The organism is Actinomycetota bacterium, from assembly GCA_012837825.1.
Classification (GTDB): Bacteria; Actinomycetota; Humimicrobiia; order Humimicrobiales; family Humimicrobiaceae; genus Humimicrobium.
Window position 1 is genome coordinate 1 of record DUQM01000082.1, and the last position, 40762, is coordinate 40762.

Consider the following 40762-nt stretch of genomic DNA (forward strand, 5'->3'; position numbering starts at 1 on the left):
CTGCACTTGCGTTTCCGACCATTTCCGGCCATGAAGGAATGGTTGTTATATCGATTTTTGAATAATTTATTTTTCCGAATACAAGAAGATATCTTACGATATCTTTAAACTCAATATCTGTCCATACATACCTGGTCAGATAATTAATAAAGAAAGGCATTTTAATAAATTTCTCCAGATCAGACTGCTGCCTCATTAATGCGATTATTATTTTGGCTGCTTCCCTTTCTCTTGCAAAGGCTCCTCCCTGATGCCCCGGTTCCCCGCTTCTGTGTCTGTTTCTTGCAAGAGCAAGAGCCTGTTCCCCGTTTAAGTGGTGTATCCCTTTTGAAAGATAGCAGCCCGAAAATCCGTCAGCAAGATCTTCCTTTACCTCAACTGTGACTCCGCCAAAGAAATCAATAAGAGGCTTGAATCCGTCAAAATCAGTTATTATGTAATTATCTATCTCAAGACCCGAAAACTTTTCAATAGTCTCAACGGCAAGCTCATTTCCGCCTACGGCATGTGCTCCATTTATTTTACCTTCTCCGTGGCCGGGAATATCCACCCAGGTATCTCTTGGAATTGTCACTATGGTTCCTTCCCCGCTTTCAGGATTAATATGTAAAATCATTATGATATCCGTTCTGCCGTTTACCCTGCCTCCGGGTCTGTCAAATGCACTGTCATCCCCCAGAATCAATATGTTTATCGAATCAGGCTTTTTCGTTTCACTGCCTTTAAGATTATTTTCATTGCACAGGTGGAAATCAGCAAGAAACTGATTAAAAAATAAAGAAGCCTTATCAGCCTCAATGTTTTCGCCCATATATTTAATTATAAAAAAAGCATCATCATAAACAAAACCGGTTATCATATCTGTCATATTTTTATTATCAGCCAGTTCAGCTACATATCTGTAACCCAGTATTTCAGCGTTTATGCCGCTTATTTCAACATCCTGCTTATCCAGTTTGGAAGAATTATCAAAATCATTTAACCCGTCAAGATATTTCTGGGCAAATATCTCAGAATTATACAGATCATCTGCTTCTTCACTGCCTGATATATTAATAATTATACTTTCACTATTATCACTATTATGCAGTACCAGTCTTTCACCTTTATCTTTTTCATATACAGACCAGCCTTCGGGAATTTTAAAGAAATAATCTGCAAAGTTTTCCGAACTGCTGAAATACAGGTTTTTATCAGTAGTCGTGGTAGTCACACTTATCGAAGTTTCGGTAGTTTTTTCTTCAGATAAAGAAGTAGTTGTTTCCGCGACCTCTTTGTTATCGTTTCTGTATTTATTTATCAGGAAGAATGACAGGATTGAAAGAGCTGCAACAATACATGCAATAATAATTATCATAAATATCTTTTTCATAATTAAGTATTACTCCGGAACTTGGTTTTTATAACAGAAAAATATCAGGAAAGTATATAATATATTAAAATATGATTCAATAAATTACTGAAAGTGATTTTTCATCAGTAACACTTATTGTTCCGTCCGCTTTTTCAACAATCCTAAGCCATATTCCTTTTTTACCGAAATCTTTGGCTTCTTTCTTGGTGCTGAAGTATATATCTATTCTGTTGCCCTTGATCTTTCCTCCTGTATCCTCCGCAATGAAAGTACCTATATCTTTTATCTGGACTTCTGTGCCCAGGGGAATTACATAAGGATCGACAGCTATAACTCCTTCATGGATTTTTTTACCGGTAGCAGTAATATTGTCCGTCCCCTGAGATGGATCGTCTGCACTGTAGCCTGTGGCAACAAAATAAAACCATTCAACAAGCTCGGTTTCTTTTTTATTTATGATGACCGGCTCTTTTTTAATGATTATTTTCTCATTTTCGTATTCTGCTCTTGTGAAAAACTTTAAAACATCTCCTTTATATCCCAAGTGCAGCCATAACGCTCCAAAAATAATCATGGCAATAAGAACCCAGAATAAAAGGTTTATTATAATATTATATTTCTTCAATTTTACCCCTCTGTTTACTATAAAAAAACAGTAAAAACGATATGCACGCCTTATATATGCATGACTTTTATAACAAAATAAGCTATAAAACAGCTTTAAAATAAAAACCCCGATAGATTATACGAATAAAAACTTAAAAATCAACCCTGGAAAAATCTCCGAATAAATTACTATACATATGTATAGTAATTATTGTATAATCTGTCATGGAGCACATAAAAATCAAACTTGTCAGGGAGAAGATGTAAAATGGCTAAAAAAGAAGGACTTACAGAAAAACAAAGTGCCTTTCTTAAAGAAATATACAGATTTATATCAGAAAAAAAATATCCCCCTTCGATCAGGGAGCTTGCTTCCATATCAGGGTTTTCCTCTCCCAGGGGAGCATCAGATCATTTGAACATGCTGGCCAGAAAAGGCTATGTTCAAAGGAATCCTTCACCAAGGTCTTTGAGGCTGACAGAAAAAGCTTTCTGGTATTTAAAAGTCCCTAATCCTTTCAGCGATGATAATGTAATGTATCTTCCTCTTCTCGGCAGAATAGCAGCAGGAAAACCTGTTTTTGCAGAAGAAAACATAAGCGAGTATGTGCCGGTATCAAAACATATAATGGGCAGAGCTGAAGGACAATTCATTTTAAAAGTAAGAGGAGACAGCATGTCCGGAGACCATATAGTCGACGGGGATATGCTTATCGTAAAAATACAAGACACTGCAGAAAACGGAGATATCATAGCTGCACTTTTAAACGATGAAGCTGTAGTTAAAAGATTTTACAGACGTTCAGATGGAACGGTTGAGCTGATATCGTCAAATCCCTTATATGAGCCAATAGTTGTAAAGGATGCTATAAAAATACAGGGCAAAGTTATCGCCATTTACAGAAGTATTTATTAGTCCGTGTAATCGGATCTTTTATCAAGCTGGAAAGTTTTTATAAAAAGACCGTTCCTTTTTTTATAAAAAACAACTTGGGAGAAACATTAAGGCTTGGAATTTATAAAGATAGCAAATAATCTTATAGACGCAGAGGCTTTTGACTTTACAGGATTTAAAAGAAAAAGCTATTTCAGACAGGCATTAAGAAGGAAATATACAGTAACCGGATCATGTGCAGATAAAACATAAATAATAAATACGGGATATGGAAAACAAAAGACAGATAATACATGTGGACATGGATGCTTTCTTTGCACAAATAGAGCAAAGAGATAATCCTGAATATAAGGGCAAACCTCTTATCGTTGGGGGACCGGTAAACAGAGGTGTAATTTCTTCTGCTTCCTATGAAGCAAGAGCTTATGGTCTTTACTCAGGCATGCCTCTTTATAAGGCCAGGAAATTATGTCCGAAGGGCATATATGTTCCTGTAAATATGGAAAAATATCTTTTTGAATCCGGAATAATAAGAAATATTTTTTATCAGTTCACTCCCCTTGTCGAACCGGTAGGATGCGATGAAGCCTTTCTTGATGTAACCGGATGTGAAAAACTTTTCGGCAGAGCTTTTGATATCGCAAAAAAGATAAAAGGTGCTATTTATGAAAAAACCAATCTTGTATCCTCCGCCGGAGTAGGATCAAATAAATTTTTCGCGAAACTTGCATCAAATCTTGGCAAGCCAAACGGCCTCATCGTGCTTGAAAAAACACCTGAGACTATGAGCAAAATAAAAATGCTGCCTGTTTCAAGCATCTGGGGAATTGGAAGATCCACTGAAAAAAGCCTTAATAAAATGGGTATCAAAAGCATTGGTGATCTTGCTGGCATGCCTCTTGAAATACTTAAAATGAAATTTAAGAAAACCGGGGAATTTATCTATAAAATGGCAAACGGAATTGACAACCGGCCTGTGCTGCCCCCTTCAGATCCAAAATCCATAGGAAGAGAAATGACTTTGCCCGGAGATACATCGGATATAGCTGTATTAAAAACAGTAGTACTAAGGCTTATTCAGAAAATAGTTATCAGTCTTTGCCGCGAAAAATGTAAAGGGAGAACAATAACATTAAAAATAAGATTTTCAGATTTTACAGGAATATCATCCAGAATAACAATCGACAGGTATACCGACAATATATTTGAAATCTATAAAACAGCCCTTTCCCTGATCCGAAAAACAGATCTTGTCAGAAAAAAGGTAAGGATGATAGGAATTTCGGTGTCAGGACTTAAAAAACACAGTCTTGCTGAATACGGTCTTTTTGAAAATAATGATAAAAAAGACAGTATTGCAAAAACAATATATGAAATAAATTCCCGATATGGAAATAACAAGATATTTGTCGCAGAATCAATAAATGAAATTAATGAATGAATATGATTAATTAATATATTAGTGTAATTATGTTTATGGCAAAAACTTCTTCTCTTATTCTGTTAAAAAAAGATGGTATTTCCGGAACCTTTTTTATAAGTATTTCTTTTCAGGCATTCAAGTTGTTCTCCGGAATTGCTTCATAAAAAAATTAGCTTTCATCATAAATAATTTCTATAATGAATTAAATTATTTGTTTTTACAATAAGTCAGTTATTAAAATTAAAAATATAAAAATTTTTATATTTTTAAATCAACAATAATTAGGTCTTGGAAAGGAGTTTGAATGGAATTAAAAATAGATGCTCACCTCTGGTGTTTGGGCGGATATTCTGAAAGATACGTTCCCGGAGGTTATTATGACGATATGAGACTTGAAGAAAAACTTGAGATTTTTCAAAACACAAAAGGAATAACGGGAATTGTTGTATTTCTGCCGACCGATCCTCTGCCTTCTGAGCCTGAAAAACTTGTAAAGCTGCTTAATAATTATGACCTAAAGGTTTCAAGCATAGAGCCGGAAATCTGGAGTGATCGAAAATGGAAAAACGGAGCATTCTCTACAAATGAAAAAAAAATAAGAAAAGAAGCCATTAGAATAATGAAGGAAGGCATCGATCTCTGTAAGGAATTAAAAGCAGACAGCGTCCTTTTATGGCCGGCGCATGATGGTTTTGATTATGTTTTTCAGTCAAACTATAAAGACGGCTGGAAATATCTTGTTGAAACGACAAGAGAAATAGCATCATATAATCCTGATGTAAAAATAGCCATAGAGGCAAAATCAAAGGATCCAAGGCAGAAACAGTATATCAGCGATACGGGAAAAGCACTTGCTTTTATAAGTGAAGTCGGTATGGATAATGTTGGATGCGCTCTTGATGTAGGCCATGCTCTTATGGCTAATGAAAATATTGCTGAGTCATGTATGCTGATTGACAGGTGGAACAAGCTTTTTCAGATACATATAAATGAAAACTATAAAGATTCCGACCCTGATATGATTTTCGGTACAATAAATTTTTGGGAAATGCTTGAATTCTTTTATTATCTGAATCAGACAAATTATAACTCATGGTGCACAATAGACATTATTTCATCACGGGATGACAGAAAAAAAGCTTTCCAGCTTGCTGTTAGCAATACCTGGTGGTTTAAGGAAATGGCCGACAAGCTGCTGACCCATAAAGAAAAAATAGAGGATAATATGAAAAGCTACAGATTTGCCGACAATATGGACATCCTTAAAGAAATTATTTTTGAAAAATAAAAATATCAAAAGGGACTATAACTAAAGCAAAATCAGTATTTCCAAATGACAGCTCCCTTATGAAAATCCTCTATCTTGCCACAATGGAGGTCGCTAAGAAATGGACGGAGGATGAAAGACAGGTCAATAATGCTTTCCCAGCTAAATATTTATTTTAAGGAAAGGATAGAATCTTATGTGGTATAATTTAAGTCCGGAAAAGATTTTATCCAATCCAGGCTTAAATATTTGCAGCTTTATAGAAAATAATCTAATTTCTCTGACTGCTTAATATATTATTTCCTTGTCCCGTATAAAGGCTTTTGCAATTTTTGCCGTGATAACGGCATCAATGCCCTTTTCATTTGTTTCGACAGAGCCTCTTGCAGCAGCACCATTTACCAACATCACCACTTCATCTATTCCTGCACCTATTAAATCTGCAGCAATATGAAAATTTTTTTCATATTCACCATAAACATTCATTTCCTTTACTACCAGCAATTTGTAACCCTCATACTTGGGTTCTTTTGCATTGCTTACAACTGTTCCTATGACTCTGCCGATAATCATTTTTTATAATCCTTGTCAACATTAACTGAATCAATTATCGCCGTAATTGTGGTATCTGAAAGAACTGTTGCATGTTCAAAAGCCTGACCGGCCTGAAAGCTTATCTCATAGGCAACAGTTTCACCGACCGCTGAACCAACGGCATCCATCGCAAAAAAAGGCTTACCGGTTAATTCTCCGGTTTCAGGATTTAAATCCTGTATTATTTTTATTTCTATACCTTCATATGAATAATGCTTGTGATCCGACCACGTAACTCCGATGACTTTTGCAAGAAACATATCTTTGTTCAGCTCCAATCCGGCTGCGCTATTTTATTAAATGCCTGTATCTTTCTTCGATATTTACAGAATCTACTTTTGCAGAAATAGCCTGGTCAACCGGCATGTCCGTATTGCCTCTGAGCATCCTGCTCGGACTGCCTTTTATTACAAGAACTATTTCCCCTATGCCCAGTCCCAATGTATTTTCCGCACAAACTGCATACTCATCTCTCTCGCTTAAATCAAGATTAAGCATCTGCACCATATAGAATTTTACAGACTCTACTTTTTCGTCCTTTACCGTACATACGATTTCTTTTTTTATTATTCCCAGATCCAATCCATATCCCTTATAAAAAAACAGTAAGCAACATTTTTGTTTTACTTGTCTTCAAAATATTCTTTTCTAAATTTTTTAAAATCATCAATTCTTGCCATTATAGTTGAGTCTGCGGGCATTTTACTTGTAAGAGCCGGCATCCTTCCTGCGCTGCCTCCGCATACAAGAACATAATCTCCTATACCTATGCCTATGGCGTCAAAAGATATTTCATATTTGCCGGCCGGTTCAAGCCTTGAGTTAAAATATTCTACAATAAACAACTTTGCCGAGCTGAGCTGTTCAATTTTAGCTACAGAAACTACATTACCGATTACTCTGCCTATATACATTCTGTTTAATCTTTCAAATCATATATGTTTATTTTATCTACTTTCGCCACTACGGCTGATTTTATGGGTGTTTTATCGATACCTACAATTCTGCTTATCGCAATATCATCATCAGAAAGCAGAACTATTTCGCCACTGCCAACGCCTACCCCGTCTTCAACTATAAAATACCTGCCTGTCGGTTTTCCGTCAGGGTCAATGGTTCTGGCTATTTTCAGCTTTGTGCCTTCAATTTTTTTTACTTTTACAGTACTTGTAACAGTACCAATTATTTCAGCTATCAGCATAATTAAAAAAATCAGTTCTCGTTCTGTAGATATTATCAGTTTTCAAATATTATAAAAAGACCGCAAATCAGTTAAACGGGTTCGTCATATAAATCTTTCAAACCTGTCCTTTTTTGCCTTGCAAACCGGACATATCCCGGGCGGATTATTTCTGGCGCAGAGATAACCGCATACTTTGCACCTGTATATCGGATATTTTAAATTCAGATCATTTCCCTGAACCTTCACTTTTGGTTCGCTTATCTTTTTTTCCTTTCCCTGATCTGCTTTTTTTCTTCTCTCAGGAATCGATGAAAGCTTTTTACTGCCTTTGATTACCTCTTCCGAAACATAAAGAGCACAATAGCAGGCATCGTAATCATTAAGATCATCGTCTCTGTAATCGCAGGGACAGATTATATCTATGTCCTCTTTCTTTTTTCCGCTGGCAAGACGGCACGGACAGGATTGATAGCCATATCTGCTTTCATTGATTAAAAGACTTCTTACCAGTTCTTTTGAAAAAGATTCCTCTGAATTAAGAAAATAACCATTTTCAAGTGCATCTTTTTTTATTTTTTCAAAAGCTTTTTCCAGCTCTTTTTCTTCAATATCTTTGTTTTGTTTCACTTTTCCAGCACTTCCCTTATTTTAATTTCATCAAATCCTCTTATCGCTTCCTTATCATCAATAACAAGAGTTGGAAATCCTCCGGATGGATTAAACTTTTTGACCTGCTCAACAGCAAAATCCTGTTCATTGCTATCAAGAAAATCAACATCTATATAATCGTATGACACACCCAGTTCGTTTAAAAGCATCTTGGTCTTTCTGCACCATATGCAGGTACTTAATGCATATAAAACAAGCTTGTTCTTTTTAATCCCGTCCACATGTTTTGTGTTTAAATTCATCAGTTCCCCCTCTTTCCTTAAAAATTATTCTATTTTTGGAAATAAAATAATTTTTAAAACTATTTGTTTATCGTTTATATTTATTTTTAATGATTATATATTATTTATTTTTAAATAAGAATTAAGATTTTTTAGTTTTTATAACTTTAACCTGCAAGTATAGGTTTCAGATGATATTTTATGTATGAAAAACCACAATCTGCATTTTCCTCTCTGCAAATCGGAATCTATTAAACCAAAGACAGGTCTTCCAAATAATCAATCCACCCGGAAAGTGTCTCCTGTGTAAATTCCTTAAGTGCAAGCAGGTAGATGCTATAAGCTTCCGGGTCTATTTTATGGAGGGTACGGAGTGCTTTATTAGGTCCACAGTAACGCAGGCGTTTAATATTAAAATAGATCTCCAGACTGTCATATAGAAGCCAGTGCCATCTGTAGTAGCCTTCAGTATCCCCACGGGATGTGCGCATTAACATTTTTTTCAGCCAGTAAACTTCATTTTGGATTTCTTCATTTGTTTTAAGGGTTCTTCCCTTAGTGAATTCAAGAACACGCTCTTTTAATGATTTTGCAATTCCTTTTTTATCCAATACAATTTCCCCATCAAATACCTGGATAAAATCTTCCGGATTGTATTCATCTTGAAACACCTCAGGCGGATAGATGAACACATCAAGAGGAATATCCTCAATCACTGAAGAATCATGCTTCTTCGAACTATTTGCGATGACTAATGCGTCAAAATCGCTATGCTCATTTGCACTTCCGTCTACGAATGAGCCATACACAATAATCGCATCCGGACTATATGTTTCAATAAGATATTTAATGATTGTGTCTCTTTTAATCACTTAATTGATACGCCTCCATAAATTCTACTTCTCCATCGACAATTATTCTGACGGAAAACATAAATAAAATCCACTTCCGGAAAATGCTGGGGTCTTTATTGGAAAAAGAAAAACCGTCCAATTTACAGGCCAGGCGGTTCTGATCCTGGAGGCGACATCCGGATTCGAACCGGAGATAAAGGTTTTGCAGACCTCTGCCTTACCACTTGGCTATGTCGCCTTTGAGATATGTAATTATAAAATAAAATCACATAAAAGTTAATAGCGGTATAAAGGTTTTTAGAAAAACCCGTTTATTCTGCCTTTGCAGAACCTGCACCTGCCGTCTTCAATATTATTTTCCATTATATTATATCCATGGCGACTGATTAAAAGCTTCCCGCATGCGGGACAAAAGCTGTTTTCCAGATTATTTGCAGGAATATTGCCGGCATAAACATATTTTAGCCCTGCCGATTTTCCTATTGCTACAGCCTCCGTTATTTTATCTGTTTCAGTTGCCTTTATGGATGATTTATACTGTGGGTAATAAGCGCTTAAATGCCATGGAAGTTCGGCCGATATATTTTTTAAAAACTCGGCCATTGCCCTTATTTCTTCCTTGGAATCATTCAGTCCGGGGATCAGCAGAGTTGTGACTTCCACCCATATTTCTCTGCTTTTAAGATACTCGATATTTTCAAGAACAGGTTTTAGTCTTGCTCCTGCATATTTTCTGTAAAAATCATCTGTAAAACTTTTAAGATCAATATTTGCCGCGTCCAGATAAGGAGCAATTTTATCAATAGCTTCTTTTGTCATGTAGCCATTCGTCACAAAGACATTTTTAATTTTGTTTTCTTTTGCAATTACTGCTGTATCAAATGCAAATTCAAAAAAAACCGTCGGTTCCGTATATGTATAGGAAATACTTTTACAATCGTATCTTAAAGCCTTTTTTACGATGTCATCAGGATTATAGTAAACGCCCCGGTTCTCCGCTTCTCCCTCTGCTATCTGGGAAATCTGGTAATTCTGACAGAAAAAGCATTTAAAATTACATCCGGCACATGCTATTGAATAAGACATGCTGCCGGGCAGGAAGTGAAATAAAGGTTTTTTTTCAATTGGATCAATGTTCTCTGTAATCAGCTGTCCGTAATTCAGGCTGAAAAGCTTTCCTCCGATATTTTTCCTTACATTGCATTTCCCGAAGGCATTATGGGCAATCGTACACATATGGCTACATAAATAGCATGATGTTTTTGACTGGCTGATTTTTTTATATAAATAGCTTTCTTTCATTTTTAATGGTGTCGGAAGGGGGACTTGAACCCCCACGAACTATACCGTTCACAAGGCCCTCAACCTTGCGCGTCTACCAATTCCGCCACTCCGACATATTGTCAAAATATTTTAAATTCTTTTTTGTATTGTTTCAACTCAAATCATTTCATATCCTTAATTTATTATATTGCGAACACCTTGTTTTTCAAAATAAAAGAATTACCAACTCAAGAAGTCTGCCTGCAAAAAAAAGAAATACGGGAAGAATTACTGCTTTTTAGCTTATTCTACCGGCTTGAGACAGATAGCAAGATGCTCCCAGAGATTACCTTTTTCGATCAGCACATCTATATTTTTATTTTCATCAAGCTGTGTTATTAGTTCCATGTCTACGGGAATACTTGTCAGACCTATTTCGCCATTTTTTAAAGAAGCTATCAGCAGATTTTTATCTGCTTCAAGCACTATTTTTATTTTATCCACTTCAGAAAAATTATCCTTGTAATAAATATTTTTTTCCAGCAGCATATACTGGTCTTTTACCCATTCCGTAATCTTATAAGGCCCGCAGCCGAATGAGCCATCTATAAGCAAATTCCCGATGGCATCTTTTTCAAGCATTTTTTTATTCAGAATAAATGTAAATAATTTTTCATAATTCTGAATAGGATCAGTAAAATATATATAAAATTCCGTTTCGCTCACTATTTTTATTTCTTTTATATTTTTATATCCAGCTTCTTTAAGGTTAAGGTTTTTATCAGCAATAATTGCTTCTATCGTGGCTTTGACATCCCCGGAATTCACCCGCATTCCATCCTGCCAGAAAATATTTTCTTTCAAAGTTATAAATATGCTGTTGTCGGATCTGCTTATGGCCGTTTGTGATTTTGCATCATCTATAAGATCAGGGATGTAGCTCCCATCTTTGTCCGGTTTCCACAAACCTCTTGAAACTATGCTATTTATATAATTCATAAATATATTTTCTTCCAGAAAAGGATTCATTGTGGAAGGCATATTATCGGTCCCGATTACCAACTCCCCTTCTTCACCTTCTTCCAAATTTAGTTTGATATTCTGTATATTCGATAAATAATTGCCGTCGGAAGAACTTATTTCAAGATTACTTATTTCTGTATTAAAAGCTACTGCATACAGTCTTGAAAAAAGCGGTAGTATGAAAGAATCTTCAAAAATTTTATTTTGTATTTCCTCTGCAATATCTTTCTTCTCTTCAATATCTTTGGTCAGAATAAGTTTCTGCAGATTTTCGTCAATGGCAGCATTTGAATACCAGTAAAAATTATTGCAATTCTGGTTTTCAGCTGTTTCATTTACCGGTATTTTTGTAGAATTAAAATAATTCAGAAGCTCATTTGGATTTGAGGTATATAAAGACCATAAGGCAAGCTCATAATTGCCAAGCCTAATATGTTCATTATACCATTCGTTTGGGGGATAATTGCTTATCCATATTTTTATTCCAATTTCTTCAAGGTTTTCTTTTATTATTTCTTCTATTTCCTGTCTTGAGGAAGAGTTGTCGTTTGAGCCTATTGTAAGATACAAAGGATTTTCCGGTCCGTATCCTGCTGCTTTCAGGCATTCCAGCGCTTTTCCTTTATTGTATTCAAGTTTGTTCCATACCGGAATACTAAAAGAAGAATTTTCACTGAACAGACTATTCAGCACATTATTTCTATCCCCAAACAGCTCGTTTACTATTCTTTCCCTGTCTATTGCATGAAATATAGCCTGCCTCACATTTATATTGTTTAAAACATTTTTGTCTTTTTGTTTGTTCTTTATATTAAAGAACAGCTCCATGCTATCTTCATATAAGTCAACAGTGGACTCTTTTGTGTTTTCCTCGATTTCCATGCTGTCGATATCCATATTAAATCCAGCAGGCAAATCCATGCCGCTGCATCCTGCTGCAAACACAGTAAATATAGCTACACAAAGAGTCAATATTATTATAGATCTGAATTTTATTTTATTTTTCAAAATATGATCAAAAAGGGAAAATTATAAGATTTTAATTTATTAAGTTTCTGCCTTTGGCATTATTGCTAAATAGATTTTCCGGCAAAGAAACATGCAGCCAGATGTTCTTTTCCGTCCTTGCTATAATTTTTGAGAACCGGTTCTTCTTTTGAACAAATCTCCTGGGCATTAGGACATCTTGGATGAAATCTGCAACCCGAAGGCGGATTAATAGGGCTTGGAACATCACCCGGCAGAATAATCCTCTGCCTCTTTCTCTCAATTTCCGGATCAGGAATGGGTATTGCCGAAAGAAGCCCCATTGTATAAGGATGCAGCGGATTTATATATAATTTTTCTGAAGGTGCAACTTCAACTATTTTACCGAGATACATTACTCCGATTCTGTTGCTGACATATTTCACTACTGAAAGATCATGAGCTATAAAAAGATATGTAAGATTAAATTCGCTCTGTAAATCAAGCATTAAATTCAGAATCTGGGCCTGTACCGATACATCAAGAGCAGATACAGGTTCATCACAGATTACCAATTCAGGCTGGAGAACAAGTGCTCTTGCAATCCCCACTCTCTGTCTCTGTCCTCCGCTAAACTCATGCGGGTATCTGTTTATATGCTCCGGATTAAGACCAACTGTTCCCAGGTACTCTTTGATCCTTTTAAGTCTTGAAATTTTACTGCCTATCCTGTGTATCTCCAGCGGTTCATTAACTATGTCACCTATCGTCATTCTGGGAGATAATGAAGCGTAAGGATCCTGAAAAATTATCTGTATTTCTTTTCTGTATTTAAGCATCTGTGAATTTTTCATCCTTACAAGATCATTTCCTTTGTAATTGATTATTCCGCTTGTGGGTTTTATCAATCTTAGTATCAATCTTGCTGTAGTGGATTTACCGCATCCGCTTTCACCAACAAGTCCGAAAGTCTCGCCTTTTTTTATAAAAAAACTTATATCATCGACTGCTTTGACTGAATTGGAAGATTTGGAATGAAAAAATCCTGATCTTAAATTAAAATGCTTTTTCAGATTCTTTACTTCCAGTAATAATGTATCTTTTTCTGGCATTATTTCTAAATCCTACAAACAAAAATTTATATTATAAACTAAATCCATATGTATTCTCTAATCCCTTGACAAAGATCCTGAATAAAATTCTTCTGACCTGAAACATGAGACAAAATGACCCTTCTCTATTTCAATGCTTAGAGGATAGGACAGCCTGCATGAACTCAGCTTAAACCTGCATCTCGGTGCAAAAGTACATCCTTCAGGAAGATCTATAAGGCTTGGCGGTGTTCCTTTTATGGGTTTCAGCCTTTCCTTTTGCTCTTCATTAAGTTTCGAGACTGATCCTATCAGGCCCATTGTGTAGGGATGATATGGTTTGTAAAAAATATCATTCACGCTGGCAAACTCTACCGGCTTGCCCGCATACATGACAAGAACTCTTTCTGCATATTTTGCAATTACTCCAAGATCATGAGTGATCAGCATAACTGAAGAATCGGTTTTACTTTTTAATTCCTCAACAAGTTCAAGAATCTGAGCCTGTATGGTAACATCAAGAGCAGTAGTAGGCTCATCAGCTATAAGTATGCTTGGGGAATTGGCTATTGCCATTGCTATCATTGCCCTCTGCCTCATTCCACCGCTAAACTCATGAGGATAACTTTTCATTCTTTTATGTATGTCAGGCATTCCTACCATATCAAGCAGTTCAAGCGCTCTTTCATAAGCTTGTTTTTTACTGATTTTCTGATGTGCAAGAATTGCTTCCATTAACTGATTGCCTATTGTAAAAACAGGATTAAGCGATGTCATGGGATCCTGAAATATCATTGATATCCTGTTGCCCCTGTATTTCTGTAGATGCTTCTGTTTGAGCTTCAGAAGATCCTGTCCGTCAAAATTAATATTTCCGCTGACAATTTTTCCCGGCGGAATAGCAATAAGTCCGAGAATTGTAAGAGCCGTAATGCTTTTGCCTGAACCTGTTTCGCCAACTATTCCAAGAGTTTCACCTTTTTTTAAGTCAAAGCTTACACCATCAACAGCTTTCACAACACCGGCATCCGTGTAGAAATAAGTTCTCAGGTCTTTTACCTCAAGCAATATGTTATTATTGTTTGTCATTGATTACCTCTTTAATTTCGGATCAAGAGCATCTCTTAAACCATCTCCAAGAAGAACAAATCCGAGTACCGTTATCAGTATCGCAAGGCCGGGAAAAAACATAAGCCATGGGGCAGTGTTTATATAAGTCAGAGATTCTGAAAGCATCTTCCCCCAGGAAGGAGTCGGCGGCTGCACTCCCAATCCTAAAAAACTTAAAGCAGCCTCAACAATAATAGCAGTTCCGACATTCATAGTGGAATATACAATAAGGGGCGCAAAAGAATTCGGAAGAATATGCTTGATAATAATCCTTGCATTGCTTGCTCCAAGGGCGCGAGCCGCTTCAATATATTCTTTTTCCTTAATTGACAATATGGAACTCCTGAACAGTCTTGCAACTGAAGCCCAGCCAAGTATTCCTATTGCGATAAATATATTCAGAACACCGGGTCCAAGAATGGTCATTATTGCTATTGCTCCGAGAATATAAGGGAAAGCAAAAAATATATCAGCGATCCTCATAATTATAGCATCAGGTATGCCGCTGAAAAAACCTGAAATAGCTCCCAGAAACAATCCTATTGCAAGAGAAATGGCAACCGCTATTACCCCGACAAGCATTGAAATCTGGGTACCGTAAAGCACTCTGCTGAAAATATCTCTTCCCAGGATATCAGTACCAAACCAGTGCGCAGCACTCGGACTTTCCTGCGATGCAGTTTTCTCTCTATAGGTAGGATCATAAGGGGCAATAAGCGGAGCAAATATTGCTATCAGGGCCATCATAATAACAATTGCAAGCCCTATCATGGCAAGCTTGTTTCTTATAAGTCTTCTCCATGCATCTTTATATAAAGAAGACTTGCTGTATTTTTTGTCTAATCGGTTTTCTTCAATTATTGATTTCTCAACGATATTATCAGGATCTGAATTATCTGCAGGCAGTTCGTTTTTTTCTTCTTTTATCAAAAACATATTTATTACAAATTTATATTATTTTTTCAGTATTTATTTAATAATTGGCTTCTCCCCCGCTGAATCTTATTCTCGGGTCAAGGATTGCATAAAAAATATCAACAATCAGATTAATGATAACAAAAATAAGTACAAGAATTATGGTTCCGCCTATTACAACAGGAGCATCTCTCTGAAGTATTGCAAGATAAATTATTCTGCCAACTCCCGGCCATGCAAAAATCGTTTCCGTTAAAATAGCGCCACCCACTAAAGTACCCAATCTATTCCGATATAGGTTATTACAGGAATAAGCGCATTTTTCAAAGAATGTTTGAAAATAACCCTGTTATTTGAAAGACCTTTTGCATAAGCAGTCCTTATATAATCATTTGACAAGACATCAAGCATGCTTGAGCGTGTCATTCTGGCAACAAAAGCCGTTGAGACAGAAGCAAGGGTTAGCGCCGGAAGTATATAATATTTTAAGCTGCCATCCCCCATTCCTGACATTGGAAGCCACCCGAGCTTTAAGCCAAAGCCTATCTGTAAAAGCATTCCAAGCCAGTATACAGGAATACAGACAAGTATGGTTGTGGAGATTGTGACCAGTACATCAAGAAAAGAATATTTCTTGACAGCCGATATGATTCCGGCAATTATTCCTATTATCGTTTCAATAATTATTGCCGCGAAAGCCAGTTTTATGGAATTTGGATAATGCTCGGCAAGTATTTCATTCACTGATCGCCGGTATCTATAAGAAGTTCCAAGATCTCCTTTTGCAAGAGAGGAGACATATCTCCAGTACTGTACATAGATTGGTTTGTCTATTCCCATTTTTGCCCTGAGGTTGGCAAGGGCCTGAGGCGTTGCACCTTTCTGGAGAATGAGTTTGGCAGGATCTTCAGGTATCACATACATTAAAATAAAAAGTATGAGGGTGATTCCGATTATTACAGGAATTATCTGGAGTATCCTCTTTATAATATAATATAACATCTCTATTTTTCTATTTAATAATTATTCAGTTTATTCAGCTTTTAAAAAATACATCATATTAAAACTATTTTAGCAATTTTACAACCATTAATACAAAAATACCAAACTTTTTGCAAATAATAATAGCCTGCACATTTGCAGGCTATTATTATTATAATATTAATTCATTATTTTAAACAGTATTATTGTTCCAGCCAAACAGTGGCAAGATCATAATTTTCCATGTTGTCAAATACGAATCCTTTTACATAAGTCTTTACTACTCTGCTTGTGCCATAGAAGTAAATAGGTGCAAAAGCCGCTTCCTTAAGAATAGTCTTTTCAACCTCACGGTATTTGGCTATTCTTTCATCCTCATCAACAGTACTTCTTGCCGCAACAAGCAATTCGTCTACAATAGGATTACTATACTCTGAATAGTTATCAGATGATTTTGAGTAGAATAATGAATAAAGGAAATTATCCATTGTAGGATAGTCGGCAAGCCAACCCAGTCTGAAGAATATTATTTCACCGCTGGCTGCTTTTTCAAGCATTGTCCCCCACTCAAATCCTTCAATTTCCATTGTAATGCCTATTTCAGCAAGATCTGCCTGAATAGCTTCTGCTAATTTTTCATGGCCTGAACCTGTATTAAAACCAAGATTTAAAGTTTCAAGACCTTCACCATTGGGATATCCTGCCTCTTCGAGCTTCTGTTTTGCCATTTCAGGATCATATGTGAAATCCATGGCATTTTCCTGGAATCCGGGGATTCCCGGAGGAACAAATCCTGTTGCAGGGCTTGATATTCCTTCATTGATAATGTCGCAGATATTTTGCCTGTCAATTGCATATATTATAGCTTCTCTTAATGCAAGATTATCTTTAAATGGCTCTGCCTGAAGATTCATGCCATAATAATAAAGTCCGAGTATCGGATGAATTATTGTGCCATCTTTTAAAGCCGGATCAGCTTCCGTAGCAGCTCTCTGCCCTACAGGTATTTCAGTGAATTCAAGATTTCCGGCCTGAAACTCCAGAAATGCAGTTTCCTGTTCAGGAATTATTACATATAATACGCCATCAAGATAAGCTTTCTGACCGTAATAATCGTCATTTCTTACAAGTTCTATTGACTGGTCGTGTGTCCAGGAAACGAATTTAAACGGACCTGTACCATCCGGTATTTCGCCAGCTTTGTCGCCGGCCGCTTCTATACTTTCCTGATTAACAGGATAAAATACAACGTGTCCCAATGTATTTACAAAGTCAGCATAAGGATACTGAAGAGTAACCTGAAGAGTGTAATCGTCAAGCGCCTTTACTCCGGTCAGTTCCGTTGAGCTGCCGTCCTGAGCTGCATCATAACCTTCAATTGCAGACAAATGATAAGCCAGGTATGAAGCAGTGTCTTTAAGAACAACTCTTGTCCAGGAATAAACGAAATCTTGCGCAGTCAGTTCTTTGCCGCTATGGAACTTGACACCTTTCTTTATATAGAATGTATAAGTCAGCAGATCATCGCTAATCTCATATTTCTCACAAAGTTCAGGTACTACTTCAAGTGTTTCAGGATCGTAGGTAAACAATCCGTCCCATATCTGTCGGACTACCTGGATTCCTTCGCTTTCATATGCATTAGGCGGATCAAGAGAAACCGGTTCATTAAGGTGCATTCTCATTATTCCGCCAGCTACCGGTTCTCCGGATACTGTTTCTGCTGTTTTTTCTTCAGCAGCTTCCGCTGTTGTAGTTTCCGCCGCTGCAGCTTCCGCTGTTGTAGTTTCTGTCTGGGTTGCAGCCTTGCAACCGGCAAACAAAGAAGCTGCCAAAGCAGCTACAACTACAATAGTAAGCAATGCAAATAGTTTTTTATTTTTTTGCATTTAATCTCCTCCTTTTTATTTAAACATTACCGGAAAATAAACTGTCATTAATATTATCAATAAATCCGGTAAAATTTATTGTCAATCAAAAAAATTATCAAAACATGATATAAACATCAATTCAGTTAAGGCTGTTGAGAAATAAAATGAAAGAAAATAATTATTGAAAAATAAATAGCAATATAGATGTTATACCAAAAATTACACAACTTATAATCGTTACTCTGTCAAGATTTTTTTCGACTATTCCCGAACCGTCAAAAGTTTCCATCATTCCGGAAAAAAGCCCCGATATTCCTCCGCCTTTTCCGGAATGCAGCAATATCAATAAAATAACCGACAAACATGCAATTATATGAATTATAAATACTACATTCAACCAAATAGAACCCATAAATACCTTCTTCTTTCTTTCTAATACTATAAATGCTGTAATTTTTGAGCTTAAAACAGATATTATATCAAAAAAAAATCAAATTCAAATATTTATTATTTTTTTATCAGGGAATCGCCTGTCATTTCCGGAGGTTTTTCTATTCCGGCAAGCTCCAGAATGGTTGGAGCTATGTCTCCAAGCTTAAGGTTTTCATAATCCTGCCTCAATCCTTTTACGCTATCATCACATAAAATAAAAGGAACATAAGAGGAAGTATGTGCCGTAATCACGTTCTTTGTGATAGAACATACCATTTCTTCTGCATTTCCATGATCAGCGGTAATCAGCGCTATGCCTCCGGTATTGACAAGGGCATTTACTACAAGTCCTACACAGGTATCAACTGTTTCTACCGCAGTAATTGCAGAATCCATATAGCCTGAGTGTCCAACCATGTCTGCATTTGCGTAATTAAGGATAATCAGGTCGTATATGTTTTCATATATCTTTTCAATAACTTTTTCCGTCACCTCATACGCACTCATCTGAGGCTTCAGATCATATGTCTTAACCGGTACAGTCGGTATCATAATCCTGTCCTCGTTTTTAAAAGGAGTTTCAACTCCACCGCTAAAAAAGAATGAGACATGCGGATATTTATCTGTTTCAGCAATTCTTAGCTGTTTTAAATTGTTGAGAGCTATTATCTCACCAAGAGTATTTTTTAATCTTTCCTGGGGAAATGCAGCCGGACACGCAAAACTATCATCATAAATAGTCATTCCGGCAAAGTATATACTGTCAGGATTTATTTTTCCCCTGTCAAAAATATTAAAATCCCGGATTACAAAAGGGCTTGACAGTTGTCTTGTTCTGTCAGGCCTGAAATTGAAAAATATTACTGAATCCTTGTTTTTTATCTTTGAAGCTTCATTGTCTGAAGTTTCTATGCAGCAGGGCTTGATAAATTCATCCGTCAGACCCTTTTTATAGTATTCTTCAACTGCTGCAAGAGGGTCTTTAAAGAATTCTCCTTCCCTGCTGACCAGGAGATCAAAAGCTTTTTTTGTCCTGTCCCACTTATTATCTCTGTCAAGTGAATAATATCTGCCGCTTAATGATGCTATTTCACCTGCTTTAAGCCTGTTTGCAAGATTTTGTATCTCTGCTATATATTTTTTAGCACTCTTGGGAAAAACATCCCTTCCATCGAGAAAAGCATGTATATAAAAATTTTTTATTCCATATTTTGCTGCCATTTTCATCAGAGCTTTCAGATGATCTGTATGGCTGTGCACTCCTCCGTCTGACAGACATCCCATAAAATGCAGGTCAGAATTATTATTTATTGTATTTTGAAATGCGTCCTTAAAAACCTTATTTTCATAAAAACTTCCGTCTTTTATGGCATTAGTGATTTTTGTATAATCCTGAACAACTATCCTGCCTGCTCCGATATTTAAATGCCCTACTTCGGAATTTCCCATCTGTCCTTCAGGCAAGCCTACTTTTTCACCTGCGGCATTCAGTTTCGTATTAGGATAATATCTTGTATAATAATCTATATTAGCTGTCAGGGCATGATATATCGCATTGCCCTTTTGCTTTTCTGAGATACCCCACCCGTCCATTATGATAAGACAGATGGGTCTCTTTATCTTATTCTTTATCATTCTTCCATTCTTTTATTAAGGTTTTACCTGTCATCTCTTCCGGTTTCTCAATATTAAGCATTTCCAGAATCGTCGGTGAAATATCACAAAGAGCCGGGGCATCACCGCATGATACCAAAGATAGGATTCTGTCATCACATAAAATAAAGGGAACCATTGAATTGGAATGAGCGGTCATGGCGCATTGCTTTTCAGTATTGAACATTTCCTCTGCATTACCGTGGTCAGCAGTTATTATACATGTTCCTTTTACTTCTTTTAATTTATCCGTTATCATGCCAAGACATTCATCAACAACCTCAACTGCCTTTACTGCCTGTTCAAAAAATCCCGTATGGCCAACCATGTCAGGATTAGCAAAATTTACAATAATTACATGATAGGATTTTTCATCTATTTTCTTTACCACTGTCTTGGCAATCTCATAAGCGCTCATCTCGGGCTTGAGATTATATGTGGCAACTTTCGGGGAAGGAATAAGAATTCTGTCCTCATTGGGATTGGGTTTTTCAACTCCGCCGTTTAAAAAGAATGTCACATGTGCATATTTCTCTGTCTCGGCAATCCTTAACTGCTTGAGACCGTTTCTTGAAATCACCTCTCCCACTGTATTAGCCAGATTTCTTTGAGGATAGGCAATAAAAACATTCTTTACAGAACTGAACAAAGCATCATATTCTGTCATACATACAAAAATGATATCTCCTGGGGCAGCAGGACCTCTGTCAAATTCATTGAAATCTTCATATATGAAAGCTCTGGTCATTTCTCTTGCCCTGTCAGGCCTGAAATTAAAGAATATAATGGAATCTTGTGATTTTACTTTTGCGCTTTCAGCATCGCTTACCATAATGCTTGCAGGAACAACAAATTCGTCATCTATATTATTCTTATAAGATGCATCAAGAAGCTCTTTAGCATTTTTAAATAATTGTCCGTTTCTGTAAACCAGGTTGTCATAAGCCTTTTTTACCCTGTCCCATCTGTTGTCTCTATCCATTGCATAATATCTTCCCGAAATGGTTGCAATTTCTCCAAGACCCTTATCTTTCATGTATGCAGTAATTTCTTCAATATAGTTTAGTGCACATCTTGGCGGTACATCTCTTCCGTCCAGAAATGCATGCAGATATAATTTTTTTACCTTGTGCATGGCAGCAAGATCTATTAAAGCTTTGAGATGGGAAATATGGCTGTGCACTCCTCCGTCAGAGAGCAACCCAAACAAATGCAGACTGGAATCATTCCTGTCTGTATTTTTTACTGCTTCAAGAAAAGCTTCCTTTTCAAAAAATTTGCCAAGCTCGATAGATCTGGTTATTTTCGTCAGTTCCTGATATACGATTCTGCCTGCTCCGATATTTAAATGCCCTACTTCGGAATTTCCCATCTGTCCTTCAGGCAAGCCCACTGACAATCCCGAAGCATGTAATAGCGTATAAGGATTATTTTTTATCAGTCTGTCATAATTAGGTGTATCTGCAGCAAGTATTGCATTTCCTTCTTTTTTATCTGAACATCCCCACCCATCCATAATTATCAGACATAAAGGGTACCTTGCATCATGATTATTTTTTTCCATTTCAGTCCTGACTAGTAGTTAATTAATGCTAAAAAATCATCTGTTTTTATACTTGCTCCTCCGACAAGAGCACCGTCAATATCAGGCATTGCCATTATTTCGCTTATATTGGATGGCTTAACACTTCCCCCATACTGAATTACCGTATTTTCAGCTATATCTTTTTTATACAGGGCTTCTACTTTCATCCTTATAGAGCTGCACATATGCTGTGCGTCTTCGGGAGTTGCTGTTTTCCCGGTGCCTATTGCCCATATTGGTTCGTAAGCTATGGTGATGTTTGTCATCTCATCTGCGCTTACTGAATTAAGGCCTGACTGAACCTGGTTAAGGGTAAAGTCGACAGCTTTGCCCTTTTCTCTTGTCTCAAGGGATTCTCCCACGCAAAGTATGGGCTTTAACCCGTTTGAAAGAGCCGCTTTTATTTTTCTGTTTACAAGTTCGTCATCTTCTTTAAATATTACCCTTCTTTCACTGTGGCCGATTATTACATATTCGGTCCCCAGAGCTTTCAGCATATCTGCCGATATTTCACCTGTAAATGCCCCGTTTTTTTCATAATACATATTCTGGGCACCTATTTTAATGTCAAAAGCTTTATCTTCAACCCTGCAGGCTTCAATTGCTGCGGCGGTACTGCTTATAGATGTGAAAGGCGGGCATACTGCAATGGTAATATCATTCTTATTACCAAATTTCAGGCTTAACTCATTAATAAAACCGGAGGCTTCATTATGATTTAAGTTCATCTTCCAGTTCCCTGCAATAAATGGTTTTCTCATTTTTTTCCTTTTTTTATAGTGAAATAATTATTAAAATGTAAAAACCTGGCCAGAATAACTTCTTTAAAGATACTCGGTATTCCAGCCAGGTATATAAAGTCAGTTATTTATCCAAAAGCGCTGCAACTCCCGGCAGCAACTTACCTTCCAAAAGCTCCATTGAAGCTCCACCGCCGCTTGACACATGTGAAATCCTGTCAGTCAGCCCAAACTTCTTTAAAGCAGAAAGGGTATCTCCTCCACCGACAATAGTTTTTGCATTGCTGTTTGTAATAGCATTTGCCACTCTCTTGGTGCCGTTTTCAAATTCAGCATTCTCAAAGAAGCCTACCGGACCATTCCAGAAAATAGTTTTGGCAGAAGCAATTTCCTTTTCATAAAGTTTAAGTGTTTCTTCGCCCATGTCAAAACCTTCATAATCACAAGGAATGGAATCTGCCTTTACAGTTTTTTTGCCAGAAAAACTGCCTTCTGAATCCATTTTTGCAACAACTATGTCTACAGGAGTAATGAAGCTGACATTATTTTTCTGAGCTTCCTGAATCGCTTCTCCCGCAAATTTTATCTGCTCTTCATACTCGGCAGGGTCCTCGGCATGAATTGATTTTCCTATCTCATAACCTTTTGATTTCAGGAATGTATAGCTCATACCTCCCCCTACAATAATGCTGTCAACGATATTAAGGAAGTTTTTAATTACCATGATTTTATCTGCAACTTTTGCGCCGCCGAGAACAGCAAGAAAAGGTTTCCGGGGATTTTCAATAATAGATGTAAGTTCCTCAACCTCAGTTTTCAGCAGATATCCTGCAACAGCAGGCAGGTACTGGGCTATTCCTGCAGTTGAAGAATGAGCTCTGTGCGCAGCGCCGAAAGCATCATTGACATAAACATCTGCAAGTCCGGAAAGCTCTTTTGCAAAATCAAGATTGTTCTTTGTCTCGCCGGCATTAAACCTTACATTTTCAAGCATAATGATTTCGCCGTTCTTCATTGTTTTGTCTATATAATCCTTGATTGCATTGCTGGCTATCTCATCAAATTTCTTTACAGGCTTTCCTATTAATTTTTCCAGCTCCTTTGCAGCAGGTGTAAGTCTGTATTTGCCAACCACTTCTCCTTTTGGCCTTCCGAGATGTGCCATTAAAATGATCTTGCAGTTCTGTGCAATAAGATAATTCAGGGTAGGAAGTGAAAGTTTTATTCTGGTATTGTCCTTTACATTCAGATCCGCATCAAGAGGCACATTGTAATCGACTCTTACTATTACTTTTTTATCTTTTAAATCAATATCTTCTATTGTTTTTTTATTAAACATTTTCCGCCTCATTTTCTGAATAACCGAGGATATTCTCCTCGGTTATTCTTCTAAATATTTTAATAAGATATTTCCGTTAATTATTTAACTATATACTTTACAAGTTCTACTACTCTTACTGAATATCCCCACTCATTGTCGTACCAGGAAAGAACTTTATAAAGATTGCCTATTTTCATTGTGCTTAATGAATCAAATATTGAAGAATAAGGACTTCCGACTATATCAGAAGACACAATAGGATCTTCACAGTACTGAAGAATACCTTTCATCTTGGGAGTCTGGGATGCAGCTTTGACCGCAGCATTTATTTCCTCAACAGTTGTTTCTTTTTCAAATTCACATACAAGATCCACAATAGAGCCCACCGGTGTCGGTACTCTTAAAGCCATGCCATCAAGTTTACCTGCAAGTTCAGGAACTACAAGACCCATAGCCTTTGCTGCTCCGGTAGATGTAGGTATGATATTTAGTGCAGCAGCTCTTGCTCTTCTGAGATCCTTGTGAGGAAAGTCTATTATTTTCTGATCATTTGTATATGCATGAACTGTTGTCATGAAACCGTTTTTGATCCCGAAACTGTCCTGAAGAACTTTTGCAACAGGAGCCAGGCAGTTTGTTGTACAGGAAGCATTGGATATGATATTGTGTTTTGACTTATCGTATATTTCCTCATTTACGCCAAGAACGATTGTAGCATCAGCCCCATTACCTTTCATTGGAACAGTAACTACAACTTTTTTTGCGCCGGCGTCTATATGTTTCTGAACTTTTTCTTTATCCCTGAAAATACCTGTTGCCTCCACACATACTTCCACTCCCATGCTTTTCCACGGAAGCTCGGCAGGGTCTTTTATCATTGTCACAGGTATTTTTTTGCCGTCTATGGAAATAAAATCGTCTTCTGCTGTTATTTCATTTTCAAGAGAACCATAAACTGAGTCATACTTTAAAAGAAAAGCAAGTGTTTTTGCATCTGCAAGATCGTTTATGGCAACCACATCGATTGCTTTGTCTTTATCGTATTTCATGATTGCTCTTAATGTCATTCGGCCAATTCTGCCAAAACCATTGATTCCTACTTTTATTGCCATTTTTCCTCCTCTTATTTAAATGGTTTTTATTTATATTTGAATCGGTTTAACTGGAACATTGTAACAGATTAATAACAATTATAAAATAAAAAAATATTTTTTTTTATTTTATATAAAAGATTAAAGGATAATGAATTTTTCAAAAAAACAGGTAACTTTAAAAAAAGGTATTTTAATAAAGATTCCTGCAAATAAAAACATATTTTTTATTATATTTTAACATACAGTATAAATCTTATTTCAATATATCCCTGTGCTGCAATTTTACCGAATATCTTCGTACTTTCAGATACTCGTAAATTCTTTCGGCAATTACAACAGACCTGTGTCTGCCACCCGTGCACCCTATACCTATTCCCAGATAACTCTTTCCTTCTTCAATATAATTAGGGATAAGAAAATCCATCATCTTCTCAAATATCATAAGGAATTCTTTTGTTTCTTCCCTGTTAAGCACATAATGGACTACTTCTTTGTCTTCTCCTGTAAGATATTTTAAATTTTCATCATAAAATGGATTGGGAAGAAATCTTACATCCATTATTATGTCTACATTCTGCGGTATGCCGAATTTATACCCGAAAGATATTATGGAAATCTGAATCTGGCTTCTTTTTTCCGAAGAACTCATAAGACTATCTGTTATCGTCATCCTGAGCTCTTTGGGAGATAAAAGTGTCGTATCTATTATCAGGTCGGAAAGCTCCCTGAGGTTATGGAGCTTTTCAATTTCTTTTTCTATGCCGAGATCAAGATTACCGTCCTGAACAAGGGGATGTTTTCTTCTTGTGAGGGAAAACCTTTTGATAAGAACACTTTTTGATGCTTCAAGAAAAATAATCTTGTAATTGATGCCAAGTTCCTTAATCTTTTCCAGATTATTATATATTTCGTCAAAAAAATATCCGCTTCTAAGATCTATTGCGAGCGCTATCTTATCTATTTTTTTATTATTCTCTGAAAAGAAATCCATAAGATTTGGTATAAGACGCGCAGGAAGATTGTCGATGCAGTAATAGCCTGCATCTTCAAAATATTTTAATGCCTCGGATTTCCCTGCACCCGAAAGACCTGTGATTATGATCAGTTTAATATTAATTTTTTCTTTCATAATGACTCTTCAGCTTTTAATTATTTAATAATAATATCTCTGTCTGTCTGTATGTAACCAGAATAATAATATCAGATAAATTTTAAATCAAAATTATCAGATATCAAATTATATGTCCTTATTTATGAAGAGCATCATATATATTCTTTGCGTCAGTATAGTTTATTCCTTTTAATTTCAGCAAGGTTTTTATATCCTGATTTTTCAGCTCGTCCACTGAGTTAAAATTTTCATATAATATAGTTTTTTTCTTTTCACCTATCCCTCTTACAGAATCAAAAAAAGAAAAAACCATATTCTTGTCTCTTATCTTTCTGTGATACTGCAAAGCAAATCTGTGCGCTTCATCCCTGAGCCTGATGACCAGCCTCATGCTGCCTGTGTCTTTATTTAGTTTTATCCCTTCCGGATAACGATCTCCGAATATTATCTCTTCTTTCTTGGCAATGCTTATCAGATCAATCGATTTCTCAAATCCGTTTTTCTCCATCACCTCCCCGGCTGACGCCAACTGTCCTTTTCCGCCATCTATAATTATCAGATCGGGTCTCTGGTAAAAGCTTTCATCAATGCTTATTTTTGATTTTTTCAGATAGGACAGTCTCCGTTCAAGGATTTCCTGCAACATTGCAAAATCGTCCTGGCCCCGGACTGTTTTTATTTTAAAATGTCTGTAATTATTTTTTAAGGGATACCCGTCCTTAAAAACAACCATTGCGCCTACCGCAAAACTTTCTCTGAGATTTGAAACATCATAGCATTCTATTCTTCTTGGTATATTGCTCAAAGTCAGTTTTTTCTGAAGTTCAATGAGATCATTATATGTTTTATCATGGTTTGACTGCTTTTCAAACTTTTTCTTATCGGCAAAAAGTCTGCAATTATTTAAAACCATGTCCATTATTTTTTTCTTCTCGCCGGACTGCGGTATCCTGATGCTTAACTTTTTATTTTTGGTCTTCATAAAAAATTCAATTATTGATTTTTCGCCTTCAGCCGGAAAGGGAATATATATCTTTGACGGCATATTGCTTATATTCTCATAATACTTGACTATGAAATCAGCCAGTATTTCTTCCCTGCCGAGATCTTCAAAACTTTCAAGAATAAAATTGGAAAATCCTGCAAATTCGCCATTCCTGTACATAAAGATATTCGCAGAAGCAAAACTGTCTGAAAGACAAAATCCTATAAAATCCCATGAACGCTCCGAATTTATGTATATTTTTTGTTCATTGTTCAGACCTTTTATAAAATCTATTTTGTTTTTTGTTTCCAGAGCCTTTTCAAATTCCCGGGAATGCGAAAAGGCCATCATCTGTTTTTCAAGTCCGGCAACAACTGATTCATTCCTGCCGGAAAGAATCGCTATTATAAGCCTTATATTTTCCCTGTATTCATCCTTGCTTATTTTGCCTATGCAGGGCCCGCTGCAAAGCTTCATGTGATAGTTCAGACATGGAGTATTTCCTGTCTTGCCGGGCTTTGCTTTTTTACAATCCCTTAATCTAAACAGTTTGCCGATATACTCAACAGTTTCTTTTAAGTCCGATACGTTTGTATATGGACCGAAATACCTTGCTCCTTTGATTTTTTTATTCCGGGTTATAAAAAACTGTGGAAACTCATCATCCTCTGTTATTGCAATAAAAGGATATGACTTGTCGTCCCTGAAAGATGAGTTAAATTTCGGCCTGTATTTCTTGATCAGATTTATTTCAAGAATAAATGCTTCCACTTCGCTGTCGGTTACTATGTAGTCAATACCATTAATCTTTTCAGAAAAATAATATGCTTTCGGATTGGTCTGGCTAAGTGATTTTCTGCTTTTAAAATAACTTCTCACTCTGCTGTTTAAATTTTTGGCTTTTCCTACATATATTATTCTGTCTTCTTCATCTTTAAACAGATAAACTCCCGATTTTCCGGGTAAGTGGCTTAATATCTGCAATATGTCATTTTTTATTATTTTTGTGTCTTTCATATGATAAGTACTGTTTTAAATAATTCCCCGTATATGATTCTTTTACCTCTGAAACACTTTCCGGACTTCCTGTTGCAACTATGCTGCCTCCCATATCTCCGCCTTCGGGACCCAGATCTATTATAAAATCGGCAGTTTTTATGACTTCCAGGTTATGTTCTATTACCAATACTGTATTGCCGGCATCCACAAATCTGCTCAGGATCTTAAGTAATTTGCTTATATCGTCAAAATGCAGTCCGGTTGTAGGTTCATCAAGAAGATAAAGTGTATTCCCTGTGCTTTTTTTTGATAATTCAGTTGAAAGCTTTACTCTCTGGGCTTCGCCTCCTGATAAAGTAGTGGAAGACTGTCCAAGTTTGATATAACCAAGGCCAACATCATTTATTAACTTTAATTTGTTTGAAATCCTTGGTATATTCTCAAAAAACCTGATCGCTTCCTCAACTGTCATATCAAGCACATCATATATGGTTTTGTCTTTATACCTGACCTCCAGAGTCTCTCTGTTATATCTCCTGCCCTTGCAGACATCGCACATCACATAGATATCGGGAAGAAAATGCATTTCTATTTTAATCTCCCCGTCGCCCTGACATGCTTCGCATCTGCCACCTCTGATATTAAAACTGAACCTTCCGGGTTTATATCCACGCATTTTTGCATCTTCCGTCATCGAAAATAATTCCCTGATATAGGTAAAAACACCGGTATAGGTTGCCGGATTGGACCTCGGAGTTCTTCCGATTGGAGACTGATCTATGACAATTACTTTGTCAAGATATTCAGTCCCTTCAATTTTATCATATCTTCCCTGTCTGTAGTTTGTATTCATAAGAATATTTGAAAGTACCGGATAAAGAGTCTCATTTATCAGAGTGCTTTTGCCTGATCCTGATACACCGGTGACAACAATAAACTTTCCAAGCGGAAAAGCTACATCAATATTTTTAAGATTATGTTCTGATGCTCCGTAAAGTCTGAGTTCTTTTGAATTCCCATTCCTTCTTTGCTGAGGCAGCGGAATAAATTTTTCCCCGGACAGATATCTGCCTGTGAGTGATTTCCTGCATTCAACCAACTTTTCAAATGTGCCGCTAAAAACAATCTCCCCTCCATGGACTCCGGCTTTGGGACCTATGTCAACTATATAATCTGCACTTCTTATTGTTTCTTCATCATGTTCAATGACTATGATTGTATTGCCGAGTTCTTTCAATCGTTCAAGAGCTTTTATCAGTTTGCCGTTATCTTTCTGATGAAGACCTATGCTCGGCTCATCAAGTATATAGAGAACTCCTACAAGACCTGAGCCTATCTGTGTGGCAAGTCTTATTCTCTGAGACTCTCCGCCTGACAGTGTTCCTGAAGATCTTTCCGTAGTAAGGTATCCCAGGCCTACATCATTAAGAAATTTTAATCTTTCAATTATTTCCTTGACAAGCCTGGAACTTATTATCTGTTCCTGTTCACTGAGTTTTAAATCTTTTAACCAGTTTATCGAACCTGAAACAGTCATGCTGCAAAAATCTGCAATTGACTTATCTGATATTGTAACAGACAAGCTTTCAGGTCTGAGCCTTTTGCCATTGCATGTCGGGCAGGGCCTTGCTCTCATTATTTCCTCAATTTTCTCCCTGGCATTTTCCGATTCCGTTTCCATATATCTTCTTCTGAGATTGTTTATCAAACCTTCAAACTTCAGAAAATAATTATTAATAAGACCGCTTCTGTTTCTGTATCTTATTTTTATTCTTTCTCCGCCTGTACCGTTTAAAATGATGCTTTTTGCTTTTTCGTCCAGGCTGTTAAAAGGCTTGTCAAGAGAGAATCCGTAATTTTCTGACAGTCCCCTGAATAATTGTGAATAATAATTGGAATATCCCATATTGATAAAAGGTATTGCACCTCCATTTATACTTTTTTCGGGATACTCGACTATAAGATACGGGTCGATCTCTTTTCTGAATCCAAGTCCTCCACAGTCAGGGCATGCACCATAGGGACTATTGAATGAAAACATTCTCGGAGTAAGTTCTTCAAAGCTTATCTGGCAGTCAATGCAGGAAAAATTTTCAGAATAAACGCTTATTTCCCCGGTTTCCATATTTTCAATATATGCTATGCCCTCACTTTCTTTTAAGGCTGTCTCTATATCTTCAGTAAGCCTTTGCCGGATATCCGGTTTCATTTTAAGACGGTCTATTACTATTTCAATATTATGCTTTATATTTTTTTCCAGTTTTATAAGGTTCAGATCATCAAGTTCCGTAATTTCTCCATCAATTTTTACTCTTAAAAATCCGGATTTTTTAATATTTTCAAAAGTCCTGCTATATTCTCCTTTTCTTCCCCTGACCACAGGTGAAAGCACCATAAACATTGTATCCTGCGGCATTTCAAGCACCTGGTTTACAATCTGGTCAACAGTCTGTCTTGATATCGGTTTGCCGCAAACCGGACAATGTGGATGGCCTATCCTTGCGTAAAGAACTCTGAGATAATCATATATCTCGGTTATTGTCCCTACTGTTGATCTTGGGTTCTTTGAAACACCTTTCTGACTAATTGATACTGCCGGCGACAGACCTTCTATAAGATCGACATCCGGTTTTTCCATCTGTCCAAGAAACTGTCTTGCATATGATGACAGAGATTCAATATATCTTCTCTGTCCTTCGGCATAAATAGTGTCAAAAGCAAGTGATGATTTTCCTGAACCGCTCACTCCGGTAAAAACAATGAATTTATTTCTTGGTATGCGAAGATTTATATTTTTTAAATTGTGCTCCCTGGCACCTCTTATTACTATTTCTGATTTCATCAGTATTAAACTTTTCCTTTTGCATATGAATTAAAATTATAATCTTATATTTGAGAGAAGTTGAAAAGAAAGCAGATACCTGCCAGACAATACAGGAAAGCTATATATCAATATTAAGTATCTTTTTAATCCGTTTTATTTCATCCCTTATGGCTGCAGCTTTTTCAAATTCAAGTTCCCTTGCAGCCAGACTCATCTCCTCCTCAAGACTAGATATTATAGCAAAAACTTCTTTTAAATCCATCTCGACAAGTCTGTCTTCATTAAAGCCGCTTTTACTTTCCTTTACAGAATCTGCAATCTGTTTCAGTTTTCTGGTCTTGGAGATTATGCCGCTGCTATAAAGAATGTCCGTTATATTTTTTACTACAGTCTGGGGAACAATGTTATTGGCTTTATTATATTCCATCTGAAGAAGCCTTCTTCTGTTTGTTTCATCAAGCGCTTTTTTCATTGAATTTGTAATGCTGTCTGCATACATTATTACTTTGCCGTTAACATTTCTGGCTGCTCTTCCTATTGTCTGAATAAGAGACATTTCTGAACGCAGAAACCCTTCTTTGTCAGCATCAAGAATTGCAACAAGCGAAACTTCAGGAAGATCAAGCCCCTCTCTTAAAAGATTTATCCCCACAAGCACATCGAATTCTCCTTTTCTCAATCCTGTAAGGATTTCTATTCTCTCAATCGTATCTATTGTTGAATGAAGATATCTTACCCTGATATTTCTTCCTGCAAGATATTCCGTAAGATCTTCAGCCATTTTTTTCGTCAGTGTTGTAACAAGCACCCTTTCTTTTTTCCCGACTCTCTTTAAAATTTCAGTGATAAGATCATCAACCTGCCGGTCTGTAGGCTTTATTATGACTTCAGGATCTACCAAACCTGTCGGTCTGATTATCTGTTCGGAAATACTGAGACTTACCTTTTTTTCATAAGGTCCCGGGGTTGCTGAAGTGAAGATAACTTTCTTTATCTTTTTTTCAAATTCTTCCAGTCTCAGAGGCCTGTTGTCCAGTGCTGAAGGCAGTCTGAAACCATAGTCCACAAGTGTCTGCTTTCTTGAACGGTCCCCTTCATGCATGCCTCTTATCTGGGGTACGGCGATATGGGATTCATCAATTATTACAAGAAAATCCTCAGGGAAAAAATCAATAAGAGTATTGGGGGTCTCTCCGGGTTTTTTGCCCAGAATATGTCTGGAATAATTTTCAATTCCACTGCAGAATCCAAGCTCTTCAATCATCTCCATATCATATCTGGTTCTTGATTCAAGCCTCTGTGCTTCAACCAGTTTTCCCTGTCTTTTAAAAAATTCCACTCTTTCCTCAAGCTCTTTGCTTATCGTATTGATTGCTTTTGGAATCCACTCGGAAGAAGCAAGAAAATGTGTTGCGGGCGATATGACAGCCATTTCCCTGAACCCCGACAATTCGCCTGAAACAGGATGAAATTCAATTATTTTTTCTATTTCATCACCAAACAGCTGTATTCTTAAAGCATAATCCTGATAAGCGGGAAAGACTTCTATTATGTCTCCCCTTACCCTTATATTTCCCTGGCTGAATTCATAATCGCTTCTTTCATATTTAATGGATATCAGATCTCTTAAAAGCTTCTGTCTTGCATATTCCCGGCCAACCTTTAAAAATACTCTTTTATTCTCATATTCTTCCGGAGAGCCAAGATTATAAATACATGAAACGCTGGAGACAACTACTACATCCTTTCTTGTAAATAGTGAATTGGTGGTTGAAAGTCTCAGCTTTTCGATTTCTTCATTTATAGACGAATCTTTTTCAATATACATGTCTCTGCTTGGGATATAAGCTTCAGGCTGATAATAATCATAATAACTTACAAAATATTCAACCGCGTTTTCAGGAAAGAATTCTTTAAACTCATTGCAAAGCTGTGCAGCAAGAGTTTTATTAGGAGCAAGAACGAGCGTGGGAATCTGTATTTTCTGTATGACATTAGCCATTGTAAATGTTTTTCCGGAACCTGTTACACCAAGAAGTGTCTGGTATTTAAGCCCTTTGCTCAGGCCGTCAGCCAGCATGTTGATCGCCTGCTGCTGATCTCCCTGGGGTTTGTAGTTTGATCTTATTTTAAAATTTTTTTCTATTCCGTATTCTTCAAACATTTAACTTAAACCTTAATGAAAACCTTATTCATTCGGCCAGGGTGTCTATTAATTCTTCAAGTTTTTCATATAAATCTTCTTTTTTGGAATCATTCTCAATAATGAAATTGATCTTTTTCCCAATGATCCCGATTTTCTGGTTTTTTAAACGGTTTTCCAAATCTGATTCTGAAAGACTGCCATTTTTATTTTTAAGACGTTTTCTTCTGTTTTTTAAATCAGACTTTACAAGTATTATTTTATTACAGTATTTGTATATATTGCTTTTAAAAAGAATGGCCGCATCAATTATTATGTAGCCTGATTTCGAGTTGTTTTTTAAAATATATTCTTTTACCTTTTCTTCAATTAAAGGAAACATTATCTCATCAAGTTTTTCCATTTCGCCACAGTCGGCAAATACTATGCTGCCTAGTTTTTTATAATTAACTTTATCGTCACGGTCTGCAATATCTTTTCCAAAACAAAACCTCAGCTTTTCGACGACATTTTTATTTTCCCTGTATACATCCTTGGCAATTCCGTCCAAATCCAGAATAATGGAATCCTTAAGCTTTGAATTCAGATAAGCCGCTGCAGTTGACTTCCCTGAACCTGTTTTACCTGTTATGCCTATTATTTTCATGCCGATCGCGTTTGTTGATATGATAATTTTAATTTTAAATCTTTAAACAAAAATTTTTAATTATATGTTTTGTGGTTTTTAAAATCCGGTATGTCTGCCTGTCACAAAAATAATTATCCCCTAACTTCAGTAAAATTAAGGGATAATTAATATTATACTATTTAAATTTATATTTATAAGATTTTTACTTATACCTTTTATTCGAGATTGGCTTCATCTTTCATCTGTTTCAGAATTTCCTTTATAGCTCTTTCTCTCTCATGCTCAGGATTGTCATCCTTATTGACTGTTTCATCCTTGGAGACAGTTTTTTCTTTTGTTTCTGCTGTGTCATCAGGCTGTTCCTGATCTTTTTCAATGGCGTCAGCATCTTCTCTCTGTCCGGCATCAGCATTCTCTTCAGCAGGTGCGTCAGGACTGGTTACCTGCCTGATTGAAAAAGCCATTCTTCTTTTTTCAAAATCGATATCAATTATTTTAACTATTATCTCATCTCCGATTTTGGCTACATCGCTAGGTCTTTTAACCGGCTCTGTGCTTAATTCAGATATGTGAACAAGTCCTTCCATATCTTCCTGTATCTGAACAAAAAGACCGAATTTTACAATTCTTGTCACCTTGCCCTGTACAATATCACCTATTTTGTAGGCTTTTATTTTGTCTACCCAGGGATCCTTCTGTGTCTGCTTCAGACCCAGAGAAAGTCTTTGTTTTTCAAAATCAATATCAAGTATTTCAACATTGACTTCCTGTCCGATTTTTACAACTTCTGAAGGATGTTTCACGTGATTCCATGAAAGTTCAGAAATATGTATCAGACCGTCAATTCCGTCTACATCAACAAACGCACCGAAATCTGCTATGCTTGTGATAATTCCGTCACGAATCTGTCCTATTTCAATATTCTCAAGGATTTCTTTTCTTTGTTCTTTTCTTTCATCTTCAATAATTGCCTTTCTTGAAAGGACTACATTATTTCGGTTTCTGTCTACTTCGATTATTTTACAGGTGTATTTCTCACCGATATATGAAGAAAGATCTTTTGTTTTCTTGATGTCAATCAGAGAAGCAGGTAAAAATCCTCTGAGGCCGATGTCAAGAATCAAACCTCCCTTGACAAACTCTATTACCTGACCTTCCACGATCTCGTCATTCTGATAGATCTTCTCAATTCTGTCAAAACTTTTTTCAATTTCAGCTCTTTTCTTTGAAAGAATAAGCCTCCCGTCCTGATCTTCTTTTTGAAGAACCATGATTTCAATAACATCATCCAGTTCCAGGAATTCATCCGGTTTAACACTGTTTCTGATAGATAGTTCTGATGCAGGAATAACTCCTTCTGACTTAAAGCCAACATCGACTAGAACTTCATCCTTATCGATTTTAACAACTTTTCCTCTAAGGATGTCGCCTTCATCAAAATTAATAAGGGTAATATCATAATTTGGAACCATCTCCCCCTTTTCATTCTGAATCATGCAATTTTCATCTGTTAATTGATTGTAAATAATATTTTTTGTCATTGTGCCAAAAATCCCTCCAATTTTAAATTTGTGCCAAAAAATATAGCATGACAAAAAATTTAAATCAATATATAATACTATTTTTAGAATTTATTTATTATCTGAAGCTATCTGAGGCACATATTTTTCTGTTTGACTCTGAAAACTGCTAAACGTACCAGTTTTCAGCATATTTAATATCTGTTTTAAGCGGAACTTTAAGACTTACACATTCTTCCATCGCTATTTTTACAGATTTTCTTACAATTTCCAAATCTTTTGTTTTTAGTTCCAGAACAAGTTCATCATGCACCTGCATAAGGATATTTGAATCTGTACCTGATTCTTTTAAATTATTATAAAGTTTTACAGTTGCAAGCTTCATTATGTCTGCCGCAGTTCCCTGGATAGGCGTATTTATTGAAAGCCTTTCACCAAGATTTCTTATTCTGGGATTTGCGTTAAAAAGTTCGTTTATTTTTCTTTTTCTTCCAAAAAGCGTTTTTGCATATCCTTTTTCATAAGCTTCCTTAATAAGGCTGTTTATAAAGCTCTTTATTTTAGGATATCTGGCAAAATATAGTTCTATATAATTTTTTGCTTCTTCCTCGGTAATTGACAATCTGGTCTTGAGGCCATATTCCGTCATACCATAAATTATCCCAAAATTAATAGCTTTGGCTCTCCTTCGCATTTCCTCTGTTACATCTGAAAGCTTCACATTGAAAATCTCGGCTGCTGTATAGCTGTGTATGTCTTCATTCCGTAAAAAAACTTCTATCAGCTTTTTATCACCTGACAAATGAGCAAGCACTCTTAGCTCTATTTGTGAATAATCCGCAGAAAGAAGCAGGTCATATCCTTTTCCCGGAACAAATGCTTTTCTTATAAGCCTGCCTATATCTGTTCTTACCGGAATATTCTGAAGGTTAGGTTCACTTGAGCTTATCCTTCCGGTAGTTGTTCCGAGCTGATTATATGTCGTATGTATTCTTCCGTCTTTTTTGCTTGCTATATTTGGAAGAACATCTATATAAGTATTCTTTAATTTAACTTTTTCCCTGTAATCAAGTATTTTTTCAATAATAGGATTATCCGCCATCAGCGAGAGCAGTGTTGCTGCATCAGTTGACAAACCGGTTTTTGTTTTTCTTCTTGGTTTCAGATTAAGTTTCCCATATAATATCCTGGATAATTGCTGGGGTGAATTTATATTGAATTCTTCTCCGCTTGCTTCAAATATCTCTTTTGTTATTGCTTCAATCTGTTTGTTAAATTCGACAATCAGGACTTTAAGATAATCTCTGTCAATTGCAACACCTCTGTATTCCATCTCTGCCAGTACCTTTATAAGAGGTTCTTCAATATTTTTATATAATTCAGTCATTTCATGCTTTTCAAGATCCTTTAAAAGGTTATTTTCAGGAACTGCATAAAAGAACAGGAATGCAAGCTGCTGTTTATAATAATCTGTATCATCAGCCAAAAATGTGGAAAAATTTTCATTTTCATAGTTCTCTGAAAGCACCTCTGGTGGTTCATTTTCATCATCGCCGCACACTGCAAAAGACATCTGATGGTTTTCATGATTGCTGCTCTGATTTTTTTCTTCACTTTTATAAATGATCTCTGATTCTTTCAGGTCTGCATTTAATGCATCGTCTTTAAAATAGATATTTCTTAATCTGTTCAGCAGCTTTTCAGGATCCATATCTGAATATTCTTCAAATATCTCTTTAATTTCAACATTGGTTTTTTCTGAATTCAGAAGCAGAAAAAATATTTTCAGATCATTTAAAGGACCGTTTATTTCAATGCCATTGCTTTTAAGCCATTTATAATTATATTTAATGTCAAATCCGGTTTTTATTATTTCTCTGTTATTAAAAATTCCTTCAACCGCATTAAAACATGCACTACTCCCGAATATGGATGAATCCGTTAGCAGTATTTCATTTTTACCATTAAAAACTGCAAGTATTTTACTTTCCCGGTTTCCGGTATTTTTTTCATTAAAAGGATCCAGTACGCCAAAATATACCTTTTTGCTTATTTTAGCTGCAAACCTTTGTATATCTTTTGCATTTTTGGGAATTATGCAGTTCACTGATTCAAAATTATCGTTTTCATCAAAACCGTCTTTTTTTAAATCAATTTCATTTTGTTCTGAATTTGAAAAATAATTTTTATATTCTTTATTGCTGTTTTTAAAAAAAGCAATCTTTTTTATTCTTTCTGAAAGAGTTTTGAACTCAAGCATGGAAAAAGACTTCTGTATATCTGAAATATCGGCATCTTTTATTCTCTGCTCAAGAATGCTTTCTATATCCAGATCTATATCCGACTCAAGCTCTGTAAGCCTTTTTGAAAATTCCGCCTCTGACTTATTTTTTAAAATCAGTCCGGCAAGTTTTTCGTTTTTGATTTTATCTATATTTCTGTAAATATTTTCAATACTTTTAAACTGCCCGATAAGTCGCGTCGCTGTTTTTGGCCCTATTCCGGGAATGCCGGGAATGTTGTCGGAGCTGTCACCGGCAAGAGCAAGATAATCCTGTATTTCTTCAGGTCTGACATTAAATTTTTCATATACCGCTGCCGAATCAAAAACAACAATATCAGTCATTCCTTTTTTTAATGCCACTACTTTTATATTGCCGCCTACCAGCTGCAGCATATCCTTGTCTGAGGAAATTATCATTATTTCTTCATAGGATTTCCTGCATCTGCTTGCAATGGCTGCTATGATATCGTCAGCTTCAAAACCTTCCTTCTCGACAGCAGGAATCTTCATTGATTTAAGCACTTCTTTTATAAGAGACATCTGGCTGATCAATTCATCCGGCATTTTTTTTCTCTGGGCTTTGTATCCTTCAAAAAGTTCATGCCTGAAAGTAGGCCCTTTGCTGTCAAAAGCAGCGATCATATTGTCCGGTTCAAAATCCGTAGCAATCTTAAGAACCATGGAGATAAAACCATATATCGCATTAGTGACAATTCCTGAAGAAGTAGTTATGCTTGAAGGCAGGGCATAAAATGCTCTGTAGGCAATATTATTGCTGTCTATTAAAATAAGTTTATTTTTCATTTTTTCAATATGACTAAATCACTATTATCGTATTATAAAGCTATTTCAATATAATTATACATTCTGCCGGTGTCTTTTTATAAATAATAAATCTTTAACTTTTTTTATTAAAAGTTATGAAATTCAGCATTGCTTAGATTTATGTCGTTAATAAATGTAAAAAGCAGCTGGTTTTTCTTATTATAGTAAATATGCTATATTATGTAACTAAAGAAAATGTTAAAGAAGTTTATTATACTATCGATAGTCTCTTTAATAATCTTTGCCATAAGCATTATCATGCACGAAGTGGCTGAGTCTTTTTTGGGTAGAAAAGATATCTTGTTTTTCTTTATTGCTGCTTTCCTTTCACCTTTGTTATTTTTTACAGGAGTAATAGGAAGCATAGTGGTTTATGTCAAAGGATTGAAGAAAAGATAGTAACCTGATCTTTGTAAATAAAAAATAAAGGGGGAAAAATGAATGAAATGAACAATGATGTTGTAAACGTACTTCCCAGACTCGGATCGCCAGCTCCGCAGTTTGAAGCCGTAACAACACATGGAACGATAAAACTTGAGGATTTTAAGGGCAGCTGGCTTATACTATTCTCTCACCCTGCAGACTTCACACCGGTGTGCACTACCGAATTTGTAGGATTTGCACAGATCCATCCGAAATTAAGAGAGCTTAACTGTGAGCTTATGGGCCTGAGCATCGACAGTGTATTTTCCCATATAGCATGGGTAAGAAATATCGAAGAAAAGTTCGGAGTAAAAGTAGAATTCCCGGTTATTGCGGATCTGAGTATGGATGTTGCAAAAAAATACGGGATGATTATGCCCGGTGACAGCGCAACAGAGACTTCAAGAGCTGTTTTCATTATAGATGACAAACAGATATTGAGAGCTATGGTTTACTATCCTTCATCAACCGGCAGAAACATGGATGAGTTTTTGAGAGTTGTTCAGGCATTACAGACATCAGACAAGAACAGTGTTGCAACACCTGCAAACTGGAGACCGGGTGAAAAAGTAATCATTCCGCCACCGAAAACCCAGGAGATGGCTGAAGAGAGAGTAAAAGATTCAGCTTTTGAATGCAAGGACTGGTATTTCTGCAAAAAAGATCTTTAATAAAGGCAGGTAATAAATGGCATGTGTAAATTCAGACGGAACAATTACGTCAACCGCTAAAGAACTTCTGCAGTTGATAAAAGAACCTTATTCTGCCGAGGAGATTGCGGAAAAACTTAAAAGGCCTCTCTTTAAAGTAAGAGTGAGCCTGAGAGAGTTAAATGAAGCCGGTTTTGCAGACAAAGCTGATAATGACAAATATATTATTTCGGAAGCTGGAATGACAAAGATATAATCAATGCTTTTAATTCCCTGCTTTTCAGGATTCTTGCGTAAATGACCCGTATTCACTACGGGTCATTTATTTATTCACTTACAGAACCGGACTTTGCAAAGAAAACAATTAATTTAACCAAATCGGTAATAACTGCAATAGCGCATCCTGCCATTATAATAATAAGCACTATAGTGGTAATCATGCTTGCCACACCTTTTAACGCTATATCCGGTATAAGAGAAAAATCAAAAGGAAATAACCTTAAAAGACAGGCTGTCACCGACAATGTAAGTCCGGCTGTTATAATTGATATTATTTTCAGAAGATAGAATCTTTCAAAAAAAACAAGTACCAGATTTCCGATTATTGAAACCAGCATGCTTAAAGTAAAAAAAGGAAGCCACATGCTGAATTCTTCGGTAAGAACCGGGACCATCATTAACTGTTGGGCGCCATTTACAGTCTCGTTATAATAATAATATGCAATATACTTATTAAAGAATAAGATAAATATCATCCAGGCTATTGCAAATATGATTGCAAAAATATAGCCCGTAATCCTCCCGGCTTTTCCTAATGCAAAATAACCATCAAATTTGCCATCAAAAGCCTTGAAATCTTTATTCCGGCCTGCTTTATTTTCTTTTTCTATATCTTCTTCAGGTTCTTGGATTTTTTTTTCTTCACTGTTGCTGTTTTCTTCAGAATTTTCTTTTTCTTTGTCTGATTTAAAATAATCAGATACACTTTCCCCAAAATTCTGAGCAGCTTTTCCAACTTCCCTGAATTTGCTCTGCACATCTTCGTCTTTGAAACGCTGTGCAAATGCTTTTACTGATTCAGATGCGCTTTCTGCAAATTCCCTGGATTTTGCTTTCAAATCAGGGTCATTAAAAATTTCGGCTATTGCGCTGCCGAATTCCCCGAACATCTTTCCGAAATTCTCAGCAGCTGATTTTTTTTCGCTTTCCACAATCCTCCTTCCGGCAGTTGTCCCGGGTTTTATAAAACAAGAGATTAA

The 40762-nt window shown here is 36.2% G+C and carries 37 protein-coding genes, 2 tRNA genes and 1 pseudogene; 7 read left to right on the forward strand and 33 right to left on the reverse strand.

What is annotated here, in order from left to right:
* Positions 1-1372 (reverse strand): LCP family protein (locus GXZ93_06310; protein HHT79385.1); only part of this gene is annotated, 1372 nt, incomplete at its 3' end.
* 76 nt (positions 1373-1448) lie between these two features.
* On the reverse strand, positions 1449-1928 hold the full coding sequence (locus GXZ93_06315) for a hypothetical protein (protein ID HHT79386.1): 480 nt from the start codon (positions 1926-1928) through the stop codon (positions 1449-1451).
* A 300-nt stretch (positions 1929-2228) separates the two neighbouring features.
* On the opposite strand from GXZ93_06315, the gene lexA reads away from it, so the two are divergent.
* The 4 genes from lexA to GXZ93_06335 all read left to right on the forward strand — a co-directional run bounded on the left by lexA (position 2229) and on the right by GXZ93_06335 (position 5566).
* Positions 2229-2876 carry a transcriptional repressor LexA gene (gene lexA / locus GXZ93_06320; protein HHT79387.1) on the forward strand — a complete coding sequence of 216 codons (648 nt, stop codon included), beginning with the start codon at positions 2229-2231 and terminating at the stop codon, positions 2874-2876.
* A 93-nt stretch (positions 2877-2969) separates the two neighbouring features.
* Complete coding sequence (locus tag GXZ93_06325; protein HHT79388.1) at positions 2970-3107, forward strand: hypothetical protein; 138 nt, start codon at positions 2970-2972, stop codon at positions 3105-3107.
* A gap of 16 nt (positions 3108-3123) precedes the next feature.
* Positions 3124-4296 carry a DNA polymerase IV gene (gene dinB / locus GXZ93_06330; GenBank protein HHT79389.1) on the forward strand — a complete coding sequence of 391 codons (1173 nt, stop codon included), beginning with the start codon at positions 3124-3126 and terminating at the stop codon, positions 4294-4296.
* A gap of 286 nt (positions 4297-4582) precedes the next feature.
* A complete protein-coding gene (locus GXZ93_06335) occupies positions 4583-5566 on the forward strand; it encodes a TIM barrel protein (GenBank protein HHT79390.1) in 984 nt (327 codons plus the stop codon).
* 267 nt (positions 5567-5833) lie between these two features.
* Here GXZ93_06335 and GXZ93_06340 read toward each other — a convergent pair whose 3' ends face one another.
* The 30 genes and pseudogenes from GXZ93_06340 to GXZ93_06485 all read right to left on the reverse strand — a co-directional run bounded on the left by GXZ93_06340 (position 5834) and on the right by GXZ93_06485 (position 38409).
* A complete protein-coding gene (locus GXZ93_06340; GenBank protein HHT79391.1) occupies positions 5834-6118 on the reverse strand; it encodes a EutN/CcmL family microcompartment protein in 285 nt (94 codons plus the stop codon).
* A complete protein-coding gene (locus GXZ93_06345) occupies positions 6115-6417 on the reverse strand; it encodes a EutN/CcmL family microcompartment protein (protein HHT79392.1) in 303 nt (100 codons plus the stop codon). Before GXZ93_06345 ends, GXZ93_06340 begins: the two co-directional genes overlap by 4 nt.
* 10 nt (positions 6418-6427) lie before the next feature.
* The gene (locus tag GXZ93_06350; protein HHT79393.1) at positions 6428-6721 is read right to left on the reverse strand and encodes a EutN/CcmL family microcompartment protein; all 294 of its coding nucleotides are present in this window, start codon (positions 6719-6721) and stop codon (positions 6428-6430) included.
* A 41-nt stretch (positions 6722-6762) separates the two neighbouring features.
* Positions 6763-7053 (reverse strand): EutN/CcmL family microcompartment protein, encoded by a 291-nt coding sequence (locus tag GXZ93_06355; GenBank protein ID HHT79394.1) that lies wholly within the window; start codon positions 7051-7053, stop codon positions 6763-6765.
* Between the two features lie 5 nt (positions 7054-7058).
* Entirely contained in the window at positions 7059-7340 is a 282-nt protein-coding gene (locus tag GXZ93_06360; protein ID HHT79395.1) for a EutN/CcmL family microcompartment protein, read from the reverse strand.
* Positions 7341-7424: 84 nt separating this feature from the next.
* A complete protein-coding gene (locus tag GXZ93_06365; GenBank protein HHT79396.1) occupies positions 7425-7916 on the reverse strand; it encodes a ferredoxin:glutaredoxin reductase in 492 nt (163 codons plus the stop codon).
* A gap of 29 nt (positions 7917-7945) precedes the next feature.
* Positions 7946-8233, reverse strand: a complete 288-nt coding sequence (locus tag GXZ93_06370; protein ID HHT79397.1) for a glutaredoxin family protein — start codon at positions 8231-8233, stop codon at positions 7946-7948.
* A 230-nt stretch (positions 8234-8463) separates the two neighbouring features.
* Entirely contained in the window at positions 8464-9084 is a 621-nt protein-coding gene (locus GXZ93_06375; GenBank protein ID HHT79398.1) for a nucleotidyltransferase domain-containing protein, read from the reverse strand.
* 146 nt (positions 9085-9230) lie between these two features.
* A tRNA-Cys gene (locus GXZ93_06380) sits at positions 9231-9304 on the reverse strand.
* A 59-nt stretch (positions 9305-9363) separates the two neighbouring features.
* Positions 9364-10368, reverse strand: coding sequence for an AmmeMemoRadiSam system radical SAM enzyme (amrS, locus tag GXZ93_06385; GenBank protein ID HHT79399.1), 1005 nt, complete (start codon positions 10366-10368; stop codon positions 9364-9366).
* 6 nt (positions 10369-10374) lie between these two features.
* Positions 10375-10463 (reverse strand) — tRNA-Leu (locus GXZ93_06390).
* 169 nt (positions 10464-10632) lie between these two features.
* A complete protein-coding gene (locus tag GXZ93_06395; protein HHT79400.1) occupies positions 10633-12273 on the reverse strand; it encodes a hypothetical protein in 1641 nt (546 codons plus the stop codon).
* Positions 12274-12425: 152 nt separating this feature from the next.
* On the reverse strand, positions 12426-13430 hold the full coding sequence (locus tag GXZ93_06400; GenBank protein HHT79401.1) for a dipeptide ABC transporter ATP-binding protein: 1005 nt from the start codon (positions 13428-13430) through the stop codon (positions 12426-12428).
* 57 nt (positions 13431-13487) lie between these two features.
* Positions 13488-14498 carry an ABC transporter ATP-binding protein gene (locus GXZ93_06405; GenBank protein ID HHT79402.1) on the reverse strand — a complete coding sequence of 337 codons (1011 nt, stop codon included), beginning with the start codon at positions 14496-14498 and terminating at the stop codon, positions 13488-13490.
* A 3-nt stretch (positions 14499-14501) separates the two neighbouring features.
* Positions 14502-15455: an ABC transporter permease gene (locus GXZ93_06410; protein HHT79403.1), complete on the reverse strand. Its 954-nt coding sequence runs from the start codon at positions 15453-15455 to the stop codon at positions 14502-14504.
* Between the two features lie 37 nt (positions 15456-15492).
* Positions 15493-16436, reverse strand: a pseudogene (locus GXZ93_06415) (ABC transporter permease).
* A gap of 182 nt (positions 16437-16618) precedes the next feature.
* On the reverse strand, positions 16619-18304 hold the full coding sequence (locus GXZ93_06420) for a peptide ABC transporter substrate-binding protein (GenBank protein HHT79404.1): 1686 nt from the start codon (positions 18302-18304) through the stop codon (positions 16619-16621).
* 160 nt (positions 18305-18464) lie between these two features.
* A complete protein-coding gene (gene secG / locus GXZ93_06425) occupies positions 18465-18698 on the reverse strand; it encodes a preprotein translocase subunit SecG (protein HHT79405.1) in 234 nt (77 codons plus the stop codon).
* 95 nt (positions 18699-18793) lie between these two features.
* Positions 18794-20353, reverse strand: a complete 1560-nt coding sequence (locus GXZ93_06430) for a 2,3-bisphosphoglycerate-independent phosphoglycerate mutase (protein HHT79406.1) — start codon at positions 20351-20353, stop codon at positions 18794-18796.
* On the reverse strand, positions 20340-21935 hold the full coding sequence (locus GXZ93_06435) for a 2,3-bisphosphoglycerate-independent phosphoglycerate mutase (GenBank protein ID HHT79407.1): 1596 nt from the start codon (positions 21933-21935) through the stop codon (positions 20340-20342). Before GXZ93_06435 ends, GXZ93_06430 begins: the two co-directional genes overlap by 14 nt.
* Positions 21936-21946: 11 nt before the next feature.
* Entirely contained in the window at positions 21947-22717 is a 771-nt protein-coding gene (locus GXZ93_06440) for a triose-phosphate isomerase (GenBank protein ID HHT79408.1), read from the reverse strand.
* 103 nt (positions 22718-22820) lie between these two features.
* Positions 22821-24035, reverse strand: coding sequence for a phosphoglycerate kinase (locus GXZ93_06445; GenBank protein HHT79409.1), 1215 nt, complete (start codon positions 24033-24035; stop codon positions 22821-22823).
* 80 nt (positions 24036-24115) lie between these two features.
* Positions 24116-25129 (reverse strand): type I glyceraldehyde-3-phosphate dehydrogenase, encoded by a 1014-nt coding sequence (gene gap, locus GXZ93_06450; GenBank protein HHT79410.1) that lies wholly within the window; start codon positions 25127-25129, stop codon positions 24116-24118.
* A gap of 235 nt (positions 25130-25364) precedes the next feature.
* Positions 25365-26222 carry an RNase adapter RapZ gene (gene rapZ, locus GXZ93_06455; GenBank protein ID HHT79411.1) on the reverse strand — a complete coding sequence of 286 codons (858 nt, stop codon included), beginning with the start codon at positions 26220-26222 and terminating at the stop codon, positions 25365-25367.
* Positions 26223-26358: 136 nt separating this feature from the next.
* Complete coding sequence (uvrC, locus tag GXZ93_06460) at positions 26359-28224, reverse strand: excinuclease ABC subunit UvrC (GenBank protein ID HHT79412.1); 1866 nt, start codon at positions 28222-28224, stop codon at positions 26359-26361.
* A complete protein-coding gene (uvrA, locus tag GXZ93_06465) occupies positions 28196-31048 on the reverse strand; it encodes an excinuclease ABC subunit UvrA (GenBank protein ID HHT79413.1) in 2853 nt (950 codons plus the stop codon). The genes uvrC and uvrA overlap by 29 nt, the downstream gene beginning before the upstream one ends.
* A 100-nt stretch (positions 31049-31148) precedes the next feature.
* Positions 31149-33194, reverse strand: coding sequence for an excinuclease ABC subunit UvrB (gene uvrB, locus GXZ93_06470; GenBank protein HHT79414.1), 2046 nt, complete (start codon positions 33192-33194; stop codon positions 31149-31151).
* A 28-nt stretch (positions 33195-33222) separates the two neighbouring features.
* Positions 33223-33819: a dephospho-CoA kinase gene (locus tag GXZ93_06475; protein ID HHT79415.1), complete on the reverse strand. Its 597-nt coding sequence runs from the start codon at positions 33817-33819 to the stop codon at positions 33223-33225.
* Between the two features lie 197 nt (positions 33820-34016).
* Positions 34017-35342 (reverse strand): 30S ribosomal protein S1, encoded by a 1326-nt coding sequence (gene rpsA, locus GXZ93_06480; protein ID HHT79416.1) that lies wholly within the window; start codon positions 35340-35342, stop codon positions 34017-34019.
* Positions 35343-35490: 148 nt separating this feature from the next.
* The gene (locus GXZ93_06485) at positions 35491-38409 is read right to left on the reverse strand and encodes a DNA polymerase I (protein HHT79417.1); all 2919 of its coding nucleotides are present in this window, start codon (positions 38407-38409) and stop codon (positions 35491-35493) included.
* Between the two features lie 216 nt (positions 38410-38625).
* Here GXZ93_06485 and GXZ93_06490 point away from each other — a divergent pair, with 216 nt between their 5' ends.
* From GXZ93_06490 to GXZ93_06500, 3 genes are read left to right on the forward strand one after another with little or no spacing between them, the layout of a single operon-like run.
* Positions 38626-38829 (forward strand): hypothetical protein, encoded by a 204-nt coding sequence (locus GXZ93_06490; protein ID HHT79418.1) that lies wholly within the window; start codon positions 38626-38628, stop codon positions 38827-38829.
* 38 nt (positions 38830-38867) lie between these two features.
* Positions 38868-39524, forward strand: coding sequence for a peroxiredoxin (locus GXZ93_06495; GenBank protein ID HHT79419.1), 657 nt, complete (start codon positions 38868-38870; stop codon positions 39522-39524).
* A gap of 16 nt (positions 39525-39540) precedes the next feature.
* Entirely contained in the window at positions 39541-39759 is a 219-nt protein-coding gene (locus tag GXZ93_06500) for a hypothetical protein (GenBank protein ID HHT79420.1), read from the forward strand.
* Positions 39760-39829: 70 nt separating this feature from the next.
* Here GXZ93_06500 and GXZ93_06505 read toward each other — a convergent pair whose 3' ends face one another.
* Complete coding sequence (locus tag GXZ93_06505) at positions 39830-40714, reverse strand: hypothetical protein (protein HHT79421.1); 885 nt, start codon at positions 40712-40714, stop codon at positions 39830-39832.
* Between the last annotated feature and the right edge of the window lie 48 nt (positions 40715-40762).

Bases quoted from the DNA above. Each gene is read 5' to 3' on its own strand.
- GXZ93_06315 (HHT79386.1), bottom strand. From the start codon at position 1,928: ATGATTATTTTTGGAGCGTTATGGCTGCACTTGGGATATAAAGGAGAT.
- lexA (HHT79387.1), top strand. From the start codon at position 2,229: ATGGCTAAAAAAGAAGGACTTACAGAAAAACAAAGTGCCTTTCTTAAA.
- dinB (HHT79389.1), top strand. From the start codon at position 3,124: ATGGAAAACAAAAGACAGATAATACATGTGGACATGGATGCTTTCTTT.
- GXZ93_06335 (HHT79390.1), top strand. From the start codon at position 4,583: ATGGAATTAAAAATAGATGCTCACCTCTGGTGTTTGGGCGGATATTCT.
- GXZ93_06340 (HHT79391.1), bottom strand. From the start codon at position 6,118: ATGATTATCGGCAGAGTCATAGGAACAGTTGTAAGCAATGCAAAAGAA.
- GXZ93_06355 (HHT79394.1), bottom strand. From the start codon at position 7,053: ATGTATATAGGCAGAGTAATCGGTAATGTAGTTTCTGTAGCTAAAATT.
- GXZ93_06360 (HHT79395.1), bottom strand. From the start codon at position 7,340: ATGCTGATAGCTGAAATAATTGGTACTGTTACAAGTACTGTAAAAGTA.
- GXZ93_06370 (HHT79397.1), bottom strand. From the start codon at position 8,233: ATGAATTTAAACACAAAACATGTGGACGGGATTAAAAAGAACAAGCTT.
- amrS (HHT79399.1), bottom strand. From the start codon at position 10,368: ATGAAAGAAAGCTATTTATATAAAAAAATCAGCCAGTCAAAAACATCA.
- GXZ93_06395 (HHT79400.1), bottom strand. From the start codon at position 12,273: ATGGATTTGCCTGCTGGATTTAATATGGATATCGACAGCATGGAAATC.
- GXZ93_06400 (HHT79401.1), bottom strand. From the start codon at position 13,430: ATGCCAGAAAAAGATACATTATTACTGGAAGTAAAGAATCTGAAAAAG.
- GXZ93_06405 (HHT79402.1), bottom strand. From the start codon at position 14,498: ATGACAAACAATAATAACATATTGCTTGAGGTAAAAGACCTGAGAACT.
- GXZ93_06410 (HHT79403.1), bottom strand. From the start codon at position 15,455: ATGTTTTTGATAAAAGAAGAAAAAAACGAACTGCCTGCAGATAATTCA.
- GXZ93_06420 (HHT79404.1), bottom strand. From the start codon at position 18,304: ATGCAAAAAAATAAAAAACTATTTGCATTGCTTACTATTGTAGTTGTA.
- secG (HHT79405.1), bottom strand. From the start codon at position 18,698: ATGGGTTCTATTTGGTTGAATGTAGTATTTATAATTCATATAATTGCA.
- GXZ93_06430 (HHT79406.1), bottom strand. From the start codon at position 20,353: ATGATAAAGAATAAGATAAAGAGACCCATCTGTCTTATCATAATGGAC.
- GXZ93_06435 (HHT79407.1), bottom strand. From the start codon at position 21,935: ATGGAAAAAAATAATCATGATGCAAGGTACCCTTTATGTCTGATAATT.
- GXZ93_06440 (HHT79408.1), bottom strand. From the start codon at position 22,717: ATGAGAAAACCATTTATTGCAGGGAACTGGAAGATGAACTTAAATCAT.
- GXZ93_06445 (HHT79409.1), bottom strand. From the start codon at position 24,035: ATGTTTAATAAAAAAACAATAGAAGATATTGATTTAAAAGATAAAAAA.
- gap (HHT79410.1), bottom strand. From the start codon at position 25,129: ATGGCAATAAAAGTAGGAATCAATGGTTTTGGCAGAATTGGCCGAATG.
- uvrC (HHT79412.1), bottom strand. From the start codon at position 28,224: ATGAAAGACACAAAAATAATAAAAAATGACATATTGCAGATATTAAGC.
- uvrA (HHT79413.1), bottom strand. From the start codon at position 31,048: ATGAAATCAGAAATAGTAATAAGAGGTGCCAGGGAGCACAATTTAAAA.
- uvrB (HHT79414.1), bottom strand. From the start codon at position 33,194: ATGTTTGAAGAATACGGAATAGAAAAAAATTTTAAAATAAGATCAAAC.
- GXZ93_06475 (HHT79415.1), bottom strand. From the start codon at position 33,819: ATGAAAATAATAGGCATAACAGGTAAAACAGGTTCAGGGAAGTCAACT.
- rpsA (HHT79416.1), bottom strand. From the start codon at position 35,342: ATGACAAAAAATATTATTTACAATCAATTAACAGATGAAAATTGCATG.
- GXZ93_06485 (HHT79417.1), bottom strand. From the start codon at position 38,409: ATGAAAAATAAACTTATTTTAATAGACAGCAATAATATTGCCTACAGA.
- GXZ93_06490 (HHT79418.1), top strand. From the start codon at position 38,626: ATGTTAAAGAAGTTTATTATACTATCGATAGTCTCTTTAATAATCTTT.
- GXZ93_06495 (HHT79419.1), top strand. From the start codon at position 38,868: ATGAATGAAATGAACAATGATGTTGTAAACGTACTTCCCAGACTCGGA.
- GXZ93_06500 (HHT79420.1), top strand. From the start codon at position 39,541: ATGGCATGTGTAAATTCAGACGGAACAATTACGTCAACCGCTAAAGAA.